This is a genomic window from Ruegeria sp. HKCCA4008 (assembly GCF_013033125.1).
Classification (GTDB): Bacteria; Pseudomonadota; Alphaproteobacteria; order Rhodobacterales; family Rhodobacteraceae; genus Ruegeria.
Genome location: NZ_WQDM01000001.1, coordinates 786,819 through 842,017 on the forward strand (window position 1 = coordinate 786,819; position 55,199 = coordinate 842,017).

Below are 55,199 nucleotides of genomic sequence, written 5' to 3' on the forward strand. Positions count from 1 at the left end.
CATGGCTTTGACGCTTCGCAACGCGCAGGCGGCGGAACAGGCGTTCAGAGAGGTCGTGACGCTGGACCCGCAGAGGGCAGAGGCGTGGCCGATGCTGGTGCAATTGGCGCAGATCAATCGTGGCCCGGAAGCTGCGCGCGTAGTGCTGCAAGAGGCGCTGGACAGGTTGCCTGATGATCCGAACCTGCTGCAATTGTCGCAACAGTTCGGGCGTTGATCCGGCACATCCGTGCCCGAATTCTTTCATTTTGACGGCAGAATTCCTTGTTACAGCCAAGAACAAAGTGCTGATCCGAGGTGAGCCATGTCCAACGAAGCAACAATGCGGAAGATGCCGGGTTCAAGCTCGGTTTCACTAGCCCAGCGGATCGAAGACCTGCGTAACCGGGAACCATCATACGTGACGCACGGAGATACGCTGATGTTGCAGGGAATGGCTGCCACGTCCTTGCGTGAACAGCGTCTGAGCGGAAATCTTATCCGGCTAGATGATTAAGAGCCGCCTCGAAACCCGGTTGCCACAACGAATTTTTCCGAACTGTCCGAGCGAGACGCCGGCGGTTTGACATTGGCGACTTTCTGGAATTTCTGCTTGAGCAACTTTTGCAGATCGCCCTCAGCCCCCCCAGCCAGAACCTTGGCAACAAAAGTGCCGCCTTCTTCCAGAACGTCAAAGGCGAAATAGGCGGCAGTTTCGCACAGCGCCATGATGCGCAGGTGATCGGTCTGCTTGTGCCCCGAAGATGCCGCCGCCATATCCGACATCACGACGTCTGCCTTGCCGCCCAGCCAGTCTTTGACCTTCTGGTCGGCGTCATCTTCCATGAAATCCAGAACGTGGATTTCGGCCCCGGCGATTGGTTCGACCTCTTGCAGGTCGATGCCCAGCACGGTTCCGATCCGTTTGCCTGACTTTTCGCCCAGCGCGTTCACGCGTTTGACGGCCACCTGACACCAACCGCCGGGCGCACAGCCCAGATCCACAACCCGCGCCCCGGGCACGAGAAAGCGGAATTTGTCGTCCAGTTCCAAAATCTTGTAAGCTGCGCGCCCCCGGTAGCCTTCGGATTGCGCACGCTTGACATACGGATCGTTCAGTTGCCGCTCGAGCCAGCGGGTCGAGCTGAGCTTGCGCCCGCGTGCTGTCTTGACCTTGACCTTCAGGTCGCGTTGCCCGCGGCCCGAATTGTTTTTTCCACTTGGTGTCTTCGCCATCAGAACGGTCCGTCTTCCAATACACCGTCCGCGCTCATCTGCGCATAAAGCAGACCTTCGCGCAGCCCCCGGTCCGCCACCGAAAGGCGGTCGGTGGGCCAGCAACGGAGCAATGCCTGCAATATAGCCGAGCCGGACATGATCAGGGCTTGCCGGTCTTCACCAATGCGAGGGTCCCGGCGCCGCCCATGAGGGCCGAGTTCTAAATACCCGCGTATGACTTTGTCAATCTGATCGCTGGTCATGCGCAGCCCGTCCACTTTGGTCCGGTCATAGCGCTTGAGGCCCAGGTGCGATGCCGCCACAGTAGTGACCGTGCCGCTGGTGCCGACGATCTGAAATCCTTCGCGCGCCTGTTCGTCCTTGTAGGGGGCAAAGTCGGCAAGGTTTTCTTCGAAAAACCAACTCATCAACGCGAAACGGGCCGCGTCATCTTCGACATCATTGAACTGGTCCCGCAGCGTTGCGACGCCCAGCGGTACGCTGATCCAGTCAACGACCTTGGCCGCGGGAAAAGGGCTGTCGACAGTGTGAAACCCGTGATGCAGCCGCATGATGGCCGCAGGTCGGTCGCGCCGTGGAACGGACGAGATGTCAATCCAGACCAATTCGGTCGAGCCGCCTCCGATATCGACGACCAGCAACTGCTCGGTCTTGGTCGAAACCAGTGGGGCACAGGAAATCACCGCCAGACGGGCTTCTTCCTCGGGCTGAATGATCTCGAGCGTCAGGCCGGTTTCGCGCTTCACCTGCCGGATGAACTCGCGCGAGTTCTTGGCGCGGCGGCACGCCTCGGTCGCGATCAGACGCATCCGTTTGACCTTGTTGCGTTTCAGCTTTTGCTGACAGATTCGCAATGCCTGAACGGTACGCGACATCGACGCCCGCGACAGTCGTCCGGTGCGTTCCAGACCCGCGCCCAACTGCACGGATTTGGAGAAACTGTCGACCACATGGAACCCACTTCCCTTGGGCTGGGCTATCAACATGCGGCAACTATTTGTCCCCAGATCCAGTGCCGCATAAAGAGCATCCGGATCGGGTCTTGCCGGCGCGGGGCTTTCGACCGCTTTCGGGAACGCGCCCGCACCTTTGGGACGCTTGGGCGCCATCTTTACGCCCTCCGATTTTCGAGTTACCCCGACCCTAGGCGGGGGATTGCTGACGTGCAAGTGATTTCAATTTTGAAATTAACGCGCGTGTCACATGCCGTTCACAAAATGATGCGATCTCCATGGGCGAACCCACGTTCGGGTTTATCTATTAGCTCTCAGCCAGATACGGAGACCGCAATGAAAGATGAGCGCATCCTTTCCTTCGACGAATTCGATGAAGTCGTAAATCCGCGCCCAGAAGAATGTGAATTTGATCGCGTTGTCGAACGCGCATTGTCCCGTCGCGGTTTTTTGGGCGGCGTTTTGGCGATGGGTAGTTTCACAGCTGTTGGTGGCTCGCTGATTCCTTCAGGGGCTCACGCGGTTTCCAACCGCTTCGCGTTTGAGGCGATTCCCGTATCGACTGCGGACGAGGTCATTGTTCCGGCTGGATACAAGGCGGATGTTATGGTTCGCTGGGGCGATCCGCTTTGGTCGGACGCGCCAGAGTTCGATCACGCGACCCGTGGTACAGCTGCTAGCCAGGAACGCGCCTTTGGTGACAATACCGATGGTCAGGACATTTTCTTGCATGACGGTCACGTTCTGCTGGTTGTAAACAACGAATATACCAATCGTGACATCCTGTGGGGCAACAATCCGGACGCCAAGCCAGCATCCGATGACGACATCGCAAAGGGCATGATGGCGCATGGTGTCACGATCGTGGAAATCGCGAGCACCGATGGCAAGTGGGGCATCGTGAAGGACAGCCCCTATAACCGCCGCGTTACACCGCAGACCGAAATGTCCATTACGGGTCCGGCCGCCGGTCATGACTTGATGAAAACGGCCGCCGATCCGTCCGGAACGACGTGCAAGGGAACATGGAACAATTGCGGAAATGGCGTGACGCCGTGGGGCACTTACCTAGCTTGTGAAGAAAACTTCAATGGTTACTTCTCGGCCGAAGACGAAAATCACGAGGTCAATGCTGATCTGAAACGTTATGGCGTGTCGTCAAAAGACTGGGGTTACGGTTGGGCCAAAATTGATGACCGGTTCGACGTCTCGAAAAACCCAAACGAACCGAACCGTGCTGGTTTTGTGGTTGAGATCGATCCGACTGATCCAACCTCGACTCCGCGAAAACTGACCGCTCTGGGACGCTTCAAGCACGAAAACGCCGAAGTCATAGTAAACAATGACGGTCGCGTCGTCGTTTACATGGGCGATGATGAACGCGGCGAGTTTCTTTACCGCTTTGTCTCGGAAGGTGTTTATGCCGCTGGTGTGGACACAAACGCACTGTTGGAAAAAGGCACACTTTCGGTTGCCAAGTTCAACGACGATGGAAACGGTGAGTGGCTTGATCTGACGCCGGAAAGCACTGGCATGGCCTCGCAGGCCGAGATCAGCATCCACACCCGTCAGGCTGCTTCGGCGGTTGGAGCAACCACCATGGATCGTCCCGAGTGGGTTGCGGCTAATCCAAACGCGCCCGAGGTTTACTGTTGCTTGACCAACAACAAGAATCGTGGCGTGAAGCCGAATGCAGGGGGCGACGATACCTCGGCCAACGGCCCGAACCCGCGGGACAAGAACAACTACGGTCAGATCGTTCGCTGGCGCCCGGTTGGCGGCGATCATGCTGCCGCTGGCTTTGGCTGGGATCTGTACGTTCTGGCAGGCAATCCCACCGTCCACCAAGACGCCTATGCCGGATCCGAGAACGTGAACGTCGACAATATGTTCAACTCACCCGACGGTTTGAAATTCGACAGCAACGGCTTGCTGTGGATCCAGACCGATGGCAATTATGGCAACGAAGGAGACTTCGCCGGGCAGGGCAACAACCAGATGCTGGCAGGCGACCCTGTCACCGGCGAAATCCGCCGTTTTCTGGTTGGCCCCAACGAATGCGAGGTCACCGGTCTCAGCTGGTCGCCGGACCGTCGTACGATGTTTGTCGGCATTCAGCACCCGGGCGAAGATGGCAACAGCCATTGGCCTGAAGGCGGGGACTCGGTGCCACGCTCGGCCATTATCGCCATTACGCGCGAAGATGGCGGTTTGGTCGGCTAAGGCCATTTGCCGCATCAATTCTTGCCCCGGGCGGTTTTTCCCGTCCGGGGTTTTTCTTTTTCATGCAGCGCTTTCATAGAGACGATGAGAATTTTGATATGCGCGTTTTCCCGGAAACTGGGTAAAAGCCACTTACACAGCAGTGGGCGCAAAACGTCGTTTGGAAAGCGTCGTGTGTCGAAAATCGACCGACCCAGGCCTACATTGAAGTTTAGAACCGGCCCATCGGGTTAGGAGGAATCACAGCAATGCCTGACGTCACCATCGTGTATTGGCGCGACATTCCCGCTCAGGTCATCGTCGGCAAAGGCCGTCGTGGCGCAAAGCGGCAGTTGGAAGAACGGTTTGAACAAGCAATCGACCGTGCCGCAATGAAGGTGAACGCCAAGGACAGTGATGCCTATCTGGCCGAATGGCGCAAAGCCGAACCTTTCGCGGTCGAAGGCGATCCTGCCGAGATTGCCGAAGCCGAGGCTGTGCGTCTGGAAACGGAATACGATCAGGACCGCGTCAAAGCGCTGATCGCAAATGACGGTTGGGCATGAGCCCCAGACTTTATGGGAGGCCGAAATGGCTTTGCTGAACTTCAAGAAACGTGATGCGGTCGAAAGTGGCCCAGTAAATCCGACCGTCGAAGCCTTTTTGCAAGGCTATTCGATCGAGGTCATGCCGCGTACCGCCGAAAAGGTCGACGATTTCCGCGCGCTGCTGCCCGAGGGGACACGCGTTTACATCGCCCATATCGAGGGCACGCCCATCGAAGACATGGTCAAGACGGCCAAGCGAATTGCGGCGGAAGGTTACCCTGTCATGCCGCATTTTCCGGCACGCATCATCAAGGATGCGGCGACGTTGGAAAACTGGATTTCCATGTATCAGGGCGAAGCAGGCGTTGAACAGGCGTTGTTGCTGGCGGGCGGTGTCGCCAACCCGCACGGCGAATTCGACAGCTCGATGCAGTTGTTGGAAACCGGTCTGTTTGACAAGGCGGGCTTCAAGCGCCTGCACGTGGCGGGCCACCCCGAAGGCAACAAGGACATCGACCCCGACGGTTCGACCAAGAACGTCGATGACGCGTTGCGCTGGAAGCAGAAGTTCAACGAGACCACGGATGCCGAAATGGCGCTGGCAACACAGTTCGCCTTTGACGCCAAGCCGATCATCGCCTGGGCCGACAGCCTGAAAGAAGCAGGCATCGATCTGCCGATACATATCGGAATCGCGGGCCCGGCCAAGCTGCAAACCCTGATCAAATTCGCCATCGCGTGTGGCGTTGGGCCGTCTCTGAAGGTTCTGCAAAAGCGCGCCATGGATGTCTCCAAGCTGTTGCTGCCCTACGAGCCGACCGATGTCGTGACCGAACTGGCCAACCACAAGGCGGCCAACCCGGATTTCAACATCACCAACGTGCACTTCTTCCCGCTGGGCGGGATCAAGACCAACGCCAACTGGGCGATCAATAACGGCGGCGCTTCGGCAAAGCCTGTAAACTCCTAAGGAACGGACATGACCCGAACAGTCGTAGAATCAAAAACAAAAACAGCCGTCCTGGGCTTTGATGAACCGTTCTGCGTGATCGGTGAACGGATCAACCCGACCGGCCGTAAGAAACTGGCCGCCGAGCTGGAAGCGGGCGACTTTTCGACCGTTGAAAAGGACGCCTTGGCTCAGGTGGCGGCTGGCGCGACCGTTCTGGATATCAATGCGGGCGTTGTCTACAACTCGAACCCCAACCCGAACGAGACCGAACCACCGCTGATGCGAAAGATCGTCGAGCTGGTGCAGGGTCTGGTAGACGTGCCGCTGTGTATCGACTCGTCGGTTCCGGGCGCGCTGGAAGCCGGTCTTGAGGCGGCTGAAGGTCGTCCGCTGCTGAATTCGGTCACCGGCGAAGAAGAGCGTCTGGAACTGGTTCTACCGCTGGTCAAAAAGTACAACGTACCGGTTGTGGCGATCTCGAACGATGACACGGGTATTTCGGAAGACCCCGATGTGCGCTTTGACGTCGCCAAGAAGATCGTCGAGCGCGCTGCCGATTTCGGCATCCCTGCTCATGACATCGTGGTTGACCCGCTGGTCATGCCCATCGGTGCGATGGCGACCGCCGGTCAGCAAGTGTTCGCGCTGGTCCGTCGTCTGCGCGAAGAACTGGGCGTGAACACCACCTGCGGTGCGTCCAACATCTCGTTCGGTTTGCCGAACCGTCACGGCATCAACAACGCGTTCCTGCCGATGGCGATGGGCGCGGGCATGACCTCGGCCATCATGAACCCGGTGGCGTTGCCCGTGACGCAGAAGAAGATCGCCGAGAAAAAAGAGGCCGTGGCTGCGGCCGGTATCATCCTGCCTGAAGGCATGGACGATGAAACCTTCGCGCAGATGTTCGGTCTGGGATCGACCAAGCCGCGCGCCGGCAAGGAAATGGAAGCCATCCGCGCGGCAAACCTGCTGACCAACAACGACCCACATGGCGGTGAGTGGATCCGGTTCAACAAAGCACCGGACGAAGCGGGTGCCGCAGGACCCGTAGGTGGACGTCGCGGTGGTGGCCGTCGTCGCCGCGCCTGATCTGAACGACACAGACTGCAAAGGCCGGGCTCAGCGCCCGGCCTTTTGCATTTGACCCTGATCAATGTCGAATTTGCAGAAGGTTTCAGAATACCCTGATCCAGTATGCATTGATCAGGTGGCAGCATGAGTAAACATCACCCCCCAAAACTCTCGGATGCGGATCTGACCAGGAAACTGAACAAAAAGGTCTACTTCGATCAGTTGATCGAATTGCAGACACGATTGGCCAGAATTCAGCAAGCCTATCTGTTTCATGGGCTCAAGGGCGTGTTGGTGTTCGAAGGGTGGGACGCTGCCGGAAAAGGGGGGACCATTCGCAGGATCAGCCAGGCCCTGGACCCGCGCAGCTTCAAGGTCTGGCCGATCGGCGCGCCCCGGAACTACTATCTCAACCGGCATTATCTGTTGCGTTTCTGGGAACGCCTGCCGCCTTCGGGTGCGATCTCCGCCTTCGACCGCAGCTGGTATGGCCGGGTTTTGGTTGAGCGGATCGAAAAGCTGACCCCGGAAACACGCTGGCGGGCCGCCTATCAGGAAATCAATGATTTCGAACGAATGCTGGTCGATGACGGGACTCGAATCGTGAAACTGTTCTTCCACATTTCGCAGGAAGAGCAGATGCGCCGATTTACCGAGCGGCTGACCAACCCGATGAAACGCTGGAAGCTGACTTATGAAGATTTCAGAAACCGCGAAAAATGGGATGTCGCAGAGGTGGCCGTGGATGAAATGCTGGCACGCACGTCGACGGAAGTTGCCCCTTGGCACGTGATCCCGTCCAACAACAAGAAATATGCCAGGATCACGGCAATGAAGGCCATTGTCGAGGCGTTTTCGGAAGGGGTTGATCTGAACCCCCAGCATCTGGATCGCCGTACCTTGGAAGCGGCAGGCAAGACCTTGGCAGTCGACCAGTCCCTGATCGACAGCCTGCGAGCCCGAACCGAGTAAGAACCCGAAAAAGGTTGGTTGCGATCCGGGTTGAACGTCTGGATGTTCTGGTGTTATTTCATCTGACAAGGCGGGTATGATGTAATGGTAGCCTGTCAGCTTCCCAAGCTGAACGCGCGGGTTCGATTCCCGCTACCCGCTCCAAAACCGGACTGTAAGGCGCTGTTATTTCATCAAAAAAGGTGGCGCTGCGTGGCTTTGCCACCGCCTTCACGGATCTAGCCGGCACGTGTTTCCACGGATCTGCTAAACGGGCTAGGAAAGGGAAAGCCGGTTCTAGCTGTTGAGGCCAAGCAAGGACTCTCTGCCAACGATGTGCGTCGGCAGTTCAACAGATTTGCCCGGTGCGTTGGATTCGATCATCTGAATCAACGCCTGAGCAGCCTTGCGTCCCATGTCACGATGAGGAACATGGACAGTTGTCAGGGCAGGGGCGACAATGCGCGCAAGCTCGATATCATCAAATCCGGTGATCGATACATCTTCGGGCACCCGCAGTCCCATCTGCTGAGCTTGCCGTACCGCACCGACGGCCAGAACGTCGTTGCCGCACAACACCGCGGTCGGCGGATTGTCATTCGACATGAGATGCTTGAACGCATCGGCGCCGTTTTCAATCTCATACGAGGTTTCGATCACCGAAAGGTCGTCTTGCGACAGTCCATGTCGGGACATCGCGTCTTTTATCCCCTGGATCCTCAGACGCGCACGGTCGTTGCCCTTGCTGATGCCTGAAATCGTTGCCAAACGCGTATGGCCTAATTCGATGATCTTGCTTGTCAAAGCCTCCATCGCCCGCCTGTTGTCAAACCCGACGGACGGTATTGGTTCGTCTGGCAGGAAGGACCACGCGACAAGGGCCGGCACTTTTCGCTTTTCGAGATAGTCGTAGATTTGCGCGTCCCGGTCATGCCCGATCAGCAACAGCCCGTCCACGCCCCGCGCAACCAGTGTTCGGATCTGTTCTTCTTCTGCGGCCGGCTGGTAGGCCGAGCTGGAGACCAGCAAGGTGTAGCCCTGTTTGTGAATCTCCTCTTGGAACGCCTGCAACCCCCTTGCGAAGATTGCATTTTCCATCGTCGGAATTATTGCACCGATCGTGAAAGAACGCCGTGCAGCCATCACTCGGGCTGCAAAATTCGGCGTGTAGCCAAGGGTCTCTACGGCAGAAAGAACACGTTTCCGCGTTGCCTCGACCACCTGTTGCGGGGTGTTCAGGCACCGTGACACGGTGGCAGTTGAAACGCCTGCTGCCTTGGCAACGTCATCCAGCGTCGGTGCGGACCGATGTTTTGACATTCTCGAACTCTCAATTCCGGTTCGCCTAAGTTAGTCGCATTTTTCCAGGGATAAAAGCGTTTATGTAAGCGCTTGCATTTATGATGTAAGCGCTTACAAATGTATTTGAGCCGATTCTGAAGGGAGTCCCGGAAATGTACCTCGCTGCATCAGTCATCGTTTTTGCGATCTATTTCGCAAATGTCGCTTTGGGTGCTTTTGCGAGCAGCGCGTTTCTTGGCGACGTTGGAGAGATGTTGGTTCTGTTCGCGGCTTCGATCCTGTTCGTTGTCGCAATTCTGAAAAAGGAAGCTGACCGGGACGCACAAAACGGCAGCTGAACTTTTGCTTGGGAGGGCAATTGATGAAAACCGACAAGACCGAACTGGCATCGGCCGAGCGCCGCAATTTTCTGAAACTGAGCGCCAGTGGCTCATTTACGGCCGCATTGGTCGCTGGGGCAGGGGGCGTTTTGTGGTCTTCCGAGGCCGCCGCGCAGACCGCGAAGGAAGAAAGCGAGCGTGAAAAGGCCGCGGATCACGTAATGACCGTGGCCACGGCCTATGTGCTTGGCGCGTCGCGCAGCTATCCGATCATGCAGCTGGACCTGAAAGAAAACATTCAGAACGCCACCAACGGCAAGGTCTATGTCAAACTGGCCCCCGGCGGTCAGCTTGGTGCAGGCGGCGCGCTGGTGCAGAAAGTGCAGGGCGGTACCATTCAGGCCGCGCAGCATTCGCTGTCGAATTTCGCGCCGTTCGCGTCGACAGTCGACCTGATCAACATGCCGTACCTGTGCGGCTCGAACCAGCGTTTCACCAACCTCGTCAATTCGGACACATGGAAAAGTGAGGTTCACCCCAAGGTCGAAGCGGCAGGTTTCAAGGCTTTGTTCTATGTGAACATCGACCCGCGCGTCGTTGCGGTTCGTCAGGGCGGCAATGCCGTGCTCACACCCGGTGATATGAGCGGGATCAAGTTCCGCGTGCCGGGATCCAAGATGCTGCAACAATACTACCGGATGGTCGGCGCCAACCCGACGCCCGTTGCCTGGGGCGAGACCCCCTCGGCCATCAAGCAGGGCGTTGCGGATGCGCTCGATCCTTCGGTTGGTGCGCTCTATGTCTTCGGTTTCAAGGACATCCTAAGCCATGTGACCTTCACGCAGGCGGTGCCGGACAGCCAAGTTTATTCCTGTAATCTGGAATGGTTCAACTCGATGCCGGCTGATGTGCAGGAAGGCATCATGTGGGGGTCGGAAATGACCAGCCATCAGAACCTGTCCAAGGTTCCGTCGGCCCGCGCCTATGCCATGGCCGAGCTGAACAAGGCCGGGGTGCAGTTCCACTCGCTCAGTGACGACCAACTGGCGGAGTGGCAGGATGCCGGCGGGTATCAGAACGCCGATTGGGATCCGTTCAAGACGGAACTGGCTGGATCGATGGAAAACTTCGAAAAGCTGGTCGAAGCCGCCGGTACTCAGGGCAAATATTACGTCCACGACGCCTAAGGCCCAAGCCGTGGACGCCTGACGGGCGTCCACGAACCTTACTTTCAGTCAGCCCGACAACAACCCGCCACATCAGGCGCGGGTCAGGCTGTCCCTGCGCCGGAGGATCAGATGACCATTCTTCAAAACATAAACCGAAACGCAGAGCGCTGGTTGCTGCTGGTGTTCTACGTGATGCTGGTTATCACTATGGCCATCGAGGTGCTGCGGCGCGAGATTTTTGCCTATTCGTCGATCTGGGGCGAGGAAATCGTTCGGTATTCCTTCATCTACCTCGCGTGGATTGGTGCCGCGGCTGCGGTGAAAGAACGGGCCCATATCCGGATCGATGTGATCATGCATTACATCGGACCACGCCCCAAGGCGGTGCTTTATATTTTCGGCGATCTCGTGATGTTCGGCGTGGCGATCATCGCGCTCTACTGGTCGTATGAGGCGGTTCATGTCTCGGCCAAGTTCGGCTCGGTCACGGATGGGCTTCGGGTCTCGAAAGTCTGGTTTCTTATGGCGGTGCCCGCAGGATTCGCCCTGATGATATGGCGGCTGATCCAATCCTTCCTGCGTGACGTGAAATCACTTCGTGACGGCACCCCCGTCTTCGAAGGCGACAAGCTGTTTGACTGAGGAGAACACGAATGCTTTGGAATTCCCTCAATCAAACCGTTGAGCTGGGCTGGGATTTTTACCTGCCGGTGATCCTGTTCGTGGGCCTGATCGCCTTGGCCGTGCCCGTTTGGGCCGCCATTGGCACAGCAGCGATCGTGATGCTGATCATGTCCGGTGATCTGCCACTCAGCCTGGTCGGAGAAAGCCTGTTCACAGGTATCGACGCATTCGCCCTGACCGCTGTTCCGTTGTTCATCCTGACCGGAGACGTTCTGGTACGGACCGGTCTGTCGCGCAAATTCCTGGACGTAGCCGAGGCGCTGACATGCTTTGCCAAGGGCGGGTTCGGGTCGGCCACGGTTCTGGTCTGCGGCATGTTTGCCGCGATTTCGGGGTCGGATGCCGCCGGGGCGGCTGCGGTGGGTCGCATGACCATCAACCGGCTGGTGGAGAGCGGATATCCGCGCCCCTATGCCTGTGCTCTGGTTGCGGCTGGTGCCTGTACCGGTATCCTGATCCCGCCCTCGATCGCCTATATCATCATCGGCCTCGTGCTGGGTATTTCCGCCTCGACCCTGTTTCTTGCAGCCTTGATCCCGGGTCTGGCCATCCTGGTGTCGATCCTGATCACAAACATCATCGTGAACCGCCTTTATGCCTATGAGGGTGGCGGCATGATGACCATGGGGGAATGGCTGGCCAATCTGGGCAAGGCGCTGAAATCGGGCTGGTACGCGTTTATCGTGCCGGGGATCATCTTCTACGGCATCTTCTCAGGTCGCCTGACCCCGACCGAAGCCGGCGCAACGGCCGTTGTCGTCACCATAATCATGGGTTTCATCCTGCGCACACTGACGCTGGCAGACTTTCCATCGATGTTGGTCAGTTCGGCCAAGGTGAACGGAGTCATCCTGCCGATCATCGCATTCTCGGCACCCTTGGCCGAAGCACTGGCGATCATGGGGGTCCCGCAGGGTTTCGTGGCCTCGGTCACGTCGATGACCGATGATCCCTATCTGTTGATCTTGCTGATGATCGGCATCCTGATCGCGGCAGGCTGCGTGATGGAGACAACGCCGAACATCGTGATCCTGGCACCAATCCTGAAACCGCTGGCCGACAATATCGGCATGAACGAGATTCAGTTCTGCATCATGATGATCACCGCGTTGGGTGTGGGCTTTATCACGCCGCCGCTGGGACTGAACCTGTTCGTCGTATCTGGCATTACCGGTGAGTCCATTCTGAAGATTGCCGCCCGGGCCGTTCCTTTCGTACTGACCATGCTCATCGTGGTGATCCTGATCGCCTACGTGCCTGCTGTGTCGACCACCCTGCTTCCTGAAATCTACCAATAGGACCTGCTGAACATGCCTCGTGAATACTTGAAAAAGGCAACTCTCACCGCTCAATCGCATGCCTCTGAGGTGCATGATACGGTCAAGACCATCCTTGCCGACATCGAGGCAGGTGGCGACGACAAGGCACTGGAATATGCCCTCAAGTTCGACAAGTTCGAAGGAAATGTCCTGATGACGCAGGACGAGATTGATGCGGCCATCGCACGGGTGCCGGAAAAACTGAAGGCCGATATACGCTTTGCCCACGACAACGTCCGTCGCTTTGCCGAGACGCAGAAGGCCACTGTGTCGGACGTAAAGATGGAGATCGTTCCCGGTTTTGTTGCGGGGCAAAAGGCGATCCCGGTGGATGCGGCAGGATGCTATGTTCCCGGTGGGCGCTACAGCCATATCGCCAGCGCGATCATGACGGTGACAACGGCCAAGGTTGCCGGGTGCCGTCATATCACGGCCTGTTCTCCGCCCCGTCCGGGTGAGGGCGTGGCGCCAGCGATTGTCTATGCCGCGCATATCTGCGGAGCCGACAGCATTCTGGCCATGGGCGGTGTACAGGGCGTGGCCGCCATGACCTATGGTTTGTTCGGTTTGCCGCGCGCCAATATCCTTGTGGGGCCGGGAAACCAGTTCGTGGCCGAGGCCAAACGCATCCTGTACGGCAAGGTTGGTATCGACATGATCGCGGGTCCGACCGACAGCCTGATCCTTGCCGACAGTTCCGCAGACGCCCATGTGGTGGCAACCGATCTGGTCAGTCAGGCCGAGCACGGGTACAATTCGCCCGTCTGGCTGGTGACGGATGATCGCGACCTTGCGCAGAAAGTCATGGAGCTGGTTCCGGTTTTGATCGACGATCTGCCCGAGCTGAACCGGGAAAACGCCTCGGCCGCGTGGCGCGACTATGCCGAAGTCATTGTCTGTTCCGACCGCGAAGAGATGGCCGCCTGTTCCGATGAATATGCGCCCGAGCACCTGACGGTTCAGGCCGAGGATCTGGATTGGTGGCTGGATCGCCTGACCTGCTATGGTTCGCTGTTCTTGGGTGAGGAAACCACCGTGTCCTACGGGGACAAGGCAACCGGAACGAACCATGTTCTGCCGACTTCGGGCGCGGCCAGTTACACCGGCGGCTTGAGTGTTCACAAATACATGAAGATCGTCACCTGGCAGCGCGCGACACGTGAAGGATCGAAATCGATCGCCGAAGCCACCGCACGGATTTCCCGACTGGAAGGTATGGAAGGTCACGCCCGCGCCGCGGATGTGCGTCTGGCCAAGTATTTCCCGAATGAGCAGTTCGACTTGACCGCCGATGGATGACCCGCGCACATTGTTTGACCTGACGGGCCGGGTGGCCTGCATCACCGGCGCCAGTTCGGGGCTGGGGCGGCAGGTGGCGCGAACGCTTGCCGCAGCCGGCGCGCGCGTTGTCGGCGTGGCACGGCGCGGCGACGCGTTGGCGCAGATGCAGGCCGAAATCGGCGAACGCGCAGAAGCCGTCGTTGCTGATGTTGCGGATCGTGCCGGAATCGGCGGGCTGGTGCAGGTGATCAATTCCAAGTTTGGCGCACCGGATATTCTGGTGCACGCGGCCGGCGTCAACACGCGTGAGGCCGCCGACGAGGTGACACCTGATGGCTGGGATGCCACGCTTGCCCTGAACCTCAGCGCGCCGTTTTTCCTGAGTCAGGCGATGGTGCCCGAAATGAAAAAAAAGGGGTGGGGGCGCATCGTCAATTTCGCCTCTCTGCAAACGACGCGGGCCTTTCCGGGCGGAATTGCCTATGGGGCCACCAAGGCCGGGATCGCGCAATTGACCCGTGCCATGGCCGAAGCCTGGTCGCCCTTTGGCATTACCGCCAACGCAATCGGTCCGGGGTTCTTTCCCACCGAGCTGACTCAGGCCGTGTTTGACGACCCCCAGCGCGCGGAACGCAACGCCGCTCAAACCTGCATAGGGCGCAATGGGCGGATGCAGGATATCGACGGGCCGATCCTGTTTTTGTGCTCGAACGCGTCCGGCTATGTCACGGGGCAGGTTCTTATGGTTGATGGAGGGTTCACAGCCAAATGAAGGCACTGGTTTACCAAGGTGTGGAACAGATGGTGTTCGGTGATGTGCCGGATGCCGAGGCCGGTCCGTACGAGCATTTGATCCGGATCGAGGCGGTTGGCATCTGCGGGTCGGACATGCACGCCTATCTGGGCCATGATGCCCGCCGTCCGGCTCCGCTGATCCTGGGGCACGAAGCGGCCGGTGTGATTGTTGACGGGATACGAGCCGGTGATCGTGTCACGATCAATCCGCTGGTAAGCTGCGGTCAATGCGCGGCCTGCCTTGCCGGCCGGGAAAACCTGTGCCCGGATCGCCAGATCATCTCGATGCCTCCGCGCGAAGGGGCGTTTGCTCAATACGTCACCATGCCTGCCAGCAATCTTGTTGAAGTACCTGAGGATGTTTCGTTTGCCAAAGCCGCGCTGGCGGAACCGCTGGCCGTCAGCTGGCATACGGTCCGGTTGGGGATCGAGGCTCTGCATCCTGCGATGGACCGTCGCGCATTGGTGATCGGCGGCGGGGCCATCGGCCTTGCAGCGGCATTGGCTTTGCGGGCAATGGGCGTCGACGATGTGACCATCGCGGAACCAAATGAGCTGCGTCGGAACTACCTGGCGAAAATCGAAAGCTTTGCGCTGGTGGAGTCAGCCAAAGGGGCTTACCCGTTGGTCATAGATGCCGTGGGGTATGCCGCGACGCGGTCGGTTGCCTCGGCCATGGCCGAACCGGGCGGCGTGATCGCGCATGTGGGTTTGGGTGAGGATACCGGTGGTCTGGATGTTCGCCGGATGACCTTGCAGGAAATCACATTCATAGGAACTTACACATACACCGCCAAAGACTTTCGCCAGACGGCCCAAGCGATCTTTGACGGGCGGCTGGGGGCTCTGGACTGGATGGAAGAACGCGCCCTTGCCGACGGCGCGCAAGCGTTTTGCGATATCCGGTCTGGCGCCGTGGCCGCACCGAAGATTATCCTGAGACCCTGGGGATAGAACTGAAAGAACTGGAGACCTTCATGTACACAAAAATACTGGTCCCGTTAGCTTTGGATCACGGCATATCGCAACACACGCTGGAAATCGCACGGGCCTTGTCAGGAGAGGGCGCAGAAATAATTGCGCTGCATGTCTACGAGATGCCTCAGGGATCGGTCAGCGCCTATCTGGACAAATCGGTTGTCGCCGAAGGGTTCGAGCGGGCCCGTTTACAACTGTTGCAAAAAGTCGAAGGGCTTGAAGGGGTGACGGCCGAAATCGTCAAAGGCCATACCGCGCGGTCCATCATCGACTATGCCAGCAGCAAGGATGTCGACTGTATCGTTATCGGCTCGCACAAGCCGGACCTGAGCGACTACTTCCTTGGATCGACCGCTTCGCGCGTCGTCCGCCATGCCCCCTGTGCCGTACACGTGCACCGAAGGGCCTGAATTCCTCAATCGCGCATCTAGCGCCCCAAACAGGACCAAAAGCTGGATCATGAACATAGACAAAAAGATCACCGACGATCTGGTGGCCAACGATATCTCGTTTGTCACCACTGTCCCGTGCAAGCAATTGGCAGGTGTCATCGCAGAAATCGACGAGCGCGAGGGCATCTATCACATCCCGTCCAACAAGGAAGACGAAGGGATGGGCCTGTGTGCAGGGGCGTGGATGGGCGGCAAGCGGCCCGCGATCATCATGCAGAACACAGCCATTGGCGTGACGATCAATACACTGGCGACGCTGATCCAGTATTACCGGATGCCGCTGCCGATGCTGATATCGTACCGGGGAGAATTGCGCGAACCCATTGCCTGCCAGGTTGAAATGGCGGTTCACACCAAGGCGCTGCTGGCTCAGCTGAACATCCCCACCTACCACTTCCACCATCAGGCCGATGTCGAAGAGCTCGACGCGATCCTGAAATACACTTTCATGTGCAACAAGCCGGTCGCCATCCTGACCGACGCCAATTTCTGGGGAGGCTATGGCGACCAATGATCCGTTCTGAAATTCTGAAGGAAATCGCCCCGATCCTGCGTGATCAACTGGTTGTCTGCAACATCGGCATTCCCAGCCAGGAACTGCATGCCATCGACGACCAGCCCACCAACTTCTACATGCTTGGCACCATGGGGCTTGCGTCCTCGATCGGCCTGGGGCTGGCGCTGTCGCAACCCAAACCGGTGATCGTGATTGACGGCGATGGCTCGATCCTGACCAATCTGGGCACCCTGCCAACGATCGCTAACAACGTGGCGGACAATTACATCCTGCTGATCGTGGACAACGGCTCGTACGGCTCGACCGGCGATCAGCCGACCTATGCGGGGCAAAAGACCTCGCTGGCCAAAATGGCCGAGGCCGCCGGGTGTGAGCGCGTGATCGAATGTGCCGCCGAAGACACCGGGCGCGTACTGCAAGAGGCACTGGATGCCAAACAGATGACCATCATCGTCAGCAAATGCGAAAGCGGCAATGCCAAGATGCCGCCGATCACGATGGATCCGGTGGTCATCCGCGACCGCTTCATGAAGGCCGTTCAGGCCTGATGGGCGCAAGCGCCATCCACAGCGCCGAGGACGCCCGCCGCCTGGCGCGGCGGCGTCTTCCGTGGATGGTGTTCGACTATATTGATGGTGCCGCCGGGGCCGAGATGGGTGCCGGTCGCAATCGGTCCGCTTTGGATGCAATGATCTTGCGCCCGCGTATCCTGCGCGACGTCAGTGAAAGATCTCTGGCAAGTTCGCTGTTCGACCGGCCCGCGAAACGCCCGTTTGGTATCGCGCCGATGGGCATGTGCAATTTGTCCGCGCCGGGGGCCGACTTGATGCTGGCCCGCATCGCGGCACGCCACGAGGTGCCGCTTGGGGTTTCGACTGTGGCCTCGACCGCGATGGAGGATCTGATCGTCGAAGCGGAAGGCCATGCCTGGTTCCAGCTGTATTTCAGCGGCGACGGCAGCGGCACATTCAAGCTGGTCGATCGCGCCAAGGCAGCGGGGTACGAGACACTGGTGCTGACCGTGGATGTGCCCGAGGTTGGCCGACGCCCGCGCGAGTTGCGTCATGGGTTCAAAATGCCCTTCAAAATGGGGCCAAAGCAGGTGATGGATTTTGCCCTGCACCCCCGGTGGTCCTTGCCGGTCCTGCTGAAAGGCAAGCCGGAAATGGCGAATTTCCGGATGGATGGCTACGATTTCGACCGCACTGAAAGCCGCGCCAAGGCCACGTGGGAGACATTGGCCCGTCTGCGCGACCAGTGGGCCGGAAATCTGGTGGTCAAAGGGGTATTGGACGCAGACGACGCGCAAAGGCTCAAGTCAGCGGGCGTGGACGCAATTCAGGTCTCAAGCCATGGTGCACGCCAGTTGGAAAGTGCGCCCGCGCCAATCACGGTGCTGCCCGAGATACGCAAGGCCGTCGGTCCGGATTTTCCGCTTTTCTACGACAGCGGGCTGCGTTCTGGTGAAGACGTCCTCAAGGCACTTGCGAACGGGGCGGACTTTGCCTTTTTCGGTCGCATCCTTCAATTTGCAATAGCGGCCGAAGGCGAAAAGGGTCTGGCGCAGCTATGGTCGGTACTCAGCGAAGAAATCAGCATCGCCATGGCCCAACTAGGCGTCACGTCGCTGGACGAGGTCCGACGCAACGCCTGATGTGGGTGACGGCAATGACCCGAGGTTTCCCCCGGGTCATTGAACCGTCGGTTCAACCGCGGCGCCTGCGACGACGTCCGCCACCTGCTTCGGTTTCGCCGCCGGTGTTGAAGCTTGGGTTGGGCAAAGTGACAACCTGGGCCAGTTCCGGGAACGGATCCGTCTTGTGCGGGATCGCATTGGCGGCCACGAAGTGATCCTGAAACTTCGGCTCAATGGCGGTTTCGATCTTGGTGATCTCGCGCACGACGCGCTCGATCTCGGCGCGCGATCCGATATTGCACAGCGCGATACGTGCGCCGGTGCCTGCGGCGTTGCCCGCGCTGGAGACTTTCTCCAGTGGCGCGTCGGGTATCATTCCCAGCACCATGGCGTGTTTGGTCGAGATATGCGCGCCGAACGCACCGGCCAGAACCACGCGATCCACCTTTTCGACATTCATTTCGTCCATCAGCAGGCGTGCACCTGCGTACAATGCTGATTTCGCAAGCTGGATGGCACGGATGTCACCCTGCGTGACCGTGATGCGGGGGCCACCCTCGGCGCTGGCATCGTGGATCAGATAGGCATGTGTGCGACCTTCGGGCACGCAGCGGGCAGTGCCGGTCTGTTCCGCCGATCCGATCAGGCCGCCTTCGTCCAGCAGGCCTGCGATACGCATCTCGGCCACTGCCTCGATGATACCGGATCCGCAGATGCCTGTGATCCCAGTCGTAGCAATCTCCTGATCAAAGCCGTCTTCGTCGGACCATTTATCGGACCCGATGACGCGGAACCGGGGTTCCTTGGTAACAGGGTCAATCTCGATTCTCTCGATCGCCCCGGGTGCGGCGCGCTGGCCGGAACTGATTTGAGCGCCTTCAAAGGCAGGCCCGGTGGGCGAGGAGCAGGCGAGCACGCGGCTGGTATTGCCAAGCAGGATTTCAGCGTTGGTGCCCACGTCGACGATCAGAACCAGATCCTGCGACTTTCCGGGTTCTTCGGACAGGGCCACCGCCGCGCAGTCCGCGCCCACATGGCCTGCGATACAGGGCAGGATATAGACCTGCGCGCGTGGGTTCATGGTTGTCAGATCCATGTCGCGGGCGGGCAGGGACATGCTTTCCGACGTTGCCAGCGCAAACGGGGCCTGACCCAGTTCCACCGGGTCCAGCCCCAGCAGCAAGTGATGCATGACCGGGTTGCAGACGAACACAGTTTCCACGATCAGAGAGGCATCGATGCCTGCCTCTTCGGCAATCGACGTGGCCAGGTCATTGATTGCCTCGCGCACTGCCTTGGTCATCTCCTGATCGCCGCCGGGGTTCATCATGGAATACGAAACACGGCTCATAAGGTCTTCGCCGAACCGGATCTGGGGATTCATGAGGCCAGAGGATGCCTTGACGTCGCCGGTTTCCAGATCGGTCAGATGCGCGGCGATGGTGGTCGAGCCGAGGTCGATGGCCAGACCATACAGCCCGCCTTCATGCAGGCCGGGCCAGATTTCGACGATACGCGCCACGCTGTCCTTGTGACCTTTGTGGACCGCCACGGTGACTTCCCATTTACCCTTGCGCAGAACCGGTTGAAGTTTGGACATCAGCGTCAGGTCCGCCGTGACGGCTTCGATGTCCCACTGTTCGCGCAACGCGCGCTCGAGCCGTTCCAGATCACCGGTGGGCGAATGCATGTCGGGTTCTTCCACCACAACGAAATAAAGGCGCGTGGCCGGGTCCATCGTGATGGCACGCGCGGCTGCCGCCTTGCGCACGACCTGCCGGTGCACCTGGCTTTCGGGCGGTACGTCGATCACGACATCGCCCTGAACCGAGGCCTGACAGCCCAGACGGCGGCCCGGTTTCAGACCGCGCTTGTCGTCATAACGCTGTTCGACGGCGTTCCATTCGCTCAACGCGTCCTCTGACACCGTGACGCCGTGCTTGGGAAATTCGCCATAGCTGGGTGTGATCTGGCACTTTGAACAGATGCCGCGGCCCCCGCAGACCGAATCCAGATCCACTCCCAATTGACGGGCCGCCGTCAGAATTGGGGTGCCGACGGGGAAGTGCCCGCGTTTGCCGGACGGGGTAAAGACGACAAGAGGGTCGGTGGTCATCAGTGACATACCTTTTCATATTCGCGCGTATGCCGGGCAAGATATGGGTTTGCGCGAAAAGGGAAAGGCCATCAGCGGCACGATCTGCACAACGAGCGTCGTTTTCTTCCACTGCATCGACAACCAGAGCCAAAGAGTTGCCCCCAAGGGCTTTTCCTTTGGTTCAATCCATGTAATAGGGTCACCGCCAAACGGGCTTTTGCATGGGGTATTCAGATGCAGATTCGTGAGGCACTTACCTTTGACGACGTTCTCCTGGTTCCGGGCGCATCTTCCGTGCTGCCGGCAACGGCGGATACGACCACGCGTGTGACGCGCGAAATCACCATGAACATCCCATTGTTGAGTTCGGCCATGGACACCGTGACCGAGGCGCGCATGGCCATTGCCATGGCTCAGGCGGGCGGCATCGGTGTGGTTCACAAGAACCTTTCGGTGGAAGAACAGGCCCGCGAAGTCCGCCGGGTCAAGCGGTTTGAATCCGGTATTGTCTATAACCCGGTGACATTGCGGGTGGATCAGACATTGGCCGACGCCAATGCGCTGGTACAGCGCTACAACTTCACCGGTTTTCCAGTCGTCGACGAGCAGGGCCGCGTGGTGGGTATCCTGACCAACCGAGACATGCGCTTTGCAAACTCGGACGATACACCGGTACACGCGATGATGACTTCGGAAAACCTGGCGATGCTACAGGAACCGGCCGATCTGGAAGAAGCCAAAAGCCTGATGCGGGCGCGCCGTATCGAAAAGCTGCTGGTCGTGGATGGTGAAGGCAAGCTGACCGGTCTTCTGACGCTGAAGGATACGGAACAGGCCGTTTTGAACCCAACCGCCTGCAAGGACCGCCTGGGTCGCCTGCGGGTTGCTGCGGCGACGTCGGTCGGGGATGCCGGGTTCGAACGGTCCGAACAATTGGTGGATTCGGGTGTCGACATCATCGTCGTCGATACGGCACATGGTCATTCGCAGGGCGTGCTGGACGCGGTAAAGCGGGTCAAGACCCTGTCGAACGAGGTTCAGATCATTGCCGGGAATGTTGCAACAGGAGAAGCGACCAAAGCCCTGATCGATGCCGGTGCCGACGCGATCAAGGTGGGCATCGGTCCGGGATCGATCTGTACCACACGGATGGTGGCGGGGGTTGGAGTACCTCAGTTGACCGCGATCAGCGATTGTGCGGCGGCAGCGGGCGACGTTCCGGTCATCGCGGATGGGGGCATCAAGTTCTCGGGTGACTTTGCAAAGGCGATCGCGGCCGGGGCATCCTGTGCCATGGTCGGGTCGATGATTGCGGGCACCGACGAAAGCCCGGGCGAGGTGATCCTGTATCAGGGCCGTTCGTTCAAATCCTATCGCGGCATGGGCAGCCTGGGTGCAATGGCGCGCGGATCAGCCGACCGTTATTTCCAAAAAGACGCAGCCAATGACAAACTGGTGCCCGAAGGCATCGAAGGGCAGGTGCCCTACAAAGGTTCGGCCAGCGCCGTGATCCACCAGCTGGTTGGCGGCTTGCGTGCGGCGATGGGGTATACCGGCTGCGCCACCATCGAAGAGATGCGCAAGAACTGCAATTTCGTGAAAATTACGGGCGCCGGTTTAAAGGAAAGCCACGTGCATGATGTTCAGATAACCCGTGAGAGCCCGAACTACCGGGTCATGTAATCCATCCAGCAAGACACAAGGCACCCGGGAACGGGTGCCTATTTGCCACTTGGATCGGCCAGCCGGACCCATTTTCGCCAAGGTATTCCACAATGACACCCGCCGCCCGTGTTCAGGCCTCGATCGAAATTCTGGATGATGTTCTGGCTGGCGCGCCGGTCGAAAAAGCACTCACCGGCTGGGCGCGGCGCAGTCGCTTCGCCGGATCCAAGGATCGGGCAGCCATTCGTGATCACGTATTCGACGCGCTGCGACGCAAGCGCTCGTATGCAGCGTTGGGAGGGTCCGATACCGGGCGCGGTTTGATGATCGGTGCGACCCGTGCGTCAGGCGGGGATCTGGCCGACCTGTTCACCGGCGACCGTCACGCTCCGATGCCGGTTCAGAAAACGGAAGCGGCGCGGGATTTCGCGACCGAGGCCGAAAGATATGACATTCCGGAGTGGCTGTGGCCTCGGTTCGTTGACTCTCTGAAGGATGCCTTGGTTCCTTGCGCGATGTCATTGCAGAACCGGGCGCCCGTTCACCTGCGGGTCAACTTGCGAATAACCGATCTTGGCGGGGCCATCGACGCCTTGAAGTCCGAGGGTGTGATCGCCCATCCGGTTCAGGTATGCCAAACCGCGCTCGAGGTGACAGAGGGGGCCCGGCGCATTGCCCAAAGCCAGGCCTATGCCCGGGGTCTGGTCGAGCTTCAGGACGCTGCAAGCCAGGCGGTCGTGGCCGCGCTGGATCTGCGGCCAGGGATGCGTGTTCTGGATTATTGCGCGGGTGGTGGTGGCAAGGCGCTGGCGCTTGCAGCGCACGAGGGCGTCGAAGTGTTTGCACATGATGTGAATGCCGGTCGCATGAAGGATATTCCGACCCGGGCGGAACGAGCAGGCGCAAAGATAACCATCCTCAACTCCGATGACCTTTCAGGTGTTGATCCGTTTGATGTGGTTTTGGTTGATGCGCCGTGCTCTGGCAGCGGATCGTGGCGAAGGGCGCCTGCCGGGAAATGGGCCTTGACCGAGGATCGCTTGCGGGACCTCACCGCCATTCAGGCCCGTATTCTGTGTGACATTGCGCCTTTGGTGCATCCGGGCGGCCTGCTGGCTTACGCAACCTGTTCGGTTCTGAACGATGAAAACGGCAAGATCATAGACGATTTTCTGGATCATTTTTCCCAGTGGCGTGAAACCTTCCGGAAAACGTGGCACGTTACACACGAATCTGACGGGTTCTTTACGTCGCACTTGACGCGCTGAGCTTTTGGCAAATAACAACCTTTGGTAGATTGTTGCCTTCCGAACGCCGTTAAACGGGAATTAACCAATTTTGGCCGTTATAGCCGATAACTTTGCGCCCGAGCCGTTTATGTCTGACACAGCAGAATTTTTCAGCGACCCATCTCTTGTCCACACGCCTTCGGCATCTCGTCTATGGTCGTTGGTGGCGGTGGCATTGTTGATCAGCATTGCCCCCATGGTCGGGTTGTTGCCACCGGGTTGGACCATGGGCATGATGGTCGCGGGAACTTCGCTTTTGATCGTGGCACTATGCGTCGTGATCAAGGGCCAGATCGACGCCCGACATGCGCAGCAAACCACTGCCGTCATGGCCGCGTTTGCAGAACAGGAAGAGTCACCTTTCCTGATCGCTAATGCTTATGGCGACGTTATGGCGTCCAACGCACCAGCGCGGGAACAGTTCGGCGCGGCGAAAGGAGCCAGCCTTGAAACCTGCCTCGGTTCGACGTTCTCGACCCCTCAGGTGATTTTGTTGAGGTTGCAATCTCAGGCCCGATCATTCGGTCGGGCCCGCGAAGACTGCGTGATCAGGGGAAACACAAGCAGTGTAACCGTGTTTCAATTGGCCCCTGACATTTTTTGCTGGCGGTTTCAACAGTCAGAACAGAAAAGCTGGCAGTCTCTCAACCTGCCGGTTCTGACCATCGGATGCGCGGATGACGTGGTGCGCCCGAATCCGGCGGCGAAAAAGTTGCTTGGGCCGCGTCCCGGTCGGGTGCGCGACATCTTCGGTGATGCTGACCCCCGGATCGGAGCCTCAAACATCATCAAGTCACAGGACGGAATGATACCGGTCGCTGTGACGGAGCTTTCCCGATCCAGCAAGGAACAAAGCCTTGGTTTGGTGCCGCTCATTGAAGCTCCGGCGGCCGGGGCCAGCACGTCTTTTGCAGATCTTCCGGTTCCGGTTCTCACCCTGTCTCCGGCGGGGGCCATTCTGAATGCCAACAGGCTGGCGAATAAGCTGCTGGGAAATGAAAACCTGGAAGGTACGAACATAGCCGACATCATGCGCGGTATGGGGCACCCCATTCTGGATTGGCTGGCGCGGACGGCCGCGCAAGAAGATGCGCAACGATCCGAGTTTCTTCAGTTGACCCGAAAAGACAAGGAAGTCTTCGTACAGGTCACGCTGAGCCGTGTCGTTGTCGATGGCAAGATCTGTCTGATCGCGGTTCTGAATGATGCGACCGAGTTGAAGACCCTGGAGGCACAATTCGTCCAAGGGCAGAAAATGCAAGCTGTGGGTCAATTGGCCGGCGGGGTCGCACATGATTTCAACAACCTGCTGACGGCCATTTCCGGGCACTGCGATCTGCTGTTGTTGCGTCACGATCAGAATGACCCGGATTATGGGGATCTGGTTCAGATCAATCAGAACGCCAACCGGGCCGCTGCGCTGGTCAGTCAGCTTCTGGCATTCTCGCGCAAACAGACTCTGAGGCCCGAAGTTCTGGATTTGCGCGACACGATCTCGGACCTCATTCACTTGTTGAACCGCCTTGTGGGCGAGAAAGTTCTGCTGACCCTCAGCCATGATCCGGTGTTAAAGCCGGTTCGGGCGGACAAACGGCAGTTGGAACAGGTGTTGATGAATCTGGTCGTCAACGCGCGCGATGCCATGCCTGACGGGGGCGAGATCCGTATCGAGACCGAGGTATTGAACCTGTCGCAACCGCTCAGCAGGGACAGGGCCACCGTCCAACCCGGCGAATACGTTACGGTCAGGGTCATGGACAGCGGCGTGGGAATACCTGCTGACAAACTGCAAAAGGTCTTCGAGCCGTTCTATACGACAAAGCGCACGGGCGAGGGGACTGGGCTTGGGCTTTCAACAGCTTATGGCATCGTCAAGCAGACGGGCGGTTTCATCTTTGTCGACAGCACGGTGGGTCGAGGCACCGAATTCACCGTCTTTCTACCTGTTTGCGCCACGGTGGCAGAGGCTGAACAGGACACTCCGGCCCAGCCCGAAGCCCAAAGCGCCCGGCAAGGAGAGGGCGTCGTGCTTTTGGTTGAAGACGAAGCACCGGTCCGCGCCTTTGCAACCCGGGCCCTGCGGCTCAAGGGCTACACCGTGCTGGAGGCGGATTCGGCCGAGGAAGCCCTGCGGCTTCTGGAAGATCCGTCTTTGAACGTGGACGTATTCGTAACGGATGTGGTCATGCCCGGTATGGATGGGCCGACCTGGGTGCGCAAAGCTCGGGAAACACGTCCGGATGCCCGCGTGGTCTTCGTATCGGGTTACACGGAAGGTGCCTTTGGCGATTCAGAATCCGAGATCGCCAATTCGACCTTCCTGCCCAAGCCGTTTTCCCTCACCCAGTTGACCGAGGCGGTTTTCCAACAGCTGAACTGAGCACCCTACAAGGCTGCATCGTGGAGCGCGAATTCCTCTGCGTGTCTTTTGCGAAATTTCTGCCGTGTCTCGGGCGTCAGCGTCAGATCACCCGGTGGTGATACATTCTCTTGCGGCAGGTCGATCTGCATATTCAGTCGCGCTTGCAGGAAGTCGAGAATTTTGTCCTGGTTTTCGTATTTGAAAATATGCGTGGCGCCGCGACCATTGCTGCGGGTACGGAAAAACTGGCTTTGGCTGCCAACATCGGCAAAATCCGGGCGCGGGTTTGTCATATAGGCTTGCACAAACGCATCGAAACTCATGTCTCGGGTCGAATGGACGTGGCCGACCAGATCGGCGCGGCTGCGAAATCGATACCAGCTGCCCAGCCAGTCAACGGGTTCGCGAACAACTGCCAGGATCTCCATCTCGGTATCGTACATCTTCCGAAAAACGTTCTGGAAAAACCGATCATACCTGCGCACCGGAGCATGTTTGAGCTCGGGCGGATGAGTGACAACGATATCAGCGCGATCCCGCAACGCCGTGTGATAAGCCGTGCTGCCGGTTTTCGGAACGGCAAGGAAGGCAAGGCGTTCCTCATAGAAAACAAGCATTTAATTGCTCCAATTGTCATCCGGCTATGCGCGCAGATTGTCGTAAAGGACTTCTTAATACAATTGCTGAAGACTAAATCCCGTAAGTTTTTATTGAAATGTTCTTCTTTTGGTCCCATAAGGAACAAGAGGCGAACAAAGCAGCGATTGCCGCCCGATCAAGGGTGTGACAAAAGGGAAGGCGACAGGACAATGGCGGATCTTCTGACAATGAGCGACAAGAAAAACGCAGACAAGCAAAAGGCGCTCGACAGCGCGCTGGCCCAGATCGAACGGCAGTTCGGCAAAGGCTCTATCATGAAGCTTGGCGAAGGCGCCAAACAGGACATCGATGCAAGTTCGACAGGCTCGCTCGGGCTGGATATTGCGTTGGGAATTGGTGGTCTGCCGATGGGGCGGATTGTTGAGATTTACGGCCCCGAAAGCTCGGGGAAGACGACGCTGACGCTGCATTGCATTGCGGAACAGCAGAAACGCGGCGGCGTCTGCGCCTTTGTCGACGCCGAGCACGCGCTGGACCCGCAATATGCGCGAAAGCTGGGTGTTGATCTGGATGAGCTTCTGATCTCGCAGCCCGATACCGGAGAGCAGGCGCTGGAAATCACCGATACGCTGGTGCGCTCGGGCGCGGTCAACATGGTCGTGGTCGATTCGGTTGCGGCGCTGACGCCGAAATCCGAACTGGAAGGCGACATGGGTGACAGCAATGTCGGCGTTCAGGCCCGTCTGATGAGCCAGGCGATGCGGAAACTGACGGGCTCGATCAGCCGCTCGAACTGTATGGTAATCTTCATCAACCAGATCAGGATGAAAATCGGCGTGATGTTCGGCAGCCCCGAAACCACCACCGGCGGCAATGCACTGAAATTCTACAGCTCGGTCCGTCTGGATATCCGCCGCATCGGCGCGATCAAGGACCGCGACGAAGTTGTCGGCAACCAGACGCGCGTCAAAGTGGTCAAGAACAAGGTGGCGCCGCCCTTCAAGCAGGTGGAATTCGACATCATGTATGGCGAAGGCATCAGCAAGATGGGTGAGTTGCTGGATCTGGGTGTCAAAGCCGGAGTGGTCGAAAAGTCAGGGTCATGGTTCAGCTACGGCGACGAACGGATCGGGCAGGGGCGTGAGAATGCCAAACAATATCTGCGCGACAACAGCCGCATTGCCTTTGAGATCGAAGACAAGATTCGGGCGGCTCACGGGCTGGATTTCGACATGCCTCCGGGCGCAGCCGAGGATGATGACATCCTTGAAGCCTGACGGTCGCTGACGGGGTGCGCTACGTTCCCGACCCGACATGTTGTGTTGAAAATACCATGAACAAGGCGGTCCCCGGGCCGCCTTGTTTCGTTCGGACGCGCCTCTGCTGTGGACACTCGTTTGACAGGGGGATAAACCTGCGGGGACCAAGTTTTTTGTGCGCCGAGAGAGCCCTATGCCAACCCTGAACGACATCCGATCGACCTTTCTGAACTACTTTGAAAAACAGGGGCATGAGGTCGTGGCGTCCAGCCCGCTGGTGCCGCGCAACGACCCGACGCTGATGTTCGTCAATTCGGGCATGGTGCAGTTCAAGAACCTGTTCACCGGATTGGAAACACGTGACTACAAGCGCGCCACCACGGCGCAGAAATGCGTGCGTGCCGGCGGCAAGCACAACGATCTCGACAATGTGGGTTACACGGCGCGCCACCATACATTCTTCGAGATGTTGGGGAACTTCTCGTTTGGTGATTACTTCAAACACGAAGCGATCCCGTTCGCGTGGGAGCTGATCACCAGGGAATTTGGGATCGACAAGAACCGTCTGCTGACAACGGTCTATCATACCGATGACGAGGCGTTTGAAATCTGGAAAAAGGTCGGTGTACCCGAAGACCGGATCATCCGCATCGCCACCAGCGACAATTTCTGGCAGATGGGCCCGACCGGCCCCTGCGGCCCGTGTACCGAGATCTTCTATGACCACGGAGACCACATCTGGGGTGGTCCTCCGGGCTCTGCCGAAGAGGACGGCGATCGGTTCATTGAAATCTGGAACGTCGTCTTCATGCAAAACGAGCAGTTCGAAGACGGCTCGATGGTCGAGCTCGACATGCAGTCGATTGATACGGGCATGGGGCTCGAGCGGATCGGTGCATTGTTGCAGGGCAGCCATGACAATTATGACACCGATCTGTTCAAGGCACTGATCGAGGCATCGGCCGATGCAACCGGCGTGGATCCTTACGGGGATCAGAACGTGCACCACCGCGTGATCGCGGACCACCTGCGTTCGACTTCGTTCCTGATTGCTGATGGCGTGATGCCCAGCAATGATGGCCGCGGCTATGTTCTTCGCCGCATCATGCGTCGTGCCATGCGTCATGCGCATCTGTTGGGTGCCAAGGATCCGGTCATGCACCGGCTCGTCCCGTCATTGGTACAACAGATGGGCGGTCACTATGCCGAGTTGACCCAGGCACAGCCATTGATCGAAGAGACCTTGTTGCTTGAAGAAACGCGTTTCAAGCAGACGCTGGACCGGGGGTTGAGGCTGCTGGACGATGAGGTGTCCGGCCTTTCCGAGGGTGCGCCTTTGTCCGGTGAGGCGGCATTCAAACTGTATGACACCTACGGTTTCCCACTGGACCTGACACAGGATGCTCTGCGTGAAAAAGGCCGGACAGTTGACACCGAAGGCTTTGAAACGGCGATGGCCGAACAAAAGGCCAAAGCGCGGGCTGCTTGGGCCGGGTCCGGTGAAGCCGCGGATCAGGCGGTATGGTTCGATGTTCTGGACAGCGCCGGGGCGACCGACTTCCTTGGCTATGACACCGAGAAAGCCGAAGCTCAGGTTGTGGCACTGGTTGTCGACGGTGCCTTGGTTGACAAGATCGAAGCGGGCAACAGCGGCTGGGTCGTGGTGAACCAGACGCCGTTCTATGGCGAAGCTGGTGGTCAGGTGGGCGACACTGGCGAGTTGCGGCGTCTTGAAGATCGCGATCACCTCAGCCGGGTGGAGGACACCAGAAAATTCGCCGATGGGAAAGTCTATGCACATAAGGTGACGGTCGTCAGCGGTGCCGTGTCAAAAGGCGACTCTGTCGAGCTGGAAGTCGATCATGCGCGCCGCACGGCAATCCGGGCCAACCACTCGGCCACGCACTTGCTGCATGAAGCGCTGCGGGAAACGCTGGGCGACCATGTGGCTCAGCGCGGCTCGCTGAATGCGGCGGATCGTCTGCGGTTCGACTTCAGCCATTCCAAAGCGCTGAGCCCGGAGGAAATCCAGAAGGTTGAACTAGAGGTGAACGACTTCATCCGCCAGAACTCGGCGGTCGAGACACGGGTCATGACACCGGATGACGCGCGCAAACTGGGCGCGCAGGCACTGTTCGGCGAGAAATACGGTGACGAGGTGCGTGTTGTCTCGATGGGCAAGGCGCCTACGGGCAAGGGCCATGATGGCGAAACCTGGTCGATCGAACTGTGCGGCGGCACACATGTGCGTCAGACGGGTGACATCGGCACCTTTGTCATCCTGGGCGACAGCGCAAGCAGTGCCGGCGTGCGCCGCATCGAGGCACTGACCGGGGATGAGGCGTTCCGTTACTTTTCGGCACAGGATCATCGCCTTGCGCAGGTGGCGTCGGAACTGAAGGCGCAGCCGGATGATGTGGTGGCCCGCGTGAAAAGCCTACTGGAAGAACGCAAGTCATTGCAGAACGAAGTGGCGCAACTGCGCCGAGATCTGGCGATGGCCGGCGGGAACGGGCAGGGCCGCGGTGCCGAAGCGCGTGATGTGAACGGCGTGAAGTTCATAGCGCAGGCCCTCAGCGGGGTGTCCGGCAAGGATCTTCCGGCATTGATCGACGAACACAAGGCGCGTCTTGGATCGGGGGCGGTGTTGCTCATCGCGGATACCGGCGGCAAGGCCGCGGTTGCGGCTGGCGTCACCGAAGACCTGACAGGAACCGTTTCGGCGGTCGATCTGGTCAAGGCCGCTGTGGTGGAATTGGGCGGCAAGGGCGGCGGCGGCCGCCCGGACATGGCCCAGGGCGGTGGACGGGATGCGTCGAACGCGGATTCGGCGATCAAGGCCGCAGAACAGGTTTTGGGAGGGTAAGATGGCCGCACTCTGGATTGCACATGTGACGGTGACCGATGCCGAGGCGTATGGAAAATATGCCGAATTGGCCGGGCCAGCCATTGCCAAGCACGGGGGCACTTTCATCGCCCGTGCGGCGCGTTACGTTCAGTTGGAAGGCAAGGAACGGCCACGCAACGTTGTTGCCCGTTTCCCGTCGCTTGAAGCGGCTGTCGAATGCTATAACTCGGATGACTATCAAAAAGCATTGAGTCATGCGCGCGACGCCAGTGAACGTGAATTGGTTGTGGTTGAAATCACGGAGTGAACGTCTGCGTTCACGACGTGTAGCGCGGTTTGCCCGGTAAACGGGCAGCCAATAGGCAATCATTGGCTTATGCCACGATCGACCTTGGAAACTCAGCCCGCAAATATGGGCTGAGTTTATTTTTGCATTATTTCAATCACTTGTCGGGCCATGCCGTCGCGGATTAGTGCGGTAAACGCCTGAATTGTGGCTGCGTCACCCAAATTCTTGCGCAAAAAGGTCAGATTGACGGACGAATTTCCGCCCTTTTTCCCCTTCAGCTTTTTAGGTGATTGCCTGAGCGGGGTTGTTCGCAGATAGTTTCACGAATCGGAATGCGACCCTGTTTGACGTGCAATCGTACGAAGAACATCGGATTGGGGTACAGGCATGAAACACTTCACAAATCTGGCCAAGCGGTTTGGTGCAAGACTTCTGCCGGTTTCAGTGCGCGCTTTCAGCATCAGTTTTTTGGGCGTTTGCACCATCGCCATGGCCCCCGCCGCACATGCTTCCGGGAACGGGTTTATCCCAAGTGTCGCGTCCTCGCCGCCACCGTCAGGAGCCATCAACCTGTGCGCTCAGTACAAATGGGCCTGTGCAGGAAAACGATCCGTATCCATGTCCAGCCAGCAAGAACTGAAAGTTGTCGAACAGGTAAATCGGCGCGTGAACAGATCGACGCGAGAAGTCACCGATCAATCTCAGTACAAGATGACTGAGCGTTGGGCGCTTCCGACAGCCAGGGGTGGCGATTGCGAAGACTTCGCGCTGTTGAAGAAAAGGGATTTGATCCATGCAGGCGTCGATCCAAGTAAACTGTTGATCGCTACGGTTCTGGACACGCGTCGGGTGCCTCACGCGGTGCTGGTGTACCGCTCTTCAAACGGTGATTTGGTTTTGGACAACCTCACAAACCGTATCAAACCCTGGACAGCGACGCGGTATCTGTTTCTTCGTATGCAAGACCCGAACCGCCCCGGACGTTGGGTTGGTGTGTACGGCCATAGCTGAGGAAACCTGAAAGTCTTTTTGAGAAACTGAATACCGGTGCAATCGTATCTTGCACCGGTATTTTTGCTTCCAAATTAAAACGTTTCGCCGCCGCCTTCGTTTTCACCGCCACCTTCGTTTTCGCCGCCACCTTCGTTTTCGCCGCCGCCTTCGTTTTCGCCGCCACCTTCGTTTTCGCCGCCACCTTCGTTTTCGCCGCCGCCTTCGTTTTCGCCGCCGCCTTCGTTTTCACCGCCGCCTTCGTTTTCACCGCCGCCTTCGTTTTCGCCGCCGCCGCCAGAGCCGCTGCCTTCGCCCCCTCGGCCAGTGCCGCCGCCGCCGGTGCCGCCGTTTTCACCGCTTGTGCCGCCAGATCCACCGCTTGAACCGCCGCCTCCTCCGAAATCCGGGCTGCTGTCGACTGTCTCATCGGACGGGCCATCTCCGGATCGCTGATCACTTGCGCCGATCGAGGCCGTGGGAAAATCAGAAAGCAAGTCTGCAAGTGGTGTACATTCAGCTCCAACACGCGCCAGAATTTGATCGAAATCGTGCCGGCGTTGAATGTATCGGATCATACCCGATGTCACAGCGTCGCACTCACATAACACCTGTGCGGATGCTGCGGATTGTCTGGCTGTTTGAACGGTACATGTTCCGGCTGCGAAAGCTTCGCCCGCGGGCGAAAACAAAAACGTCGTAGCAACAAAATACAGCGGGATATTGCGGGACCGGATACCCATTTGGAACTCCTCGAAACTCGATACTTTACTACGTGTTCATATGAACCACCGAAGCGAGTGTGTTTATGAACGACGTCACACAACTGGCACATTTTCACCTTAAACGGGTCTCAATCACAATATGTGGATTGGGGGAGTGATGGAGAAATAATGCAACCTAAAGAAGAAAAGCTACTCTTTTCAATTGAAAACCGGGCGTAGTGCCCGGTTGTCCGTTTTTCATCTTTTGTCTGTTTGGACGCAAAATTGCCACACTTGGGCAATTGTTTCCGATTGCGGCAGCGGTCTGCCAGGTAAATCAGGCCGACTTGGCCATCCGCTTGCGCTCGTGCGGGTCAAGATAACGCTTGCGCAAGCGCACTGCATTCGGGGTGACTTCGACCAGTTCATCGTCGTCAATGTAAGCAATTGCCTCTTCCAGCGAGAACTGAATATGCGGCGTTAGACGAACCGCATCGTCCGAACCACTGGCGCGTACGTTTGTCAGCTTCTTGCCTTTCAGCGGGTTCACTTCCAGATCATTGTCACGAGAATGCTCGCCAATCACCATGCCTTGATAGACATCCGTTTGAGGACCGACAAACATCCGGCCACGCTCCTCTAGGTTCCACAGGGCATAGGCCACGGCTTGGCCATTCTCCATCGAGATCAGAACACCCGCCCGGCGGCCCGGGATCGGGCCTTTGTGCGGGGCCCAGCCATGGAACACGCGGTTCAGAACGCCTGTGCCGCGGGTGTCGGTCAGGAATTCGCCGTGATAGCCGATCAGGCCACGGGACGGTACGTGCGCGATGATGCGGGTCTTGCCTGCACCTGCCGGGCGCATCTCGACCAATTCACCTTTGCGGGCCCCGGTGATCTTTTCGATCACGGCGCCCGAGTATTCATCGTCCACGTCAATGGTGACTTCCTCGATCGGTTCCAGCCGCTGGCCGTTTTCCTCGCGGAACAGAACCTGCGGGCGCGAGATGCTGAGTTCGAACCCTTCACGGCGCATGTTCTCGATCAGAACACCCATCTGCAATTCGCCGCGGCCCGCAACCTCGAATGCCTCGCCGCCGGGTGTGTCGGTGACGCGAATCGCGACATTGGATTCGGCTTCTTTCATCAGGCGATCACGGATGACGCGCGACTGAACTTTCTTGCCGTCACGACCGGCCAACGGAGAATCGTTGATACCAAAAGTTACGGTGATCGTCGGCGGGTCGATGGGCTGTGCAGGCAGGGCTTCTTCGACCTGCGGAGCGACCAGAGAATCCGCCACGGTGGCTTTGCTCATGCCCGCGATGGTGACGATGTCACCGGCTTCGGCCACATCGATAGGTTGCTGAGCCAGCCCGCGGAATGCCAAAATCTTCGACGCACGGAAGTTCTCGATCAACGATCCGTCACGGCTCAGGGCTTTCAGGCTGTCGCCAGCCTTCAATGTGCCGCTTTCCACACGACCCGTCAGAATGCGGCCGATGAAAGGATCGCTGCCCAAAGTGGTGGCCAGCATCCGGAACGGCTCACCCTTATGCGCGATCTGTTTCGGGGCAGGAACGTGATCGACGATCAGATCAAACAGTGCGCTCAGGTCCTTGCGCGGGCCGTCCAGCTCCATATCCGCCCAGCCGGAACGGCCCGAGGCATACATGGCCGGGAAATCCAATTGATCATCATCGGCACCGAGGTTGGCGAACAGGTCGAAGCATTCATCCAGTGCGCGGTCAGGTTCCGCATCCGGCTTGTCGACCTTGTTCAGAACCACGATCGGGCGCAGGCCCAACGCCAAAGCTTTCGACGTCACGAACTTGGTCTGTGGCATCGGGCCTTCGGCGGCGTCAACCAGCAGGACGACACCATCGACCATGCTGAGGATACGCTCGACTTCACCACCGAAATCGGCGTGGCCGGGGGTGTCGACGATGTTGATGCGTGTGTCTTTCCATTCGACCGAAGTTGCCTTGGCCAGAATGGTGATGCCACGCTCGCGCTCCAGATCGTTGCTGTCCATGGCGCGTTCCGCCACGGCCTGGTTTTCCCGGAACGCGCCGGATTGTTTGAGCAGCTCATCCACCAGGGTCGTCTTGCCGTGGTCCACGTGAGCGATGATTGCGATGTTGCGCAGGTCCATGAGAGGTCAGCCTTTGAACGGAAAGTTGCCGCGCGCATAGCGCGGCGCGACAAAATATACCAGCCCTAACCGTGGATCAGTGACCGGCAGTCTTGGAAAAGAGGTGAATGATCAGGATTCCGGACAAGATCAACGTCAATCCCAGGATCGCAGGCCAATCCAGCCTTTGGCCGAACACGATGAATCCGATCACGGCGATCAGAAAGATGCCCAGACCGGACCAGATCGCATAAACGATACCGACAGGCATGTATTTCAGCGTCAGCGCCATGAGGTAAAATGCGAGTCCGTACCCCACGACCACAAGGACGGACGGCCAGAACCGGGTGAATTGTTGACTGGCCTGCAAGGCCGTGGTGCCAATGGTTTCCGCAACAACGGCCATCATCAGATACAGATACGCTTGGGGCATTTTGATCCTCGAAACAGGAAAGATACCCTCGCGTTGAGCATGAAACCGAAGGGGTGGGCAAGGCGATTTTTTGGGTCTGAGGATATGAGAATACCGTCTGAGGTCAGGTATACCTGACTATTCAGAGAATCGAATTAGTGTAGTCTTCTCAACGTATTTTATGATTTGTTATTGAGTTTTGAGTTATGACGACATTTTCGAAATCCGTAATATTTGCTGCGGGTCTGATAGTGGCGATTGGGTGGCTTGCTGACGGGGGGTCCGTCGAAGTTGAAGCAGCCAACATGGTTGAACAGTTTGATGGTAGTAGTGTTTTTTAAGCGCCACGTAGAGCTTAGCAGGGAAAAAGGAGCCGTCGGGCTCCTTTTTTCTTTTCTGCCTAGTGGTGTACAGCCTCGATGCTTTGGAAGTGTTCAGCCAGTTGCGGTTGCAGCCAATCCCACAGCCCTGGAGAACCTGCTGCAATCGCAGGCTGAACGCGCGCCTCAAGCTGGGCATATGTGACCTTGTAATCGACCCACGATCCGCCACCGGTTTCCAGATTGGCGACAGGTGTCTGAAAACGATCAACGGCTTTGGCGAACCTGGCGTCGGGGCTGTCTGCCGCTTCAAACTCGTGCCACAGGGTCGTGAAGGTGTTGCATTGCGTGTCGGGCAGCAGCCCGAACAAGCGCTTGGCCGCCGCTAGTTCCTTGGCGGCTTGTGCTGCGTGATCGACCTGCCCGTGGATCGGATTGTCGCCGGCGTCGATTTCGACGATATCGTGCAGCAACAACATCTGAAGGACCCGATCAACACGGATCCCCGGGGGCGCGTTTTCAGCCAGGACCCAGGCGTAGAGCATGATGTGCCACGAGTGTTCTGCCGAGTTTTCGAAACGATCGCCCGCCATCAGCCGCGAGGCACGGAGAACGGATTTCAGCTGATCAGCTTCGGTCAGAAACGCCAGCCGTGTCGTAAACGCGTTGGTCTGCGTATCTGCACCAGCCAGCAGGTTTGTGGCGTGCTCGTAGGCCAGTGGAAAAACCTGTTCCAGATAGGCGGCGCGACCGCCTTGGAGGTTTGAACGCGCTATGTCCACGTGATCCGGATCTGGGTTCGGAGCACACAGAACCTGAAACAGTGGCTGACAACGATCCAGAACCTTTGCAAACCGGGTGTCGGCGGTCTGATCTTCCTCAAATTCACGCCAGACAGCGTGAAACGCATCGGCCTGATCCTTTGGCAACAGCCCAAACAGCTCTTTGGCTGCGGCTTGTTCGGCCTTGGCGACCGCGTTCCAGTCAGTTTCAAGGTGAATTGGGTGGTCGCCGACAACGATTTCAACCAGGTCATGCAGCAACAGCATGCGTATGACCCGATCAATCGAGACTTCCGGCCCCGCCAACGGGGCCATGACCAGGGCCCACAAGGCCAGATGCCAGCTGTGTTCTGCCGAGTTTTCGGGTCTGGACTGGTCAAGCAGGGCATTTGCCCGCTCGACCATTTTCAGTTTGTCGGCCCGTTTCAGAAATGCGATTTGCGCCGACAAACGATCGGTCATTGTTTTTCGATCGCTTTCTGCTTCGCACGATGCGCAGACAAGCGTTTGATCACGAACTGCCTGGCTTTCCGTTCCGCCAACCGAACACGGATTTCCGTCAGAAACGCCTCTTCCAGAGACTGAGACGCAGCCCCGAGCACTTCACCAACTTCGACAAAGAACCTGTCTTCGCCTGTCTCATCCATAACCTTCATCGTATCTTCGGCCAGTTTGGCGGCAAGAGATGTGATGGTGTCGGACATCAGCGGGTGTTCTCGGTTAGGCGGCGTTTCACATAGTCGCTGACATTGGTGATCAGCGTGTCCATGTGACGATCCTGAAAGAAGTGATCTGCACCTTCCACTTCGGTGTGCGTGATGGTGATTCCCTTCTGCTCGTGCAGCTTGTTCACCAGCGAGGTCGTGTCAGCCGGCGGCGCCACCCTGTCAGCGGTGCCGTTGATGATCAGGCCGGAAGACGGGCAGGGGGCAAGGAACGAAAAGTCATACATGTTTGCAGGGGGCGATACACTGATGAACCCCGTGATTTCAGGGCGGCGCATCAGCAGTTGCATACCGATCCACGCGCCGAACGAGAAACCTGCGACCCAGCAGTGTTTCGAATTGTTGTTCATCGATTGCAGGTAGTCCAGCGCCGACGCCGCATCGCTCAGTTCGCCCACGCCCTGATCATACTCGCCCTGGCTGCGACCGACGCCGCGGAAGTTAAAGCGCAACACGGTGAAGCCCATGTTGTAGAAGGCATAGTGCAGGTTGTAGACGACCTTGTTGTTCATGGTCCCGCCGAACTGAGGGTGCGGGTGAAGCACGATGGCGATCGGTGCGTCTTTTTCCTTTTGCGGGTGGTAGCGGCCTTCCAGGCGGCCTTCGGGTCCGGGAAAAATCACCTCGGGCATGTGTGCTTTGGTCCTGTCTTTTTCGTGCCGATGCCCGGATATACTTGACGATAATCGTCGGGCACCTTAGAACGGTTCTAATTACATTGCTTGGCGCATACCAGCGCTGTCAGTCGGAGATACGCACTGGCAACGTCGGCGTCAATGATTTCGCGCAAATCCTGCTGAAAGGGGACATGGAATGAAGCTGTCGACCAAAGGGCGTTACGCAATGGTCGCCTTGGCGGATATTGCGCTTCAGCCGACGGAACGACTGGTGACGCTTGGGGAGATCTCCGAGAGGCAGGACATTTCGTTGCCATATCTCGAGCAGCTCTTCGTCAAACTGCGCCGGGCGGACTTGGTGTCTTCCGTGCGGGGGCCCGGCGGAGGGTATCGACTGGCACGCCCGGCATCCGAAATTCGTGTCGTCGAAATTCTGGCGGCCGTGGACGAAACCGTTGATGCGCTGCAAAAAGGGGCCGGAGCGTCCGGCGCCTCGTCCGGCAGCCGCGCTCAATCACTGACCAATCGGCTTTGGGAAAGTCTCAGCGCGCATGTCTATGTGTTCCTGCATCAAACCCGTTTGTCAGATGTGATCAAGAACGACCTCGCCCCGTGCCCGGCCGTGCCGAGCCTGTTTTCCGTTGTAGATGAATGATCTGAACGGGCGGGATATGAAATGAAGTCTGTCGGCAAAAAGATGTATCCATGAAACGTGTTTATCTGGATCACAATGCAACAACGCCGCTGCGCCCCGAAGCGAGGGACGCGATGATTGCAGCGATGGAAGTCTGCGGCAATCCCTCGTCGGTTCATGCGGAAGGTCGGGCCGCCAAAGCTCTGATCGAGCGCGCCCGGGCCCAGGTTGCGTCGGCCTTTGGGGCGGATGGTGCGGATATCGTCTTTACATCTGGGTCAACCGAAGGTGCGGCGCTGGCATTGTCGGGGCGCCAATTGCACGGCGCGGCGATTGAACATGACGCGGTAAGAGCTTGGATCAATGAGGATCTTACGGTTTCCGAGGCCGGAGACGTGCAGGTAACCGCGCCTGAAATGTCGACATTGCAACTGGCAAACTCAGAGACGGGGATTGTTCAAACACTGCCGTCCGGCCTGGCCGTGACAGACGCCACACAGGCTTTTGGCAAGCTGCCCGTCGCGTTCAACTGGATGAATGCACAAATGGCCTTGGTCTCGGCGCATAAACTGGGCGGTCCAAAAGGTGTCGGTGCCGTTGTGATGCAGCGCGGAACCGACCTAGCGGCGCAGATCAAGGGGGGCGGCCAGGAAATGGGCCGCAGGTCAGGAACCGAAAATGTCATTGGTATCGCGGGGTTCGGCGCCGCAGCTGAAGCTGCGGCGCGAGATCTGGCCAATGGCGTTTGGAAGCAGATCGAAGAATTTAGAAATATTCTAGAAAACGCTCTTGAGGCCGCTGTAAAATCACCTATTTTTGTCGGGAAAGGGCGGCAACGCCTGCCGAACACCCTGTGTTTTGCTGCGCCCGGTTGGAAGGGTGAAACCCAGGTCATGCAGATGGACCTGTCGGGTTTTGCCGTCAGTGCGGGCTCTGCCTGTTCCAGCGGCAAGGTTCGTTCCAGCGCGGTGCTTACCGCCATGGGATTTGACGAGGAAACGGCCAGCAGCGCAATCCGCGTATCGCTGGGACCTCGGACAACGGAAGAAGATGTGCTGCGTTTCGCCGAAACGTGGCTTGAGAAAGAGAAAAAGCATCGCGCGCGCGCCGCGTGATCTGACGGAGGGTAAGTTATGGCCGCTTTGGACCAGACCCAGGTGAAAGAGGGTGTCGATCAGGAAACCGTGGATGCGGTGCGCGAGGTCGGAACCTATAAATACGGCTGGGACACGGACATCGAAATGGAGTACGCGCCGAAAGGTGTGAACCCTGACATCGTCCGACTGATCTCGGAAAAGAATGAAGAACCGGAATGGATGACCGAGTGGCGTCTGGCCGCGTTTGAGCGCTGGACCAAGATGGAAGAACCGAAATGGGCCATGGTCTCGTATCCCGAGATCGATTTTCAGGATCAGTATTACTATGCGCGTCCGAAATCGATGGAAGAGAAACCCAAATCGTTGGACGATGTCGACCCAAAGCTGCTGGCCACTTACGAAAAGCTTGGTATCCCTCTGAAAGAACAGATGATTCTGGCCGGCGTCGAAGGTGCTGAGGATGCGCCGGCCGAGGGGCGCAAGGTTGCTGTGGACGCGGTGTTTGACTCGGTGTCCGTCGGCACGACCTTTCAGGCCGAACTGAAAAAGGCCGGTGTGATTTTCTGTTCGATTTCCGAAGCGATCAAGGAACATCCTGAGCTGGTCAAAAAGTATCTGGGCACTGTGGTTCCGGTGTCGGACAACTTTTATGCAACTTTGAACTCGGCCGTGTTTTCGGATGGGTCCTTCGTCTACATTCCGCCCGGTGTCCGCTGCCCGATGGAGCTGAGCACCTATTTCCGCATCAACGCCGAAAACACCGGCCAGTTCGAGCGCACTCTGATCATCGCTGACAAAGGCTCGTACGTGTCCTATCTGGAAGGCTGCACCGCGCCCCAGCGCGACACCGCGCAGCTGCACGCAGCCGTGGTCGAGATCATTGTCGAAGAAGACGCCGAAGTGAAATACTCGACCGTTCAGAACTGGTTCCCCGGGGATGAAAACGGCAAGGGCGGGATCTACAACTTCGTGACCAAGCGCGCCGATTGCCGGGGCGACCGTTCCAAGGTGATGTGGACGCAGGTTGAAACCGGCTCGGCCGTGACGTGGAAATACCCGTCCTGCATCCTGCGCGGCAACGAAAGCCAAGGTGAGTTCTATTCGATCGCGATTGCCAACAACTATCAGCAGGCCGATACCGGCACCAAGATGGTTCATCTGGGCAAGAACACCAAGTCGCGCATCGTGTCCAAGGGCATCAGTGCGGGCAAGGCGCAGAACACCTATCGCGGTCTGGTCTCGATGCACCCGAAAGCCAAGGACAGCCGCAACTATACCCAGTGCGACAGCTTGCTGATCGGCGACAAATGCGGCGCGCATACGGTTCCATATATCGAGGTCAAGAACAACTCGTCCCGTGTTGAGCATGAGGCGACGACGTCCAAGGTGGATGACGATCAGCTGTTCTATTGCCGTCAGCGCGGCATGGATGAAGAAGAGGCCGTGGCTTTGGTGGTCAACGGGTTCTGCAAGGACGTTCTGCAAGCACTGCCGATGGAGTTCGCCATGGAAGCGCAGCAACTGGTGGCAATCTCGCTGGAAGGGTCGGTTGGCTGATGACGCGGGCGTCACGAAGCGGCATCCGGAAAGAAGACGTGCTGACCTGGCTGGGTTACGCGTTGCCGGTTCTTGGCGGTCTGCTGGGTATGGCTTACGTCAACATCAACCACATGGAATTCATCAACCCGGTTTGGGCGGTTGGCGGAGGGGCGATCCTGGGCTGGATCGTCGCGCGTCTGATCCGCAAGTTGCTGGGATAATAAGGTTTCGGGGCCACGGTGCCCCCTGCGATACGCAAAAGGATAAAAAATGCTGGAAATCAAGAATCTGCACGTGAAGCTTGAAGAAGAAGACAAGCAGATCCTAAAGGGTGTGGACCTGACGGTTGAAGCCGGCAAGGTACACGCGATCATGGGGCCGAACGGGTCAGGCAAGTCAACACTCAGCTACGTGCTGTCGGGCCGCGACGGGTACGAAGTGACCGAGGGGTCCGCCACGCTGAATGGCGACGATCTGCTGGAGATGGAACCGGAAGAGCGCGCCGCTGCCGGCGTGTTTCTGGCCTTCCAGTACCCGGTCGAAATTCCGGGCGTGGGCAACATGACCTTCCTGCGCACCGCCGTGAATGCACAGCGCAAGGCGCGGGGTGAGGACGAGCTGTCCGCCGCGGATTTCCTCAAGGAAGTGCGTGCCAAGGCCAAGACGCTGAAGATCGACGCGGATATGCTCAAGCGTCCGGTCAATGTGGGTTTCTCGGGCGGTGAGAAAAAGCGCAATGAAATCCTGCAAATGGCCATGCTGGAACCCAAGATGTGCATCATGGACGAAACCGACTCGGGTCTGGATGTGGATGCGATGAAATTGGTCGCCGAAGGTGTGAATGCGCTGCGCGATGAAGGTCGCGGGTTCCTGGTCATCACCCATTACCAGCGCCTGCTGGATCACATCAAACCCGACGTCGTGCACATCATGGCCGATGGCCGCATTGTCAAAACCGGAGGTCCAGATCTGGCGCTTGAGGTTGAAAACAACGGTTATGCCGACATTCTTGCCGAGGTGAACTGATGGCCTTGCCCGAAGTCAAACAATCCGCGACCGAGGCCCGGCTGTCTGCCTTGACCATGCCCGACGCGGGATGCACCCGCGCCGCGCGCGAAGACGCGCTGGCCCGTGTTCTGGAAACTAGTCTGCCCGGACGGCGTGACGAATATTGGAAATACACTCAACCGGACACTCTGGTCTCGCCAGACGCGCCTCCGGCTGCGGTGTTTGCCGATGACGAGCCGTTGATGTTCAGCGGACTCGACCGGCTGAACATCGTCTTCGTGGACGGTGAATTCAGCGCCGAAGAGTCGGACGACCTGACGCTGGAAGGCGTGACCATCGACCGGCTCGAGGATATCTGCTGCAAGGACATTCATTGGGCGAAAGACCTGTATGGCGTGCTTGAGACGCGCGGTCAGTCTCCGGTCCAGCGTCCGCTGGCGGCGCTAAATACGGCCTTTGCGTCGGATGGTGTGGCCATTCATGTCACCGGCAAACCGTCCAAACCGATCAACCTGATCTATCGTCATGCGTCGCCAACCTCGGATGCGATCCTGCACCACGTCATTCGCGTCGAAAGCGGGGCCGAGGCCACCATTCTGGAAACCGGTCCGGCTGCGTCACGCTTCAACAAATGCATGGAGATCGACATCGCCGACAAGGGCACGCTGCACCATGTGCGCGCCCAGGGCAGGGACCATGAACGCCGGGCCGCGACCCATATGTTCACCCGTCTGGGCACGGAATCGGTCTATAAATCCTTCACTTTGACCGTGAATGGCGTGCTGACCCGCAATGAGCAGGTCGTTGAGCTGACAGGCGATGACGCGGTCGCCCATGTGGCCGGGGCCTGTGTTGGCGATGGAGACTTCCATCATGATGACACGGTTTTCATCACCCATGACGCGGTGAACTGCGAAAGCCGTCAGGTGTTCAAGAAAGTGCTGCGCAACGGGGCGACGGGCGTGTTTCAGGGCAAGATCCTCGTGAAGGAAGGCGCCCAGAAGACCGACGGTTACCAGATCAGCCAATCGCTGCTTCTGGATGATGACAGCCAGTTCCTCGCCAAGCCCGAGCTTGAGATCTATGCCGATGACGTGGCGTGTTCGCACGGCTCGACCTCGGGTGCGATCGACGAAACCGCGCTGTTCTATCTGCGGTCCCGTGGCGTGCCGGTCAAGGACGCAACCAACATGCTGACTTTGGCCTTTCTCGCCGAAGCGGTGGATGAGATCGAAGACAGCGCCTTGGCGGAAGAGATCGTAAGCCGTCTGGAAGGGTGGCTGGCGCGTCGTAGCTGATGGCCGTCTCGTCTGACATATTGGCCACATACCGAGGGCCGGGGCGCGTGGTGCGCCGGCTTCTTGAAATGGGTCAGCGGGAAGACAGGGCGCTGGTGTTTGTCATGGCGTTTTGCTTGGTGGCTTTTGTCGCGCAAATGCCCAGCCTTGCCCGCAAAGCGCATCTTGAAGGCGTCGAGCTGAACATGCTTCTGGGCGGCGCTTTGCTGGGGTCGGTGTTCATACTGCCGTTGTTTTTCTACACGCTGGCGCTGATTTCCTATTGGGCGGCGCGGATGGCGGGCGGGCAGGGCACTGCATATGGCGCACGACTGGCCCTGTTCTGGGCGTTGTTGGCATCCGCCCCCCTGGTCTTGTTGAATGGTCTGGTTGCCGGGTTCATCGGGCCCGGGCCCGCTTTGACAATTGTGGGCATCGCCTGGGTTGCTGTTTTTGTCTGGTTCTGGTTATCCGGTCTGAGACAAGTACAAAGGTCCGCTGCATGACTATCAATTCCCTCGGCGCTCTGGCGGTTCTGACGATCAGAAGACCCGACCAAGCCGCCCGCCAGCTGTTGTCCCTGAAACCGGGGCGGGAAGGGTTGTGGTTGGCCTTTGCGCTGGCAGTGGTTTTGAACTGTCTCGTCCAGTTGGGAATCGACTTGTCGGTGCCCGTGCCGCAAGGTCAAATCGCACCGCCTCCCGAAAGTGTCCCCGTTGTTTTGCTGCGATCCGCCGGAGCAATGCTGCTGAGCATCCTCGCGTTCTTCGTCGTCGGAAAAGCGATAGGCGGCAAAGCAAGCTTTGACGATCTGATGGTTCTGACGGTTTGGTTGCAGTTCCTGCAAATCGTCGCCCTTGTCATGACCCTTGTTCTAAGCCTGACGATGCCGTTTCTGATGATGATGATGCTGTTCGCGACGGCGATCCTGAGCCTTTACATCACGCTTCATTTCCTGAACGAAGCGCATCAATTCGGATCCCTTTGGAAGTCCTTCGCCGTAATTCTGTTGTCAGCCCTGATTGCGGTTCCCTTCGTCCTGTATTTAACACCGGCCGCGCCTGTCTAGGAAAACCGTACCATGTATGATGTGCAGAAAATTCGCTCTGACTTTCCGATCCTGTCACGTCAGGTGAATGGCAAGCCGTTGACCTATCTGGACAACGGGGCGTCGGCTCAGAAGCCTCAGGTCGTCATCGATGCGGTGACCCGTGCCTATTCCGAAGAGTATTCGAATGTTCACCGTGGATTGCACTATCTGTCCAATCTGTCGACCGAGAAATACGAAGCTGTTCGGGGGATCATCGCCCGTTTCCTGGGGGCATCGAACGAGGATGAGATCGTTCTGAATTCCGGAACGACCGAAGGGATCAATCTTGTTGCCTATGGCTGGGCCATGCCGCGCCTGGAAGCCGGGGATGAGATCGTCCTGAGCGTCATGGAGCATCACGCCAACATCGTGCCCTGGCATTTCCTGCGGGAACGGCAGGGCGTTGTTCTGAAGTGGGTGGATGTGGACGCTGACGGGGGGCTGGATCCGCAGGCGGTGATCGATGCGATCGGCCCGAAAACCAAACTTGTGGCCGTGACGCAATGTTCCAATGTTCTGGGTACCGTCGTGGATGTCAAAGCCATCACCGAAGGTGCACATGCTAGGGGCGTACCGGTGCTGGTCGATGGCAGTCAGGGCGCGGTGCATATGCCGGTGAACGTGCAGGACATCGGTTGCGACTTTTACGCCATCACCGGCCACAAGCTGTATGGCCCGTCGGGGTCGGGTGCGATCTACATCAAGTCCGAACGCATGGCCGAGATGCGCCCCTTTGTCGGTGGCGGTGACATGATCAAAGAGGTCAGCAAGGATCAGGTGATCTACAACGACCCGCCGATGAAGTTCGAGGCCGGAACACCCGGCATTGTCCAAACAATTGGCCTGGGCGTTGCGCTGGAATACATGATGGATTTGGGAATGGACAACATTGCCGCCCATGAATCCGGCCTGCGGGACTATGCCATGCAGCGCCTGAACGGTCTCAACTGGCTTCAGGTTCAGGGCACGCGGCCAGACAAGGCTGCCATCTTCAGCTTTACGCTAGACGGGGCCGGCCATGCCCATGATGTATCCACGATTCTGGACAAAAAGGGGGTTGCCGTCCGCGCCGGGCATCACTGTGCGGGCCCGCTTATGGATCACCTGGGCGTCACGGCGACCTGCCGTGCCAGCTTTGGTCTATATAACACGACGGATGAGGTCGACACACTGATCGAAGCGCTTGAATTGGCGCATGATCTTTTCGCCTGATTTTGGTTTCAAAGAGGGTGCAACAATCACGATTTTCAGTTGCACCCGGATTGGAACAAGGTTAGCTAACGGCCAAGGCACCTGTAGCTCAGCTGGATAGAGCGCTGCCCTCCGAAGGCAGAGGCCAGAGGTTCGAATCCTCTCAGGTGCGCCACCATCGCCATATTTCTAAGGCTTTTTGGCAAAACAGGAACTTCTGCGCCGAATTGGCAGAAGTTCGCGGGCCACATGGCCGTCGCTAATGAAGGACAAGGGTCCTGCGCTGGTCCGAGGATATGCCGCAGAATAGCGTCATTCAACATCTGACCGGCCAGGAATTCTTCTGCTTTCGCGTTTTCGGTTTCCAGCGCCCGAAGCTTCTTGGCTTCCAACAGTTCCAACCCGCATCTGCTGTTGAAACTACGTAAGGTGTCCTGGCTGACCCCCTCTCGGGATATTTTCAACGCGAATACCCTTTCGGGCCATGGATAGTGTCTGCACGCCTCCGTTTTTCGCCCGCTTGCCACCACCCTATTAATCCTGACAATCATTTTGAGGCTTAACCCCTCAAGCAGTGGTTTTTTTGATGTACACTTTCCGAACGAGGCTGGCGCGCGTCAGCTCAAATGGAGGAAGGAATGTGAAAGTCATCTCTTCAAATAGGAAGCTAATAATCGTTGTCGTGATTGTAGCACTATTGGGTAGCGCGATTACCGGGGTTTCAGCTTCAAGCGTTTTAGGATGGATCGTGGTCGCCGTAATTCTGGCGTTTATCTTTGGAAAGCTGACCGATGATGAAGAACCCGATAGCGATGATGATTCAGAAAGCGACAATGCTTCCGGTTCCAGTGTTCCCACTGACGTCGGTGATGAAAAGTCTCGTGAGACCAGCAATTCCACTGCTGCGACAGCATCCGCCAATGACACCGGAGGCGGTGATGCTGGCGGCGGAGGGGGAGACGCGGGGATGTAACTGGCCGCCCCAGTCAAACCCCTGTCATGTAAGCCGAGATCGTGAAGTCGCTGTTTTAGCCGCGCCAGGTGCGGACGACACCGCAGTCCATATGCACGAAATTGGACCCGTAATATTGACCGACACCGCCGGCCCGGCATGACATAGCAGCCTTAGCCATCTGCGAGACGGAGCGGGAAGACAGGCGCAGGTCTGCCGCTTGCCCCTTCATGTGAAGCGATTTCCGGGCGACGCCGCGAGAGCGGGCGCGGAGCATGGCGTTGGTCTGGGGGGAGCGATAGCCCGACAGCAACATGTAAGGTTCGTTGACATCCAAAAGGTTGTGTGATGCCGCCATGATATCAATCGTGCGTAAATCGATGGATTTTACGTGATCTGTACGCCAATCGCGCATGAAATGGTTCACTTCTTTGACAGCGTCCTTGATATATTTACCATCGACCCAATAAATCATGTCCAACTGTTCGCCCGTGCGACCGGAATACATGCGAATGCGACGGATATCGCCGCCGCCGCGCAAAAAGCCTGCTGCTTTGGAGTAGGTGGGTGCTGCTGCGACTGCTGTTGCTGCAAACGCACCCAATAGGGCACGTCGGGTCAAGCCCGAGGAACTGCTCTTGGTCATTTTGGTTCGTCCCGTACTGTTCCTGCCTGCGCACGATGTTACGCGCGCTGTCTTAATTTTTCCCATCCCAGATGCGGAATTTATGACACAATCGGATTCGACGGCCAAGAAGTGTTTCATAGTCACCTTTTCAAGGGGGAATTTTCGGCAGATTTTTGCGCAAATGTCACAGCCGAGCGCAGAATATTTGCAGGTGTTGGCTGCGCATCACCGGGCCGATGCAAACGCGCATCAGACGCCAACAGAAGCAATTCGGTAAGGAATTTGTGAATAGACAAGTTTGCGCAACCAAACTCATAGTTGTTCGACGCACGTATCACCAACCAAGCCATTGATTCCAAGGCCATCCAATGCTTTCTGTTTTCCGAACCCGTACCAGTATCCTGCTTGCCGCCTGTTTTGCGGCCACCGCCAGTATGGCAAACACCACTTCTGAACCTGCGCACAACACGGCGTTTCAGATGGCCGTAGCAGAACATACCCCACGGGAATCGAAGATCGCAGAGTTTTACCGGACAAACGGATATTCGCCGATTTGGGTGGGTGAATCCGATGAGCATATGCAACGCCGGGCCGCATTGATCCAAGCACTGTCACATGCGCATCTGCACGGTCTGCCGCAGGCTGATGCCACTGTTTCATCCTTGATTCAGAAAATGCAGGATGCACGCTCGACACGCGACCTTGGCGCCGTTGAGGCTGAACTGAGCAGGGTTTTCGTAGAGTTTGCCGACGCATTGTACTCAGGTTTTCTTCGGCCCGGAAATATCGACGACGGACTTGTTCGGTCGGTGGATCGTCGCAGCGCGGCCGAGCATCTGAACGCCCTGAACACACAGGGCGCCGCGTATCTTGCTCAATTGGCTCCTCAAACCCGTCAGTACCGGGCTCTGATGAAGCAGAAACTGGCGCTTCAGGATTTGGTAGATCAAGGCGGTTGGGGGGCGACTGTCCCGGAAACCAAGCTGGAGTACGGTGATACCGGGCCCAATGTTGTAAAGCTTCGCAATCGGTTGGTGTTGATGGGCTACATGAAACCATCGGCCAACCCGTCTTTCGACGCCGCGCTGCTGGAAGGGGTCAGGGCCTTTCAAAACGCGCATGGATTGGAACCCGATGGCGTTGCAGGCAAGGGCACGATTGCCGAGTTGAATCGCCCGGCCGTGGACCGGCTCAAGGCTGTTTATGTCGCTCTGGAACGGGAACGCTGGTTGCCTCGGGAACGCGGCGCACGTCATATTCTTGTCAACCAGACAGATTTTTCGGCAAAGATCGTGGATGACGGGCAAGTCACGTTTGAAACCCGTGCGGTGATCGGCAAGAACACGCATGATCGCCGCAGCCCAGAGTTCTCGGACGTGATGGAACATATGGTGATAAACCCCAGCTGGTATGTCCCGCGCTCGATCATCACCAAGGAATACCTGCCGAAGTTGAAAGCGAACCCCAACGCGGTCGGTCATATCCAGATCACGGACAGCAGGGGCCGGCAGGTCAATCGCGGGGCGGTTGATTTCAATCAGTTCACCGCGCGGAGCTTTCCTTTTGCGATGCGCCAGCCGCCCAGCAAAAGCAATGCTTTGGGGCTGGTCAAGTTCATGTTCCCCAATAAGTATAACATCTATCTGCATGATACGCCCCAGAAAAGCCTGTTCGCGCGTGAGGTGCGGGCGTTCTCGCACGGCTGCATCCGGCTGGCACAGCCTTTCGAATTTGCCTATGCATTGTTGGCCAAACAGGAAGAGGATCCAAAGGCATTCTTCCATCGTGTTCTGAACACGGGAAAGGAAACCAAGGTCAATTTGGAACAAAAAGTTCCGGTCCACCTGATCTATCGAACGGCATATGTCGGGCCAAAAGGCGAGGTGCAGTATCGCCGCGATGTCTATGGCCGGGACCGCAAGATTTGGGAGGCCCTGCAAAAGGCAGGGGTGGCCCTGCCGGACGTTCAGGGTTAAGCACAGGGCAAATCCTGCCAAAAGGAAGCCCGAGATGCAGTTTACCATTCAGCAAATCGCCGACGCTTTGGGTGCCGAATGCCAAGGCGATGGGGGCCTGACGATCGTGCGTGCGGCCGAACCGGGTGATGCCAGCCCAACCGACCTGGCCATGGCCATGTCTCCGAAATACGCCGAAGCGCTTTCGAAAGGGGACGCGCGCGCCGCCGTTCTGTGGGAGGGCGCGGATTGGCGGGCCATGGGGTTGCGCGCGGCCATTTTCGTGAAGCGTCCGCGCATGGCGATGGCGGGGATCACCGCAATGCTGGATCGCGGGCAAGGGATTGAACCAGGCATTCACCCTTCCGCGGTAATCGATCCAACGGCCGAAATCGGATCTGACGTGGCGATAGGACCGCTGACTGTTGTTGGTGCTCGGGCGCGAATAGGTTCGGGCTCGGTCATCGGAGCACACTGCGTGGTGGGAATGGATGCCATTCTTGGCGAACAGGCCCTGTTGCGCGAAATGGTCAGCATTGGCGCGCGCGCACAAATCGGGGATCGGTTCATCGCGCAGCCCGGTGCAAGGATTGGCGGTGACGGGTTCAGTTTCGTGACACCCGAGGTCTCGGGCGCCGAGAACGCCCGCAAAACGTTGGGCGATCAGGGGGACGCCAAGGCCCAAAGCTGGCTTCGCATCCATTCTTTGGGCGCTGTTGAGATCGGTGACGATGTCGAGGTTGGCGCCAATTGTACCGTCGATAATGGAACCATCCGCAACACGCGGATCGGTGACGGCACCAAGCTGGATAATCTTGTCCATGTCGGGCACAACACCCGCGTCGGGCAGGATTGTCTGCTGTGCGGTCAGACGGGTGTGTCCGGCTCGGTCGAGATCGGCAACAACGTCGTTCTGGGTGGTCAGACCGGAGTGGTCGACAATATTTTCATAGGGGACGGCGTCATTTCGGGCGGGGGCACGAAGATTCTGTCAAATGTGCCCGCCGGGCGCGTCATCATGGGGTATCCGGGCATCAAAATGGAGACCCATACCGATGTCTACAAGGCGCAGCGGCGACTGCCGCGAATGGCACGCGACGTTGAGGCACTGAAAAAGGCTGTTTTCAAACAGACCCCAAGCGATTAAATCATCGTCAAACTGAAAATCAGGGGATCGACATGAGCATCAGCGACCGCGTCATCGCAATCATTGCAGAGCAGGCCGTGCTGGAGCCATCGGATGTGACGCCCGAAAGCACGCTGGAAGATCTGGGAATCGACAGCCTTGGTCTGGTCGAAAGCATTTTCGCCATCGAGGAAGAGTTCGACATTTCAATTCCGTTCAACGCCAATGAACCCGAGGCCAACGATTTTGACATATCCAATGTCGCTGCGATCATTGCAGGGATCGAAAAGCTCGTGTCGGAAAAGGTCTGACAAGCGCTCATGAAACGTGTTGTCATTACCGGCGCAGGTACGATCAATTCACTGGGCCATTCGGTTCCTGATACGCTGGAAGCTATGCGCGAAGGCCGTTGCGGCATCTCGGAACTGGAATTTCGGGACGTTGATCGGTTGGCCATCAAGATCGGCGGGCAGGTTCGCGGCTTTGAGGCCGAAGGTCGGTTCAACCGTCAGCAGATGTCGCTGTATGACCGGTTCACTCAGTTCACTCTGACCGCCGCCAAAGAGGCCATCGATCAATCCGGCATCGAGTTTCACGGAGAATTGGCCGCAAAATCAGGTGTTGTTTTGGGGACCGCCGGCGGTGGCGTATCGACCTGGGATGACAATTATCGCTCGGTTTATGAGGACGGAAAGAACCGGGTACACCCGTTTGTCGTTCCCAAACTCATGAACAATGCGGCGGCCAGCCATGTGTCCATGGAACACAATCTCAAAGGCCCCAGCTTCACCGTGTCGACCGCCTGCGCGTCGTCGAACCATGCCATGGCTCAGGCCTTTCAGATGGTCCGAAGCGGCATGGCCCCGGTCATGATCACTGGCGGATCCGAATCCATGTTGTGCTTTGGAGGCGTCAAGGCCTGGGAAGGGTTGCGCGTCATGTCCAAGGATGCGTGTCGACCGTTCAGCGCCAACCGAAACGGAATGGTACAGGGCGAAGGGGCCGGTATCTTTGTTTTCGAGGAATACGAGCACGCCCGCGCCCGTGGCGCCGAGATCATGTGCGAAGTCGTTGGTTTTGCCATGTCGTCGGATGCGGCCGATATCGTGATGCCCAGCAAGCAAGGGGCTTCAAGGGCCATGTCAGGTGCCTTGGCCGACGCCAGATTGAATGCAAGCGATGTGGGCTACATCAACGCGCATGGCACCGGAACGGCTGCGAATGACAAAACCGAATGTGCCGCCGTGGCGGATGTTTTTGGGCCCCATGCTGACGACCTGATGATATCGTCGACCAAATCCATGCATGGTCACCTGATTGGTGGAACCGGTGCGGTGGAACTCTTGGCATGTATCATGGCGCTGCGGGACGGTGTGATTGCACCCACCATCGGATACGAGGAACCCGATCCGGAATGCGCGCTTGATGTCGTGCCGAACGAAGCTCGGGAAGCCAAAGTCGACGTCGCGCTCAGCAATGCGTTTGCCTTTGGCGGGCTGAATGCGGTTTTGGCGTTGAAGCGGATTTGATCCGCGAAGCGCCGCCGCAATCGGTGCGGCGGCACAATCGTAAACGCACCCTCAGTTCGCGTTGACGGTCAGGGTGTCATAGCCGGACGTAAAGCCGGACAACGACATCTCCATCTCCAGTACCTGATCAGGGAAGCGGGCCGGAACCAGCGAAAAGATCGCCTTGGTGCCAGCTTTCATTGCATCGATATCGCCCTGGCTCAAGCCCAGCTGCGCGACGCAGCCAACAGGCAGGCAATGATGATAGTTGTACAACTTGCGGGGCGCACCATCGATGGACAGGGCGAGCTGAGCTTGCAGCAGTGTTTCCAACGGAACGATCACATTCGCCCATGCAACTGCCGCGCCGCCCTCGGGCAGTCTTCCAATCGACACCTCAGCTATCGGATCACCCTGGTTGCCCTTCAGAATCTGGACGATGGCGCACGGGTCTTCGCCTTGCTGCGCCTTGATGCAGGACAAGTCCCAGTCGCCGAACTTTTCCTTGACGAACTGTTCTCCGGGGCGCGGGCCTTCCTGACCCAAATCAAGACCGTTGTCCGGTTCGGATGTCGTTGTGTCCTGCGCATATGCTGCGCCACATAGAAGAATTGCCGCCACTGTACTTAGCGAGAGGATTTTCTTGATCATGAATGCCTCGACTTGATGCTTGAGCTTTTTGCTTCGTTTAACACTCTTCTGAACTGGTGTCAGGCACTAACAGAACGCCATGTCTAAACGTGAACGGATTCTTACCAGAACACCAGAAACCAACTGCCCTGAGACAGAAAAAGAGAGCTGTATTAGCCAGCTCTCTTTTCCAAAAGGTTCTCCCCGTCGGACTGGCCGACTTATTTATGCGCAAACCCTACGAAAGGGGCGCAGACGGGTCAACAGCTATCCTCAAATTTTAATTTTACGGTCAGAACTTTGAAACCAAATTCGAACCCGTAAAAAAGCCGTGCCCGAAGGCACGGCCAGTCGACAGGGAGGAAGTCTGCCCCACGTGAGGGAAACAAACGCGGGGCAAATTGACTATCGCAGTCAAAGGTTAACTTTGTATGCTGGTCACGGATCGGTGAAACATAAGGCAATGTTAATGGGCAAGAATATATTTTTGGGTGGCGGCGGCGAAGGCTATGGCCAACCGCAGGAACTGGAGCTGAAATATGCCAACCGCCATGGTCTGATTGCCGGCGCCACCGGGACCGGTAAGACCGTGACGCTGCAAATCCTTGCGGAAGGCTTTTCCCAAGCCGGAGTTCCGGTGTTTTTGTCCGATGTCAAAGGTGATCTGTCGGGCCTGGCTTTGCCCGGAAGCGACGCGCATAAACTGCATCAGGCATTTATGGATCGTGCCAAACGCATAGGGTTCGACGATTTTGCTTATTCCGCCTGCCCGGTTACGTTCTGGGATCTTTTTGGCGAACAGGGCCATCCGGTGCGGACGACGGTCACTGAAATGGGCCCTTTGCTGCTGTCCCGGTTGATGGAATTGAGCGAAGCGCAGGAAGGCATCCTGAACATCGCGTTCCGCGTGGCCGATGAAGAGGGAATGCCTCTTCTGGATCTCAAAGACCTTCAGGCGCTGCTGGTCTGGATCGGCGAGAACCGGGCCCAGCTTTCATTGCGATATGGCAATGTATCGACATCTTCGATCGGTGCGATCCAGCGGCGATTGCTGGTATTGGAAAACCAGGGTGGAACAAAGCTGTTTGGCGAACCTGCGCTGGATCTGTCCGATCTGATGCGCACCGATGAAAACGGGCAGGGGATGGTGAACATCCTTGCTTCGGACAAACTGATGGCCGCGCCACGGTTGTATGCGACATTCCTGTTGTGGCTGCTGAGCGAATTGTTTGAGGAGCTTCCCGAAGTCGGTGATCCTGACAAACCCAAGCTGGTGTTCTTCTTCGACGAGGCGCATCTGTTGTTTGACGGTGCTCCGAAAGTGTTGGTGGACAAGGTCGAACAGGTTGCGCGCCTGATCCGGTCCAAAGGCGTGGGAGTCTATTTCATCACCCAGAATCCCGCCGATATTCCCGAGGATATTCTGGGGCAGTTGGGCAATCGCGTTCAGCACGCTTTGCGGGCCTTCACGGCGCGTGACCGAAAGAACCTGCGTCTGGCGGCGGAAACCTATCGCGAAAACCCCGCCTTCGACACCGAAGCCGCAATTCGTGAGGTGGGCGTTGGTGAGGCTGTCACGTCGATGCTGCAGAAAAAAGGTGTTCCCGGAATTGTCGAGCGCACATTGATTCGTCCGCCGGGATCCCAGTTGGGGCCCATTTCTGATGCCCAGCGGCGGGCCATTCTCGATGCCTCGCCGATGGCGTCTAAATATGACGATGGTATTGATCGAAAATCGGCCTTTGAAATCCTTCAGGCTCGGGCCGAGGCCGCCGCCAAGGCCGCTGAACAGGCAGAGGCCAATGAAGTGCTGGAGGCACAATCACCGATGGAACGAGAGTATTCTTCGGCTCGCAGATATTCGGGAACCCGGGTCGGCAGATCCTCGTCCCGGGTGCAACGGCGGAAAGACACGTTTGCATCGGCGATGACCGACGCGGTGATCAAGGAACTGAAGGGAACGACCGGACGCCGGATCGTTCGCGGTATTCTGGGTGGATTGTTCCGCAACAGATGACGGAACGGCGCCCATCACGGGCGCCGCAATACTTACTTCAAACGACGCTGGCCTTCCTGACGGCAGTAGGCGTCAGCCTCCGGCACGGACATTTTCGAAGCCGGGAAGTCAATCGCCCGGTCCCAGGTCACCCGGTCGTGACGGTATAGCTGACAGGTTACGACACCTTTGGGCGTTTGAACCTTGACGGGAGTTGTTTCAAGTTCTTCCGGAGTGGGAATGCAGGCGGTTGTTACGATGGCAACAACCGGCAACAGAAGCAGTGTCTTGAACCGTGGTGCTTTCATTTTTGACTCTTTTCAAAACGTGTAAATGATCGTTACAGATCGGCGTAGACGGATATGAGTGCCGGCGACATACCGCAAAAAGAAAACACTGCGGTGTGTCCGTTTATTCAAAAAATCGTTAAGAATCAAGAAACCGCGCCGGATAAGAGGCGCGGTTTCGCTTATTGAAGGTGGAAGTGATCTATTTCTCTGGGATCAGCCCTCTTGGGCTGAATCTGAGAACAATCAACAAGATCAGACCCATCGTGAACAGGCGCATATGTGCGGCGCTGTCCAGCAGGTGGGCTTTCAATGCACTTCCGTCCGGCAAGCCGGCGGTAATGACATTCATCAGCCACAAGCCGATCGGTTCAACCTGAACCCACAGGAACCAGATCAGGAATGCGCCCAGAACGGCCCCGAAGTTGTTGCCCGAACCACCCACGATCACCATCACCCAGACCAGAAAGGTAAAGCGCAGCGGTTGATACGCGCTTGGCGTCAACTGGCCGTCCAGCGTTGTCATCATCGCACCCGCGATACCGCAAACGGCCGAACCCAGTACGAATATTTGCAGATGACGACGGGTGACATCCTTGCCCATGGCCTCAGCCGCCACTTCATTGTCACGGATTGCGCGCATCATCCGGCCCCACGGGCTTTTCAGCGCCATCTGTGCCATCCAGAGCAGAACCAGAAGTACTATCATGAACAGCAGCGAATAGCCGAGTTTGACCGAGAGGGTGGACGCGGTGACGGGGTCCAACCCCAACCATTCTGCCCGCGCCAGAAAGGCCGGGTCGTTCTGCAAATCCACTTCGTAGCCCACAACGGGGGAC

General features: G+C 57.9%; 56 protein-coding genes and 2 tRNA genes (2 of these 58 cut by a window edge). 42 read left to right on the plus strand and 16 right to left on the minus strand.

Features of this window, described 5'->3' with window-relative positions; genetic code table 11:
• Both GOW60_RS03915 and GOW60_RS03920 read left to right on the plus strand, forming a co-directional pair.
• On the plus strand, positions 1-217 hold the 3' portion of the coding sequence (locus GOW60_RS03915; RefSeq protein ID WP_171228292.1) for a multiheme c-type cytochrome. It extends 1,685 nt beyond the left edge of the window; 217 of the gene's 1,902 nt are visible here — the last part of the coding sequence; its start codon lies beyond the left edge, outside the window; it ends in the stop codon at positions 215-217.
• A gap of 87 nt (positions 218-304) precedes the next feature.
• Positions 305-496, plus strand: coding sequence for a hypothetical protein (locus GOW60_RS03920; protein WP_152458048.1), 192 nt, complete (start codon positions 305-307; stop codon positions 494-496).
• Here GOW60_RS03920 and GOW60_RS03925 read toward each other — a convergent pair.
• Both GOW60_RS03925 and GOW60_RS03930 read right to left on the minus strand, forming a co-directional pair.
• A complete protein-coding gene (locus tag GOW60_RS03925) occupies positions 493-1,215 on the minus strand; it encodes an RlmE family RNA methyltransferase (protein WP_171204794.1) in 723 nt (240 codons plus the stop codon). The two genes, GOW60_RS03920 and GOW60_RS03925, sit on opposite strands and share 4 nt — an antisense overlap.
• Positions 1,215-2,327, minus strand: a complete 1,113-nt coding sequence (locus GOW60_RS03930) for a Ppx/GppA phosphatase family protein (protein ID WP_171115826.1) — start codon at positions 2,325-2,327, stop codon at positions 1,215-1,217. The genes GOW60_RS03925 and GOW60_RS03930 overlap by 1 nt, the downstream gene beginning before the upstream one ends.
• Positions 2,328-2,507: 180 nt before the next feature.
• Here GOW60_RS03930 and GOW60_RS03935 point away from each other — a divergent pair, with 180 nt between their 5' ends.
• From GOW60_RS03935 to GOW60_RS03960, 6 genes are all read left to right on the plus strand, one after another.
• Positions 2,508-4,394 (plus strand): PhoX family phosphatase, encoded by a 1,887-nt coding sequence (locus GOW60_RS03935; protein WP_171228293.1) that lies wholly within the window; start codon positions 2,508-2,510, stop codon positions 4,392-4,394.
• Between the two features lie 248 nt (positions 4,395-4,642).
• Entirely contained in the window at positions 4,643-4,939 is a 297-nt protein-coding gene (locus GOW60_RS03940) for a virulence factor (protein WP_117868895.1), read from the plus strand.
• A gap of 25 nt (positions 4,940-4,964) precedes the next feature.
• Positions 4,965-5,891 (plus strand): methylenetetrahydrofolate reductase, encoded by a 927-nt coding sequence (locus GOW60_RS03945; RefSeq protein ID WP_171228294.1) that lies wholly within the window; start codon positions 4,965-4,967, stop codon positions 5,889-5,891.
• A 9-nt stretch (positions 5,892-5,900) separates the two neighbouring features.
• Positions 5,901-6,962, plus strand: coding sequence for a methyltetrahydrofolate cobalamin methyltransferase (locus GOW60_RS03950; RefSeq protein WP_171228295.1), 1,062 nt, complete (start codon positions 5,901-5,903; stop codon positions 6,960-6,962).
• Between the two features lie 126 nt (positions 6,963-7,088).
• Entirely contained in the window at positions 7,089-7,916 is an 828-nt protein-coding gene (locus GOW60_RS03955) for a polyphosphate kinase 2 family protein (protein WP_152458042.1), read from the plus strand.
• Between the two features lie 70 nt (positions 7,917-7,986).
• A tRNA-Gly gene (locus tag GOW60_RS03960) sits at positions 7,987-8,060 on the plus strand.
• 132 nt (positions 8,061-8,192) lie between these two features.
• Here the strand turns inward: GOW60_RS03960 and GOW60_RS03965 are convergent.
• Positions 8,193-9,215, minus strand: a complete 1,023-nt coding sequence (locus GOW60_RS03965) for a LacI family DNA-binding transcriptional regulator (RefSeq protein ID WP_171228296.1) — start codon at positions 9,213-9,215, stop codon at positions 8,193-8,195.
• Between the two features lie 134 nt (positions 9,216-9,349).
• Between GOW60_RS03965 and GOW60_RS03970 the strand changes: the two genes are divergently transcribed.
• The 11 genes from GOW60_RS03970 to GOW60_RS04020 all read left to right on the plus strand — a co-directional run bounded on the left by GOW60_RS03970 (position 9,350) and on the right by GOW60_RS04020 (position 18,366).
• Positions 9,350-9,535 carry a hypothetical protein gene (locus tag GOW60_RS03970; RefSeq protein WP_171228297.1) on the plus strand — a complete coding sequence of 62 codons (186 nt, stop codon included), beginning with the start codon at positions 9,350-9,352 and terminating at the stop codon, positions 9,533-9,535.
• Between the two features lie 23 nt (positions 9,536-9,558).
• Complete coding sequence (locus GOW60_RS03975; protein WP_171228298.1) at positions 9,559-10,704, plus strand: TRAP transporter substrate-binding protein; 1,146 nt, start codon at positions 9,559-9,561, stop codon at positions 10,702-10,704.
• A 111-nt stretch (positions 10,705-10,815) separates the two neighbouring features.
• Positions 10,816-11,328 carry a TRAP transporter small permease gene (locus GOW60_RS03980; protein WP_152458038.1) on the plus strand — a complete coding sequence of 171 codons (513 nt, stop codon included), beginning with the start codon at positions 10,816-10,818 and terminating at the stop codon, positions 11,326-11,328.
• Between the two features lie 11 nt (positions 11,329-11,339).
• Positions 11,340-12,668: a TRAP transporter large permease gene (locus GOW60_RS03985; RefSeq protein WP_171228299.1), complete on the plus strand. Its 1,329-nt coding sequence runs from the start codon at positions 11,340-11,342 to the stop codon at positions 12,666-12,668.
• 12 nt (positions 12,669-12,680) lie between these two features.
• The gene (gene hisD, locus GOW60_RS03990) at positions 12,681-13,988 is read left to right on the plus strand and encodes a histidinol dehydrogenase (RefSeq protein WP_171228300.1); all 1,308 of its coding nucleotides are present in this window, start codon (positions 12,681-12,683) and stop codon (positions 13,986-13,988) included.
• Positions 13,981-14,742 (plus strand): SDR family NAD(P)-dependent oxidoreductase, encoded by a 762-nt coding sequence (locus GOW60_RS03995; RefSeq protein ID WP_152458035.1) that lies wholly within the window; start codon positions 13,981-13,983, stop codon positions 14,740-14,742. The genes hisD and GOW60_RS03995 overlap by 8 nt, the downstream gene beginning before the upstream one ends.
• Positions 14,739-15,719: a zinc-binding dehydrogenase gene (locus tag GOW60_RS04000; RefSeq protein ID WP_171228301.1), complete on the plus strand. Its 981-nt coding sequence runs from the start codon at positions 14,739-14,741 to the stop codon at positions 15,717-15,719. The genes GOW60_RS03995 and GOW60_RS04000 overlap by 4 nt, the downstream gene beginning before the upstream one ends.
• A 23-nt stretch (positions 15,720-15,742) precedes the next feature.
• Positions 15,743-16,153: a universal stress protein gene (locus GOW60_RS04005; RefSeq protein WP_171115849.1), complete on the plus strand. Its 411-nt coding sequence runs from the start codon at positions 15,743-15,745 to the stop codon at positions 16,151-16,153.
• A 49-nt stretch (positions 16,154-16,202) separates the two neighbouring features.
• Positions 16,203-16,709, plus strand: coding sequence for a sulfopyruvate decarboxylase subunit alpha (comD, locus tag GOW60_RS04010; protein WP_152458032.1), 507 nt, complete (start codon positions 16,203-16,205; stop codon positions 16,707-16,709).
• Positions 16,706-17,260 carry a sulfopyruvate decarboxylase subunit beta gene (gene comE, locus GOW60_RS04015; RefSeq protein ID WP_171228302.1) on the plus strand — a complete coding sequence of 185 codons (555 nt, stop codon included), beginning with the start codon at positions 16,706-16,708 and terminating at the stop codon, positions 17,258-17,260. Before comD ends, comE begins: the two co-directional genes overlap by 4 nt.
• On the plus strand, positions 17,260-18,366 hold the full coding sequence (locus GOW60_RS04020; protein ID WP_171228303.1) for an alpha-hydroxy acid oxidase: 1,107 nt from the start codon (positions 17,260-17,262) through the stop codon (positions 18,364-18,366). Before comE ends, GOW60_RS04020 begins: the two co-directional genes overlap by 1 nt.
• Before the next feature lie 52 nt (positions 18,367-18,418).
• Here GOW60_RS04020 and GOW60_RS04025 read toward each other — a convergent pair whose 3' ends face one another.
• Positions 18,419-20,464, minus strand: coding sequence for an ASKHA domain-containing protein (locus GOW60_RS04025; RefSeq protein ID WP_171228304.1), 2,046 nt, complete (start codon positions 20,462-20,464; stop codon positions 18,419-18,421).
• A gap of 216 nt (positions 20,465-20,680) precedes the next feature.
• On the opposite strand from GOW60_RS04025, the gene guaB reads away from it, so the two are divergent.
• The 3 genes from guaB to GOW60_RS04040 all read left to right on the plus strand — a co-directional run bounded on the left by guaB (position 20,681) and on the right by GOW60_RS04040 (position 25,780).
• Positions 20,681-22,129 (plus strand): IMP dehydrogenase, encoded by a 1,449-nt coding sequence (guaB, locus tag GOW60_RS04030; RefSeq protein WP_171168056.1) that lies wholly within the window; start codon positions 20,681-20,683, stop codon positions 22,127-22,129.
• 92 nt (positions 22,130-22,221) lie between these two features.
• The gene (locus GOW60_RS04035) at positions 22,222-23,379 is read left to right on the plus strand and encodes an RsmB/NOP family class I SAM-dependent RNA methyltransferase (RefSeq protein WP_171228305.1); all 1,158 of its coding nucleotides are present in this window, start codon (positions 22,222-22,224) and stop codon (positions 23,377-23,379) included.
• A 109-nt stretch (positions 23,380-23,488) separates the two neighbouring features.
• Positions 23,489-25,780 (plus strand): ATP-binding protein, encoded by a 2,292-nt coding sequence (locus GOW60_RS04040; RefSeq protein WP_171228306.1) that lies wholly within the window; start codon positions 23,489-23,491, stop codon positions 25,778-25,780.
• A 5-nt stretch (positions 25,781-25,785) separates the two neighbouring features.
• Here GOW60_RS04040 and GOW60_RS04045 read toward each other — a convergent pair whose 3' ends face one another.
• On the minus strand, positions 25,786-26,379 hold the full coding sequence (locus tag GOW60_RS04045) for a sulfotransferase family 2 domain-containing protein (RefSeq protein WP_171228307.1): 594 nt from the start codon (positions 26,377-26,379) through the stop codon (positions 25,786-25,788).
• A 192-nt stretch (positions 26,380-26,571) separates the two neighbouring features.
• On the opposite strand from GOW60_RS04045, the gene recA reads away from it, so the two are divergent.
• The 4 genes from recA (at position 26,572) to GOW60_RS04065 (ending at position 31,769) form a co-directional block, all read left to right on the plus strand.
• Complete coding sequence (gene recA / locus GOW60_RS04050; protein ID WP_152458025.1) at positions 26,572-27,639, plus strand: recombinase RecA; 1,068 nt, start codon at positions 26,572-26,574, stop codon at positions 27,637-27,639.
• Between the two features lie 175 nt (positions 27,640-27,814).
• Entirely contained in the window at positions 27,815-30,487 is a 2,673-nt protein-coding gene (gene alaS, locus GOW60_RS04055; RefSeq protein WP_171228308.1) for an alanine--tRNA ligase, read from the plus strand.
• 1 nt (position 30,488) lies between these two features.
• The gene (locus GOW60_RS04060; protein WP_171228309.1) at positions 30,489-30,776 is read left to right on the plus strand and encodes a DUF1330 domain-containing protein; all 288 of its coding nucleotides are present in this window, start codon (positions 30,489-30,491) and stop codon (positions 30,774-30,776) included.
• Between the two features lie 369 nt (positions 30,777-31,145).
• A complete protein-coding gene (locus tag GOW60_RS04065) occupies positions 31,146-31,769 on the plus strand; it encodes a transglutaminase-like cysteine peptidase (RefSeq protein ID WP_253286106.1) in 624 nt (207 codons plus the stop codon).
• 74 nt (positions 31,770-31,843) lie between these two features.
• On the opposite strand, the gene GOW60_RS04070 is transcribed toward GOW60_RS04065, so the two are convergent.
• The 6 genes from GOW60_RS04070 to GOW60_RS04095 form a co-directional block, all read right to left on the minus strand.
• Positions 31,844-32,326: a hypothetical protein gene (locus tag GOW60_RS04070; protein WP_171227785.1), complete on the minus strand. Its 483-nt coding sequence runs from the start codon at positions 32,324-32,326 to the stop codon at positions 31,844-31,846.
• A gap of 463 nt (positions 32,327-32,789) precedes the next feature.
• Positions 32,790-34,607 (minus strand): translational GTPase TypA, encoded by a 1,818-nt coding sequence (gene typA / locus GOW60_RS04075; RefSeq protein ID WP_152458021.1) that lies wholly within the window; start codon positions 34,605-34,607, stop codon positions 32,790-32,792.
• Positions 34,608-34,683: 76 nt separating this feature from the next.
• Positions 34,684-35,019, minus strand: a complete 336-nt coding sequence (locus GOW60_RS04080; RefSeq protein WP_171228310.1) for a multidrug efflux SMR transporter — start codon at positions 35,017-35,019, stop codon at positions 34,684-34,686.
• A gap of 379 nt (positions 35,020-35,398) precedes the next feature.
• Positions 35,399-36,562, minus strand: a complete 1,164-nt coding sequence (locus tag GOW60_RS04085) for an HD family hydrolase (RefSeq protein ID WP_171228311.1) — start codon at positions 36,560-36,562, stop codon at positions 35,399-35,401.
• A complete protein-coding gene (locus GOW60_RS04090; RefSeq protein ID WP_152458018.1) occupies positions 36,559-36,804 on the minus strand; it encodes a hypothetical protein in 246 nt (81 codons plus the stop codon). The genes GOW60_RS04085 and GOW60_RS04090 overlap by 4 nt, the downstream gene beginning before the upstream one ends.
• Positions 36,804-37,457, minus strand: coding sequence for an alpha/beta hydrolase (locus tag GOW60_RS04095; protein ID WP_152458017.1), 654 nt, complete (start codon positions 37,455-37,457; stop codon positions 36,804-36,806). Before GOW60_RS04095 ends, GOW60_RS04090 begins: the two co-directional genes overlap by 1 nt.
• A gap of 181 nt (positions 37,458-37,638) precedes the next feature.
• Here GOW60_RS04095 and GOW60_RS04100 point away from each other — a divergent pair, with 181 nt between their 5' ends.
• The 11 genes from GOW60_RS04100 (at position 37,639) to GOW60_RS04150 (ending at position 46,251) form a co-directional block, all read left to right on the plus strand.
• Positions 37,639-38,097, plus strand: coding sequence for an Rrf2 family transcriptional regulator (locus GOW60_RS04100; RefSeq protein ID WP_152458016.1), 459 nt, complete (start codon positions 37,639-37,641; stop codon positions 38,095-38,097).
• A gap of 50 nt (positions 38,098-38,147) precedes the next feature.
• A complete protein-coding gene (locus GOW60_RS04105; protein ID WP_171228312.1) occupies positions 38,148-39,191 on the plus strand; it encodes a cysteine desulfurase family protein in 1,044 nt (347 codons plus the stop codon).
• Positions 39,192-39,209: 18 nt separating this feature from the next.
• The gene (sufB, locus tag GOW60_RS04110; RefSeq protein WP_171228313.1) at positions 39,210-40,730 is read left to right on the plus strand and encodes a Fe-S cluster assembly protein SufB; all 1,521 of its coding nucleotides are present in this window, start codon (positions 39,210-39,212) and stop codon (positions 40,728-40,730) included.
• Positions 40,730-40,933, plus strand: a complete 204-nt coding sequence (locus GOW60_RS04115) for a hypothetical protein (protein WP_152458013.1) — start codon at positions 40,730-40,732, stop codon at positions 40,931-40,933. The genes sufB and GOW60_RS04115 overlap by 1 nt, the downstream gene beginning before the upstream one ends.
• Before the next feature lie 49 nt (positions 40,934-40,982).
• Positions 40,983-41,738 carry a Fe-S cluster assembly ATPase SufC gene (sufC, locus tag GOW60_RS04120; RefSeq protein ID WP_171168077.1) on the plus strand — a complete coding sequence of 252 codons (756 nt, stop codon included), beginning with the start codon at positions 40,983-40,985 and terminating at the stop codon, positions 41,736-41,738.
• A complete protein-coding gene (locus GOW60_RS04125) occupies positions 41,738-43,018 on the plus strand; it encodes a SufD family Fe-S cluster assembly protein (protein WP_171228314.1) in 1,281 nt (426 codons plus the stop codon). The genes sufC and GOW60_RS04125 overlap by 1 nt, the downstream gene beginning before the upstream one ends.
• Positions 43,018-43,503 (plus strand): YIP1 family protein, encoded by a 486-nt coding sequence (locus GOW60_RS04130; RefSeq protein ID WP_171228315.1) that lies wholly within the window; start codon positions 43,018-43,020, stop codon positions 43,501-43,503. The genes GOW60_RS04125 and GOW60_RS04130 overlap by 1 nt, the downstream gene beginning before the upstream one ends.
• Positions 43,500-44,066, plus strand: coding sequence for a YIP1 family protein (locus tag GOW60_RS04135; protein ID WP_171228316.1), 567 nt, complete (start codon positions 43,500-43,502; stop codon positions 44,064-44,066). The genes GOW60_RS04130 and GOW60_RS04135 overlap by 4 nt, the downstream gene beginning before the upstream one ends.
• Positions 44,067-44,078: 12 nt before the next feature.
• Positions 44,079-45,299, plus strand: coding sequence for a cysteine desulfurase (locus GOW60_RS04140; RefSeq protein WP_152458008.1), 1,221 nt, complete (start codon positions 44,079-44,081; stop codon positions 45,297-45,299).
• Positions 45,300-45,376: 77 nt separating this feature from the next.
• A tRNA-Arg gene (locus tag GOW60_RS04145) sits at positions 45,377-45,453 on the plus strand.
• Between the two features lie 465 nt (positions 45,454-45,918).
• Positions 45,919-46,251 (plus strand): hypothetical protein, encoded by a 333-nt coding sequence (locus GOW60_RS04150; RefSeq protein WP_171228317.1) that lies wholly within the window; start codon positions 45,919-45,921, stop codon positions 46,249-46,251.
• 55 nt (positions 46,252-46,306) lie between these two features.
• Here GOW60_RS04150 and GOW60_RS04155 read toward each other — a convergent pair whose 3' ends face one another.
• On the minus strand, positions 46,307-46,876 hold the full coding sequence (locus GOW60_RS04155) for a DUF882 domain-containing protein (RefSeq protein WP_171228318.1): 570 nt from the start codon (positions 46,874-46,876) through the stop codon (positions 46,307-46,309).
• A gap of 122 nt (positions 46,877-46,998) precedes the next feature.
• Positions 46,999-47,355: a hypothetical protein gene (locus tag GOW60_RS21095; RefSeq protein WP_254443844.1), complete on the minus strand. Its 357-nt coding sequence runs from the start codon at positions 47,353-47,355 to the stop codon at positions 46,999-47,001.
• On the opposite strand from GOW60_RS21095, the gene GOW60_RS04165 reads away from it, so the two are divergent.
• The 4 genes from GOW60_RS04165 to GOW60_RS04180 are packed head-to-tail and all read left to right on the plus strand — an operon-like array spanning position 47,293 to position 51,468.
• Complete coding sequence (locus GOW60_RS04165; RefSeq protein ID WP_371813322.1) at positions 47,293-48,834, plus strand: murein L,D-transpeptidase; 1,542 nt, start codon at positions 47,293-47,295, stop codon at positions 48,832-48,834. The genes GOW60_RS21095 and GOW60_RS04165 overlap by 63 nt on opposite strands.
• 34 nt (positions 48,835-48,868) lie before the next feature.
• Complete coding sequence (gene lpxD / locus GOW60_RS04170) at positions 48,869-49,960, plus strand: UDP-3-O-(3-hydroxymyristoyl)glucosamine N-acyltransferase (protein ID WP_171228321.1); 1,092 nt, start codon at positions 48,869-48,871, stop codon at positions 49,958-49,960.
• 32 nt (positions 49,961-49,992) lie between these two features.
• Entirely contained in the window at positions 49,993-50,250 is a 258-nt protein-coding gene (locus GOW60_RS04175) for an acyl carrier protein (RefSeq protein WP_152458003.1), read from the plus strand.
• A gap of 9 nt (positions 50,251-50,259) precedes the next feature.
• Positions 50,260-51,468 carry a beta-ketoacyl synthase gene (locus GOW60_RS04180; RefSeq protein WP_152458002.1) on the plus strand — a complete coding sequence of 403 codons (1,209 nt, stop codon included), beginning with the start codon at positions 50,260-50,262 and terminating at the stop codon, positions 51,466-51,468.
• A 51-nt stretch (positions 51,469-51,519) separates the two neighbouring features.
• Here the strand turns inward: GOW60_RS04180 and GOW60_RS04185 are convergent, their stop codons facing one another.
• The gene (locus GOW60_RS04185; protein WP_171228322.1) at positions 51,520-52,098 is read right to left on the minus strand and encodes an invasion associated locus B family protein; all 579 of its coding nucleotides are present in this window, start codon (positions 52,096-52,098) and stop codon (positions 51,520-51,522) included.
• 448 nt (positions 52,099-52,546) lie between these two features.
• On the opposite strand from GOW60_RS04185, the gene GOW60_RS04190 reads away from it, so the two are divergent.
• Positions 52,547-54,094 (plus strand): helicase HerA-like domain-containing protein, encoded by a 1,548-nt coding sequence (locus GOW60_RS04190; RefSeq protein ID WP_171228323.1) that lies wholly within the window; start codon positions 52,547-52,549, stop codon positions 54,092-54,094.
• Positions 54,095-54,126: 32 nt separating this feature from the next.
• On the opposite strand, the gene GOW60_RS04195 is transcribed toward GOW60_RS04190, so the two are convergent.
• Both GOW60_RS04195 and GOW60_RS04200 read right to left on the minus strand, forming a co-directional pair.
• Positions 54,127-54,381, minus strand: coding sequence for a hypothetical protein (locus tag GOW60_RS04195; protein WP_152457999.1), 255 nt, complete (start codon positions 54,379-54,381; stop codon positions 54,127-54,129).
• A gap of 181 nt (positions 54,382-54,562) precedes the next feature.
• On the minus strand, positions 54,563-55,199 hold the 3' portion of the coding sequence (locus tag GOW60_RS04200; RefSeq protein WP_171115895.1) for a branched-chain amino acid ABC transporter permease. It continues 677 nt past the right edge of the window; only the last 637 of its 1,314 coding nucleotides appear in the window; its start codon lies off the right edge, out of view; it ends in the stop codon at positions 54,563-54,565.

What these genes read in the sequence shown, in the direction of transcription:
- GOW60_RS03920 (WP_152458048.1), top strand. Translation starts at nt 305, where the DNA reads ATGTCCAACGAAGCAACAATGCGGAAGATGCCGGGTTCAAGCTCGGTT.
- GOW60_RS03925 (WP_171204794.1), bottom strand. Translation starts at nt 1,215, where the DNA reads ATGGCGAAGACACCAAGTGGAAAAAACAATTCGGGCCGCGGGCAACGC.
- GOW60_RS03930 (WP_171115826.1), bottom strand. Translation starts at nt 2,327, where the DNA reads ATGGCGCCCAAGCGTCCCAAAGGTGCGGGCGCGTTCCCGAAAGCGGTC.
- GOW60_RS03935 (WP_171228293.1), top strand. Translation starts at nt 2,508, where the DNA reads ATGAAAGATGAGCGCATCCTTTCCTTCGACGAATTCGATGAAGTCGTA.
- GOW60_RS03940 (WP_117868895.1), top strand. Translation starts at nt 4,643, where the DNA reads ATGCCTGACGTCACCATCGTGTATTGGCGCGACATTCCCGCTCAGGTC.
- GOW60_RS03945 (WP_171228294.1), top strand. Translation starts at nt 4,965, where the DNA reads ATGGCTTTGCTGAACTTCAAGAAACGTGATGCGGTCGAAAGTGGCCCA.
- GOW60_RS03950 (WP_171228295.1), top strand. Translation starts at nt 5,901, where the DNA reads ATGACCCGAACAGTCGTAGAATCAAAAACAAAAACAGCCGTCCTGGGC.
- GOW60_RS03955 (WP_152458042.1), top strand. Translation starts at nt 7,089, where the DNA reads ATGAGTAAACATCACCCCCCAAAACTCTCGGATGCGGATCTGACCAGG.
- GOW60_RS03965 (WP_171228296.1), bottom strand. Translation starts at nt 9,215, where the DNA reads ATGTCAAAACATCGGTCCGCACCGACGCTGGATGACGTTGCCAAGGCA.
- GOW60_RS03970 (WP_171228297.1), top strand. Translation starts at nt 9,350, where the DNA reads ATGTACCTCGCTGCATCAGTCATCGTTTTTGCGATCTATTTCGCAAAT.
- GOW60_RS03975 (WP_171228298.1), top strand. Translation starts at nt 9,559, where the DNA reads ATGAAAACCGACAAGACCGAACTGGCATCGGCCGAGCGCCGCAATTTT.
- GOW60_RS03980 (WP_152458038.1), top strand. Translation starts at nt 10,816, where the DNA reads ATGACCATTCTTCAAAACATAAACCGAAACGCAGAGCGCTGGTTGCTG.
- GOW60_RS03985 (WP_171228299.1), top strand. Translation starts at nt 11,340, where the DNA reads ATGCTTTGGAATTCCCTCAATCAAACCGTTGAGCTGGGCTGGGATTTT.
- hisD (WP_171228300.1), top strand. Translation starts at nt 12,681, where the DNA reads ATGCCTCGTGAATACTTGAAAAAGGCAACTCTCACCGCTCAATCGCAT.
- GOW60_RS03995 (WP_152458035.1), top strand. Translation starts at nt 13,981, where the DNA reads ATGGATGACCCGCGCACATTGTTTGACCTGACGGGCCGGGTGGCCTGC.
- GOW60_RS04000 (WP_171228301.1), top strand. Translation starts at nt 14,739, where the DNA reads ATGAAGGCACTGGTTTACCAAGGTGTGGAACAGATGGTGTTCGGTGAT.
- GOW60_RS04005 (WP_171115849.1), top strand. Translation starts at nt 15,743, where the DNA reads ATGTACACAAAAATACTGGTCCCGTTAGCTTTGGATCACGGCATATCG.
- comD (WP_152458032.1), top strand. Translation starts at nt 16,203, where the DNA reads ATGAACATAGACAAAAAGATCACCGACGATCTGGTGGCCAACGATATC.
- comE (WP_171228302.1), top strand. Translation starts at nt 16,706, where the DNA reads ATGATCCGTTCTGAAATTCTGAAGGAAATCGCCCCGATCCTGCGTGAT.
- GOW60_RS04020 (WP_171228303.1), top strand. Translation starts at nt 17,260, where the DNA reads ATGGGCGCAAGCGCCATCCACAGCGCCGAGGACGCCCGCCGCCTGGCG.
- GOW60_RS04025 (WP_171228304.1), bottom strand. Translation starts at nt 20,464, where the DNA reads ATGACCACCGACCCTCTTGTCGTCTTTACCCCGTCCGGCAAACGCGGG.
- guaB (WP_171168056.1), top strand. Translation starts at nt 20,681, where the DNA reads ATGCAGATTCGTGAGGCACTTACCTTTGACGACGTTCTCCTGGTTCCG.
- GOW60_RS04035 (WP_171228305.1), top strand. Translation starts at nt 22,222, where the DNA reads ATGACACCCGCCGCCCGTGTTCAGGCCTCGATCGAAATTCTGGATGAT.
- GOW60_RS04040 (WP_171228306.1), top strand. Translation starts at nt 23,489, where the DNA reads ATGTCTGACACAGCAGAATTTTTCAGCGACCCATCTCTTGTCCACACG.
- GOW60_RS04045 (WP_171228307.1), bottom strand. Translation starts at nt 26,379, where the DNA reads ATGCTTGTTTTCTATGAGGAACGCCTTGCCTTCCTTGCCGTTCCGAAA.
- recA (WP_152458025.1), top strand. Translation starts at nt 26,572, where the DNA reads ATGGCGGATCTTCTGACAATGAGCGACAAGAAAAACGCAGACAAGCAA.
- alaS (WP_171228308.1), top strand. Translation starts at nt 27,815, where the DNA reads ATGCCAACCCTGAACGACATCCGATCGACCTTTCTGAACTACTTTGAA.
- GOW60_RS04060 (WP_171228309.1), top strand. Translation starts at nt 30,489, where the DNA reads ATGGCCGCACTCTGGATTGCACATGTGACGGTGACCGATGCCGAGGCG.
- GOW60_RS04065 (WP_253286106.1), top strand. Translation starts at nt 31,146, where the DNA reads ATGAAACACTTCACAAATCTGGCCAAGCGGTTTGGTGCAAGACTTCTG.
- GOW60_RS04070 (WP_171227785.1), bottom strand. Translation starts at nt 32,326, where the DNA reads ATGATCCGATACATTCAACGCCGGCACGATTTCGATCAAATTCTGGCG.
- typA (WP_152458021.1), bottom strand. Translation starts at nt 34,607, where the DNA reads ATGGACCTGCGCAACATCGCAATCATCGCTCACGTGGACCACGGCAAG.
- GOW60_RS04080 (WP_171228310.1), bottom strand. Translation starts at nt 35,019, where the DNA reads ATGCCCCAAGCGTATCTGTATCTGATGATGGCCGTTGTTGCGGAAACC.
- GOW60_RS04085 (WP_171228311.1), bottom strand. Translation starts at nt 36,562, where the DNA reads ATGACCGATCGTTTGTCGGCGCAAATCGCATTTCTGAAACGGGCCGAC.
- GOW60_RS04090 (WP_152458018.1), bottom strand. Translation starts at nt 36,804, where the DNA reads ATGTCCGACACCATCACATCTCTTGCCGCCAAACTGGCCGAAGATACG.
- GOW60_RS04095 (WP_152458017.1), bottom strand. Translation starts at nt 37,457, where the DNA reads ATGCCCGAGGTGATTTTTCCCGGACCCGAAGGCCGCCTGGAAGGCCGC.
- GOW60_RS04100 (WP_152458016.1), top strand. Translation starts at nt 37,639, where the DNA reads ATGAAGCTGTCGACCAAAGGGCGTTACGCAATGGTCGCCTTGGCGGAT.
- GOW60_RS04105 (WP_171228312.1), top strand. Translation starts at nt 38,148, where the DNA reads ATGAAACGTGTTTATCTGGATCACAATGCAACAACGCCGCTGCGCCCC.
- sufB (WP_171228313.1), top strand. Translation starts at nt 39,210, where the DNA reads ATGGCCGCTTTGGACCAGACCCAGGTGAAAGAGGGTGTCGATCAGGAA.
- GOW60_RS04115 (WP_152458013.1), top strand. Translation starts at nt 40,730, where the DNA reads ATGACGCGGGCGTCACGAAGCGGCATCCGGAAAGAAGACGTGCTGACC.
- sufC (WP_171168077.1), top strand. Translation starts at nt 40,983, where the DNA reads ATGCTGGAAATCAAGAATCTGCACGTGAAGCTTGAAGAAGAAGACAAG.
- GOW60_RS04125 (WP_171228314.1), top strand. Translation starts at nt 41,738, where the DNA reads ATGGCCTTGCCCGAAGTCAAACAATCCGCGACCGAGGCCCGGCTGTCT.
- GOW60_RS04130 (WP_171228315.1), top strand. Translation starts at nt 43,018, where the DNA reads ATGGCCGTCTCGTCTGACATATTGGCCACATACCGAGGGCCGGGGCGC.
- GOW60_RS04135 (WP_171228316.1), top strand. Translation starts at nt 43,500, where the DNA reads ATGACTATCAATTCCCTCGGCGCTCTGGCGGTTCTGACGATCAGAAGA.
- GOW60_RS04140 (WP_152458008.1), top strand. Translation starts at nt 44,079, where the DNA reads ATGTATGATGTGCAGAAAATTCGCTCTGACTTTCCGATCCTGTCACGT.
- GOW60_RS04155 (WP_171228318.1), bottom strand. Translation starts at nt 46,876, where the DNA reads ATGACCAAGAGCAGTTCCTCGGGCTTGACCCGACGTGCCCTATTGGGT.
- GOW60_RS04165 (WP_371813322.1), top strand. Translation starts at nt 47,293, where the DNA reads ATGGCAAACACCACTTCTGAACCTGCGCACAACACGGCGTTTCAGATG.
- GOW60_RS21095 (WP_254443844.1), bottom strand. Translation starts at nt 47,355, where the DNA reads ATGTTCTGCTACGGCCATCTGAAACGCCGTGTTGTGCGCAGGTTCAGA.
- lpxD (WP_171228321.1), top strand. Translation starts at nt 48,869, where the DNA reads ATGCAGTTTACCATTCAGCAAATCGCCGACGCTTTGGGTGCCGAATGC.
- GOW60_RS04175 (WP_152458003.1), top strand. Translation starts at nt 49,993, where the DNA reads ATGAGCATCAGCGACCGCGTCATCGCAATCATTGCAGAGCAGGCCGTG.
- GOW60_RS04180 (WP_152458002.1), top strand. Translation starts at nt 50,260, where the DNA reads ATGAAACGTGTTGTCATTACCGGCGCAGGTACGATCAATTCACTGGGC.
- GOW60_RS04185 (WP_171228322.1), bottom strand. Translation starts at nt 52,098, where the DNA reads ATGATCAAGAAAATCCTCTCGCTAAGTACAGTGGCGGCAATTCTTCTA.
- GOW60_RS04190 (WP_171228323.1), top strand. Translation starts at nt 52,547, where the DNA reads ATGGGCAAGAATATATTTTTGGGTGGCGGCGGCGAAGGCTATGGCCAA.
- GOW60_RS04195 (WP_152457999.1), bottom strand. Translation starts at nt 54,381, where the DNA reads ATGAAAGCACCACGGTTCAAGACACTGCTTCTGTTGCCGGTTGTTGCC.